This is a genomic window from Rothia sp. CCM 9417 (genome assembly GCF_048513575.1).
Lineage (GTDB): Bacteria > Actinomycetota > Actinomycetes > Actinomycetales > Micrococcaceae > Rothia.
Window position 1 is genome coordinate 173,015 of record NZ_JBLXXT010000003.1, and the last position, 44,006, is coordinate 217,020.

Below are 44,006 nucleotides of genomic sequence, written 5' to 3' on the forward strand. Positions count from 1 at the left end.
CTTTTATCTTTCTGATCTACCTGCTGGGTACAGTTTCGTCGGGGTTTGGCGGTAAGCTGGCCCAGCGCGGAGGGCTCAAACGGGTTTTCCTGGCGGCCTGTCTGCTCATGGCTGGAGGAATCCTACTCACCCTGGCCCGCCACCTGCCACTGGTCATAGCTGGCCTAGCGCTACTGACTGCGGCTTTCTTTGCCGCTCACGCGCTTGCCTCCGGCTGGGCAGGTGCGCTGGCTGGCCCTGCAAAATCGCAGGCGACTGCGCTCTATAACTCCTTCTACTACGGGGGTTCAGCTCTTATCGGTTGGGGGGCAGGGCTACTTCTGCCCCATGCAGGCTGGGAAGGGCTGGCGCTGAGCTGTACCGCCATGGTTTTCTTCTGCTGTCTGCTCTCTGCGCTCTATCTCCCCTCTCAAGGGGCAGACACTGCGGGATAAGAACTTGTATGCCATCAGCTAGGGCAAAGGCCCGCCACCGGGTGTACCGGTAGCGGGCCTCAGCAACTTACCCTCTAGGGCCTATTGAGCTGATGAGTCATGTTCCTGGTGCTCCAGCGCCTTCTGGCGGGCACGGGCTTTCAGAGTTGTTCCCTGGTTGTTACGGTGAATGAAGAACCAGCCAAGGGCAAGCAAGGCGTACCAGAAAGGCATAGCAATCAGGGCCTGGCGGGTGTCTTCATAGCTAAAGAGCAGGACAATAACACCCACGAAGAAAGCCAGAACAAGGTAGCAGGTGTAGATGCCGCCGGGGAGCTTATAGACAGATGACTCGTGCAGTTCGGGGCGGGTCTTACGGTACTTAATGTAGCTGACCATAATCAGAGACCAGGTTACTACGGTGAGTACCGAGGCCACGGTGGTCACCAGTGTAAAGGCCTCAATTAAGGAGTCTCCCGAGTAGAGCAGGATAATGCCTGAGAAGAGTAGCACCGTGGTGAGGAAAAGGCCATTGCGCGGTACACCGTTCTTGGAGAGGCGGCCAAAGATAGCCGGGGCGCTACCGGTCTGAGCCAGACCGAAAATCAGGCGGGAGGTAGAGAAAATACCTGAGTTGGCCGATGAGGTAGCGCTGGTCAGCACCACAAAATTAATCAGGTGTGCGGCAATAGCTAGCCCTGCCAGGGTGAACATTTCAACGAAGGGGCTCTGCTCAGGGTCAATAGTGCGCCAGGGTGTGACCATCAGAATAACTGCCAAGGTCAAAACGTAGAAGACGATAATACGAAGAGGCACCGCGTTGATAGCGCGGGGAAGGGTCACAGTGGGGTTCTTGGTTTCGGCAGCTGTAGTGCCTATGAGCTCGGCACCCAGGAAAGCGAAAATACCGATCTGGAAGGCCGCGAAGAAGCCGCTGGCGCCCATGGGGAAGAAACCGCCGTCATTCCAGAGGTTTTCCACCGATGCCCGCTGTCCGCTGGGTGAGGTAAAGCCGGCAATTACCATAATCGCTCCCACGATGATAAGAAGGACGATGGCAACAATTTTGATCAAAGCGAACCAGAACTCGATTTCGCCAAAGTTCTTGACGCTGGGCAGGTTCAAGGTAAGGAGCAAGCCAATCAAGCAGACAGCGGGAATCCAGGCGGGTAAATCAGGCCACCAAAAGTGGACATAGCCGGTAATGGCGATAATATCTGCAACGCCGATGACAACCCAGGTAAACCAGTAGGACCAGCCCATGAGAAAGCCAGCACTGGGCCCCAGGATATCGGTGATGAAATCGTTGAAGGTTTTATAGCTCAGGTTAGAGAGGAGTAGCTCTCCCATGGCCCGCAGAACCAAGAAAATGACGACCCCAATAATCGCGTAGACCAGAAGCAAGGATGGGCCAGCCAGTGAAATCGTTTTGCCGGAGCCCATGAAGAGGCCGGTACCAATCGCTCCACCGATAGCGATGAGCTGAATATGCCGGTTGGAAAGCCCGCGTTGCAGGCCTTCCTTTTCTTCTAGGCCCGGTGTGTTCTCGGTTGTTGCCATAAGCACCCCCTGATGTTGTTGTGTCCTGCCTGCTTTTGCCCTCTTCATCCGGGGCCAGTGGGTCCCTGGGAGGGATGATCAGGCTCATAAGACTAAGTGGTTATGGTCAAGTCTAAGCCCTCTTGCTCCTCATATCTTTCAGTACCGGGTAGTAGGCAGGATTCATGATAAATTGATGAAAGTTCGCTCACTCCAAAAAACATAATTTAGATGGGAAAAATCGCGTGGACGCTCTCCAGCAGGTACTCGATGAAACCAGCCGTATCATTTGGGGTCCCTGGCTTTTGCTACCGCTTCTCGTGGGCACCGGCATTTTTCTGACTGTCCGCCTGGGCCTAATTCAAATCAGACTTTTTACCAAGGCAATGAGCCTGCAGTTTGGTCGCCGAGCCAGGCAGGAGGGCGCAAAAGGTGACATTTCATCCTTCCAGGCTATGAGCACGGCCCTGGGGGCAACGGTGGGTACCGGCAACATTGTGGGTGTCGCTCTCTCCCTGAGTATCGGTGGCCCCGGGGCGCTCTTTTGGATGTGGGTTACCGCTATTATCGGCATGGCCTCTAAATACTCAGAATGTTTTTTGGGTGTCCGTTTCCGTCACCGTGACAAGATGGGGGAACTGACAGGAGGCCCCCAAGCCTACCTGCAACGAGGCATCCCTAACCGCTTTGGCAAGTTCCTGGCAACAATGTTTGCTATCTGCTGTGTTTTCGCCTGCTTTGGCATTGGTAACATGACCCAATCCAATGCTATCTCCGCTAACCTGGAGCACTCCTTAGGGGTACCATCCTGGGCTACCGCCCTTGTCCTTGCCCTCCTAACTGCCTTGGCTCTTTTGGGTGGCATTAAGACAGTCTCGAAGATTGCCGCTTTTTGTGTTCCCCTGATGATTCTGCTTTATCTAGGCTTCGGTGGCTACATTGTGGCACGTAATGCCGCTATGATCCCGGAGGCCTTTGCCATGATTCTGCGGGGAGCTTTCACCGGGCAAGGAGCCCTGGGCGGGGCGGTCGGTGCAGGAATGATTTTTGCCCTACAGGTCGGTGCCCAACGTTCCCTCTTCTCTAACGAGTCAGGGATGGGTACCGCCTCTATCCCCGCTTCAGTTGCCACGACGTCGCACCCTGTGCGCCAGGGCCTGGCCTCCATGACCCAGACTTTCGTGGATACCCTTGTGGTGATTTCCATGGCCGGTTTCATTCTGCTGACCACGGGCACCTGGACTAACTCCGAACCGGCTACTGCCACCGCCCAAGCATTTTCCTCCGGTATTCCTGGGCCCTGGGGCGGCTATGTGGTAACCCTCTGCCTGGTGCTTTTGGGGTATTCAACCGTGCTGGGCTGGTCCTACTACGGTGAGCGCGCCCTTGAGTCCCTGGGCGGCGGTAAACGAGCCATTACTGGCTACCGCATGGTCTTTGCCCTCATGTGCGGGCTGGGCGCAGTCGCTCCCCTGTCTGTAGTTTTTACTTTCTCCGATATCATGAACGGCCTGATGGCTATCCCCAACCTCATTGGCCTCATCCTGCTCTCAGGCCTGGTCGCCCGTGAAACCAAGAAGTACCTGACCCACGACCCCAACTTTGTTGCCACGGTCGATACTATTGACGGCTTCATGTACGGCCTACCCGGTGGCTTGGATGCCCAGATTGACCACGAGGTAGACCTCAGCCAAAGCGAACCCGCCCTAGAGCACCCCGACACCACCCGCCTCAAAGTAATCACTCAGAAGATGATTGAGGAAGACCTTATGACCAAGGAAGATTCCAAGGTCTACGATGTGTCCGTTGAGCAGGTGCATACCGGGAGCATCCCCCTGGTCACTGGTTCTCTGCCGATTATCCAGCAGGCCAAACCCACCTTTGGCTCCCCCACCGATCCCAGGGCAGCAGAGCCCCCTCAATCCTAATTAGGGGGGCGGGGTCTATAATGGGTGCCTTAGCTACCGGTGGCGCTTAGAGTTTCCGCGAGCACCGGCTACCCTTTCAACCTCGCAAGGAGAGTTATGGAAACCAATAAGCAGAAGCAAGACCTCGAGCAGAAGGCAGCACGCACCGCTGCCGGGGAAGATTTAAACGCTCCGGTGCCCGAGAAGTTCCACCGTCAGCCCTACTCTTTTGTTCGTCGCGGTGACCGCCTGACCGCCCGCCGCCAGAAAGCCTGGGATGCTTACGCCCCCACCCACCTGCTGGACCTCCCCCGCAATATTGGTGACACCTCAGTTGCCGAGGGTGCCGTCTTTAACCCGGAAGAGCTCTACGGCCGCGCCGGTGCGCCCCTGGTCCTTGAAATCGGCTCTGGCCTGGGTGAGGCCATTGTCCACCGGGCAAGTCAGGTCCCCGAAGCCAATTTCCTAGCTGTTGAGGTTTACACCCCCGGCATTGCCGACCTGCTGCTCAAGATGGGCCAGGCCGGGGTAGAGAATGTGCGTGTAGCGCAGGCTAACGCCCCAGAGCTACTCGATAACCTGCTTGAAGAGAACTCTGTCGATGAGCTGTGGGTTTTCTTCCCCGATCCCTGGCATAAGGCTCGCCACCACAAGCGTCGCCTGGTCTCCCCGGCTTTTGCCGATAAGGTAGCCCGCGTGCTCAAGCCCGGCGGTACCTGGCGACTGGCAACCGACTGGGAAGAATACGCCCTGGTTATGCGTGAAGTTCTCGATGCCCACCCCGACTTTGTGAACGCTCACGCCGGTGAGAACACCAGTGAGGATGACCCCGTTGGCGGTTGGGCTCCCCGCTGGGAGGGCCGTGTGGTGACTTCCTTTGAGCGTAAGGCCGGTGAGGCTGGCCGCCGCGCCCACGACCTGACCTATATCCGCCGCTAAAGCTCGGCATCCTCTACTTTTTGATACCCCCGTCCTTTCTCTCTTAGCCCCGGTGTTTAGAACCGGGCACAAGAGAGAAAGGACGGGGGGTTAGGCAAGAAGAGATTAACGGGGGCGGTAGAGCACCACGGCCTGGGACTTGGGGCGGGGCGCCGGACGCTGTCCGCGCGCCAGGTGCACCGCACCGCCAGACGTCCCGGCGGCAAACACACGAGCGCCCTCCTGTAGGCGGTGGCGTAGGACCTCATTTTCACGCAACAGCTCCGCGTTACGGGCCTTGAGGGCCTCTACCCGGTTCTCCAACTGCATGATACGTTTAATCCCCTCGAGGGAGACACCGGACTGGGAAAGCTCCTGAATCTCTTGGAGCTTGAGCACATCCCGCTCCGAGTAGCGGCGAGCCCGGCCCGGAGCTCGTGAGGGCTGAACCAGCCCCATGCGGTCATACTGGCGCAGAGTCTGGGGGTGCATACCCGCCAACTCTGCGGCCACAGAAATCACAAAGACCGGCCGGTCAGATTCAAGTTCCATGGTTACTCAGCCGCCTTCCGCAAAAGCTCAGCCCGTAGGTTAACCTGTGGTGCCAGCGCCAGGAAGTTATCCAAGGCATCAGAGGCCTCCTGGCTCAGGTCGGTAGGTACCTGAACCTCGGGAATGACCAGTAGGTCGCCGCTACCCTTCTTGGTGACGAAGCCCCGCCCCTTGGCCCGCAGTTTCCGGCCGGCTGGTGAGCCGGCAGCCAAGCGGAGTTTGACGGTAGAACCATCGAGGGTGGGCGCTTCAATAACACCACCGTGCAAGGCTTCTTGCAGGCTGACAGGAACCTTGACCAGCAGATGATCACCCTGGCGTTCAAAAACGGGGTGGGCATCGACTCTCACCGTAACGATGAGGTCGCCCGCTCCCCCGTGACCGGGGTGGCCTTTGCCGCGCAGGCGGACTTTCTGGCCGTCCTTAACTCCGCGGGGCAGACGGACCGTGGTTTGGGAGCCTCCGGGGCGGAAGACCGATACTTCACCGCCCTGGTAGGCCTGTTTCAGAGAAATGCGGACGCTAGTGGTGGCATCCTCGCCCTTGGGAGCCGGAGCGGAGAAGCCGCCGGGGAAGCCGCCCCCGCTGCTGGCACCGAAACCGCCGCCACCGAACATGCCCCCAAGTAGGTCCTCAATATTAATGTTGGCGCCGCCGGAGGAGGTATGAAAGCCACCTGCGCCTGCGGGAAAGCCACCGGCGCTTCCAGGAAAGCCACCTGCGCCTGCGGCGCCTGCGGGAAAACCCCCGGGGAAACCACCACCAGCCCCTGCGAAGCCTGCAGCTCCGTACTTGCGGATCTGGTCGTATTCTTCTTTTTGCTTGGCATCTGAGAGGACGTCGTAGGCTTCGGAGACCTCTTTGAACTTCTTTTCTGCGGCCGTGTCCCCTGGGTTCTGGTCGGGGTGGTACTTGCGGGCTAGCTTGCGGTAGGCCTTCTTGATGTCTGCCTCGGAGGCAGACTCAGCTACGCCCAGTACCTTATAAAAATCTTGATGGAGCCAGTTTTCGCTCGCCATTGCCTCTCCTTCCGAGGTAGATCTTAAGTCTTTTATGCTGTGCTTATTATCTTGGGGTCTTGCTCACGGCAAACCCCTCTTCATGTGTGCAGGTAGGGGCAACCCAGTATTCTGGTTCCCTGCCTGGTGTAAAAGGCGGGCACCCAACCTGATCTATCAGGCCGGGCGCCCGCCCCTTGTCTGTTTTATTCGGCCACTGCCACAGCTACCTGGGCGGTGCGGACCAGGCGGTCCTTGACCCGGTAGCCATTACGCAGGACCATGCAGACTGCATCCGGTTCAACCTCGCTGGTCGGTTGCTGCAAAACAGCCTCGTGGACCTGCGGATCGAAAGGCTCCCCTACCTCGCCAAAGCGCTCTAAACCTTGCTTAGTGAGGGTCTCTTCCAGCTTGGTTGCGATAGCGGCAAAGGGGCCATCTTCCAGGTCGCCGTGTTTGCGGGCGGCATCAATATCGTCAATCACCGGCAGCAGCGCAGAAACTAGGTCAGCAACCACGAAGTCGCGGAGCTGTTCCTTCTCCTTGGCCGTGCGGTTCTTGAAGTTGGTGAACTCAGCCTTGAGGCGAAGCAGGTCTTCCAAACGCTCAGCCGCTAGGGCCGCATCGGGGCTAACCTCAGCTTCTGATTCCGCTTCGGCGGCGGCAGACTCTTCGCCTGCCGCAGCCTGAGCGGAAACACCGTCGGGCTCAGGGTGGCCCTCAGCAGCAGGTGCCTGGAAGGCTTCTTCCAAGGGGTCACCGCCCTGGGGTTCTGTGGGCTCTTGGGTGTTCTCAGCCATGATTAGTTCTTCTTCTCGTCGTCTTCATCGATTACTTCGGCATCGACAACGTCATCGTCTTCAGCCTGTTCCCCCTCGCCGGCGGCGGCATCAGCCTGAGCCTGGGCGTAGAGAGCTTCACCCAGCTTGGTCTGTGAAGCCTGCAGCTTCTCGAAGGCGGTCTTGACGGCTTCGTCGTCTTCACCTTCAAGGGCGGCCTTCAGGGCGTCAACGTCAGCTTGAACCTCGGTCTTGACATCCTCGGGCAGCTTGTCGCCGTTTTCCTTGATGAGCTTCTCGATGGAGTAAGCGGAGTTCTCGGCGGCGTTGCGGGTCTCGGCGGCCTCGCGGCGTGCCTTGTCCTGCTCTGCGTGAGCCTCGGCGTCCTTGACCATGCGGTCGATGTCGTCCTTGGAGAGTGAGGTACCGCCGGTGATGGTCATGGACTGCTCCTTGCCGGTGCCCTTGTCCTTAGCGGAGACGTGAACGATGCCGTTAGCGTCGATGTCGAAGGTGACCTCGATCTGGGGTACGCCACGAGGAGCGGGGGCGATACCGGTCAGTTCGAAGGTGCCCAGGTTCTTGTTGTCGCGGGTGAACTCGCGCTCACCCTGGAAGACCTGAATCGATACGGAGGGCTGGTTGTCCTCAGCGGTGGTGAAGGTTTCAGAGCGCTTGGTGGGTATCGCGGTGTTGCGCTCAATCAGCTTGGTCATCACGCCGCCCTTGGTCTCGATACCCAGGGAGAGGGGGGTGACGTCAATCAGCAGAACGTCCTTGCGCTCACCCTTCAGCACACCGGCCTGCAGGGCTGCACCCATGGCGACAACCTCATCGGGGTTAACACCCTTGTTGGGTTCGCGGCCACCGGAGAGTTCCTTGACTACCTCGGTTACTGCGGGCATACGGGTTGAGCCACCGACCAGAACGATGTGAGCGATGTCCGAAACCTTGACGTCTGCCTCAGCGATAACGTCGTTGAAGGGCTTCTTGGTGCGCTCGATCAGGTCGCTGGTCATGTCCTGGAACTTGGCGCGGGTCAGCTTCTCGTCCAGGTGGATGGGGCCCTCGGGGGTAACGGAGAGGTACTGCAGGGAGATGTTGGTGGAGGTTGCAGAAGAGAGTTCCTTCTTGGCCTGCTCAGCGGCCTCGCGCAGACGCTGGAGAGCGATCTTGTCCTTGGACAGGTCGGCGCCGGTCTTGGACTTGACCTGTTCCAGGAGCCAGTCAACGATGCGCTGGTCCCAGTCGTCGCCACCCAGGCGGTTATCGCCCGAGGTTGCGCGAACCTGGATGGTGGAGAAGCCGTCTTCGTCCTTACCAACTTCGAGCAGAGAGACGTCGAAGGTACCGCCACCGAGGTCGAATACCAGGATCAGTTCGTCTTCGTTGCCCTTGTCCAGGCCGTAGGCGAGTGCTGCGGCAGTGGGTTCGTTGACGATACGCAGGACGTTGAGGCCTGCGATTTCACCGGCTTCCTTGGTGGCCTGACGCTCAGCGTCGTTGAAGTAGGCGGGAACGGTAATAACTGCGTCGGTGACCTTATCGTTCAGGTAGGCCTCCGCGTCACCCTTGAGCTTCATGAGGGTACGAGCTGAGATTTCCTGAGCGGTGTAGGGCTTGCCGTCGATCTCCTGGGTCCAGGTGGTGCCCATATGACGCTTGACGGATGCGATGGTGCGGTCAACGTTGGTAACTGCTTGACGCTTGGCGACGTCGCCTACCAGGACTTCGCCGTCCTTGCTGAAGGCAACGACGGAGGGGGTGGTGCGGGCGCCCTCGGCGTTTGCGATAACGACGGGCTCGCCGCCTTCGAGGACTGATACAACTGAGTTGGTGGTACCGAGGTCAATGCCTACTGCACGTGCCATGATGTGTTCTCCTATTGAGTTGGGTTACTTGAAAGTCTTGCAAACATCTTGAGTCAAATAGGCTCAATCCGTTTGGCTCACTCTCTAGTCTGACAGATTTGAAACAGAAGTCAAGAGAGTTGAGTGTAAAAGACTCAACTTTTTTGCAATAAATTTATTCATCTGCAGCGGACGGTCAGGCCACCCCAGGCAAAACACCCACTTCTCACCTCTACAGGCTTCACGACCCCAGCACCCCGTTACTTGATTCAATACCCCTGGGGGTATAATTATTTGTGAAAGATTCCTCGCTTTAGGAGAAAATAATGTGCCGTCCTGTTAACTGCAAGCTGTGTTCTAAGACCACTTGGGCTGGCTGTGGTCAGCATATAGATACCGTGAAGGCTTCAGTCCCTCCTGGACAATGGTGCAATGGCAAGCATACTGAAGCAGAGAAAGCGGTAGCTGTACCAAGCGGTGGCTTCTTCGCCAAGCTCTTTGGGCGCTAACCTGCTTGTCCGATTCTAAGTGTGTGTGAGTTACCTAGCATCTTTCTGGGCAACGCAAAAGCCCCGTAGGTGTGTGGCCTACGGGGCTTTCGTCATCTCGAAAGAACTCAAGAAACTGGCGTATGGATACTCAACAGCTCACTGCTGTATGAACCGGAAGCTAGACAACCTCTCAAGAGCACCCATCAAGTGTGTGTACCTGTGTATTATACACAAGCCATCGAAAACTCTCAGCGACAGGCGCCTACAACGCCGCCAAAAGGAGCTTTTTACTCTTTGCTCTCAACCAGGTTTCCACCCAGAGTTTTTTGAGCCAGCTCCTTAGCATCATCTACATTAGAGAACACACCCCAGTGATCATCGGCCAAAGACCATTGCCCATCTTCTAATTCCCCTAGGTCACCAAAATCTTCTCTGGTAAATTCACTCGCCGAGAAGAGCCCCACCATCATTTTAGGATTCTGAGACATATCAGCAGACATCAGGGTCTCCAAGCTAGTCATATCCACCGAGGAGCAGAAAAAGACCTGAGTGTCATCGGGAATATCTTCAACCTGATCCAGGGGCTTAGCGTCATTGAGCACAGTGTCCTGATAGTCAGCGCAGAACTCCATCCCTTTCTCTTTACCTATTTCTGTCATGCCCTGAGTAAGGTCCTCATAGGTCTTGGTTTTTGGGCCAGACAGCAGAAAGAAACTACTCGCAACAGCAATGACCACGCCCAGGACCAGCAGAAGACCAATCATCAAGCCTTTTTTACTCTTCGGGGCAGGCTCCCCCGCTCCAGGCTGAGCCGGCGCAGGAGGCAGATTACTCTCGTGCTGGGGCAAATCTGCCCGCCCATCAGCCAGGGGCTCCTGGCCAGGGGTAACTCCCTGCTCAGAATGAGGAGTATTAGTCTGCTCAAGCCCAGGAGTATTTTCAGGATGGTCGGGGTTCTGCGGGTTCTGCGGGTTCTGCGGAGACTGGGGATTATAGGGATTTTGAGACACAGCTTGCCTTCTCTCTTCTTATAACCAGGGCATCTGAGATGACCTAGAACGTCCCTGTAAAACTATCATCTTCTCTTCCGGCTGGAGAACAATATTACTTATCGCTCTGACTAGCCTGGTCATCAACAGGCACTTCCAGGGGCCGGTTATCCTCTCCTCCTAGGTCAGCTTGGGTTCTCGGATCATCTTGGGTTCCCTGGTCATCCTCCAGTGATCGGTTGGATTCCAAACCCAGGCGTGCACGCTCTTCGGCAATAATTTGCGAGGCCATCTTGGAGTCTGAAATATCCACGGACTCGGCGGCTGAGTCCTTGGCCGCCGAGATGCGGGCGTATTCGTCAAAGAGCTGGGATTTGATACCCAGCAAGTCAATCATGCGTTCGTCCACGGTATCTGCGCCGAGCAGGCGGAAGACATCCACGGTGTGGGTTTGGCCCATACGGTGAGCTCGGGCAATAGCCTGAGCTTCAATAGTGGGTTTGAACTGGGGTTCAGCCAGCACCACAATAGATGCGCTTTGAATGTTCAGTCCAGCACCGGCAGCGGTAATTTGGGCCAGTAGGACGGAGCCGGAGGGCGCGGTGGCTAGGCCGTCAACGGTATCTTGGCGGTCGGTGGGAGGCATAGCGCCGGTAATAAGGCCGACAACCTTGTCACCAAGGGCGGCTTCGAGACGGGAGAGCACGCTCAGGAAGAAGGAGAAGACCAGGACCTTGCGGTCGGCGGCGGTGGCTTCTTCTACGATTTCGAGCAGGCGCGTGAGTTTGGCGGATTCATCGGCGGACCAGGCGGCGCGGCGCATAAGGGAGAAGTTTCCATCGGCTACGGCCTGGCGGTAGGCATCGGTGTCACCGGGGGTGAGTTCGAGCCAGTCGCGGTGCTCGGTCATATCCGGTAGTTCGGAGAGCACGTCTTTTTGGTTGCGTCGTAGGTAGGCGGGGGCAATGCGGGCCCGGAATTCGCTGGCTAGGAGGCTGTCCATGCCGGCTTCGGCTACCAGCTGGGGTTGCAGGTAGTCCACCAGGGTGACGAACTCACTGACCTTGTTTTCCATGGGGGTACCGGAGAGGAGGACGGCGTATTCGGCACTGCGCACCAGGGCGGATACTGCCTGTGAGCGCTGGGCATCCTTGTTTTTGATGAGGTGGGCTTCGTCGGCTACCACGGCGTCGGCGCGCCAGGTGCCGTCGGAGTAGAGGCGGGCACCGTCGTAGGTGGTAATCAGCAGGCCGCCTTTAGCTTTCCAGTTGGAGAGGGCTTCTTCGCGGCTGTCGCCGTGGGCCAGGTAGGTACTAATGGCGGTGAATTTTTGGGTTTCGCGCTCCCAGTTGATGACGAGAGAGGCGGGGCAGACCACGATGAAGTGAGTTTTGCCCTTATTGGCCAGGTGGGTGAGGGCGGCAAGAGTTTGCATGGTTTTACCGAGGCCCATTTCGTCACCCAGGATAATTTTCTTTTGGGCCAGCATGAATTTAGTGCCGTAGTTTTGGTAGCCGCGGAGGGTGGCCTTAAGGCCGGTAAGGTCGAGGGGGAATTTGCGGATGCGTTCGAAGACTTCAGCGGGCAGATAGGCGTCGCCGATGGTTTCGTTACCCAGGTAGTGGGCAAGGAGGGCCTGGTGGGCGGCAGGATCAGCTAGGTAGCCTGCCCAGGCTTGGTCGGCGGTGAGCCAGGTGGCCGCAGGTACGTTCAGGGGCGCATGGGTGCGGCACCATTCTAGGTCGGTGAGGAGTTGCTGGTAGTCGGTGGGATCATCGCCCACAGCGATGAAGAGGGGGCCGGTGGTGGGCACGGGCTGAGTGAGGAGGGGCGCATAGCTGCTCAAGCGATCCAGCAGGTCGCTGTCGCCGATAGTGGAGTCAATGACGCGCAGACGGTCGAGGCCGATGAGGATGCGCTCGGCGGCCGGGGTGCGGGTTTGGCCCAGGTTTTCTTTTTCTTGGCCTGCGGCTTCGTCGAGCAGGCGGGTGGCGGCCGCGTAGATTTGGGCGGCGGTGGTTTCCCCTACCCCGGGGATTCGGGTGAGGGCGGCAGGTGAACCTTGGGAGAGAACCTGGGCGACGGTAGTGATGCCGGCTTGGGTGAGTGGCGCGGTGCGCACAGTTCCACTGGTAATATCCCGGAGCTTATCTACGGGCATATCGGCCAGAGTCAGCTGGGCACGTTCTGCTTTGAGGGCCTGCATATCCCTTCCCATGCCGGTCATCAGCTGAGCACGTTCGGGAGTGTTAATGGCCTGCCAGATGGCCAGGTAGGCGGCATGGGCCTCTACAGGTACTTCTTCAAAGACAGGGTTTTCCCACTGCTCACCCGCAAAACGGGCAACAGCACGGGCAGCTACGTCCCTGAGGCCCAGCTTGTTCTCGGCTAGGGCAACTTCGGGGCTGATGGTATCGAGCTGGGCTAGCTGCTCAAAGAGGGGCTGGAGCCTGCTCACAGCCGATGAGGTACTGACTACGCGTTCGGAGAGAGCGGCGGTAGCGGCCTCAGCGCGCCGTTTCTTCTCACCGCCACCGAAGAGCTTACTGACCAGACCGCCGGAAGCGGCCTGAATATCTGCGGTCATCTGGGCCAGCCCAGCATCGGCAGCGGCTAAAGCACGCAAATCATCCAGGGTCGCGGGGCTCTGCTGACGCCAAAACTGCTGGTGAAGCCAGGAACTCAACCCCACAATACTCTGGGGCGAGAGCGGCGCAAACCGGTAAAGGGACCCGCTATAGCCCTCGGGCAAGCTAAAACGCGGTGCGGTTGGCTGGCTCAGCTCGTCCAAGGCCTGGCGGCTACGCTGGGCATAGCCCTGAAGTATCTCTGCCTGGCGCAAAAGATCAGCTGTCATGGGGTCTCCTTAAAAGTTATGCCTTGCCCCAGAGCGTGAAGGGCCGGGGATAGGTGCTCTGAGTCCCATTATGGCCCAGCAGACCGGCACCGTGCGATAGCCTGGAGCAAAAGGAAAGGAAACCTTTGTGCCCACATTCACCAGCGCCAATGATTTAGGTAGCTTCATGCTGGAGGCCCACGCGCAGGCCACCCAGCTGGGCAAACTGGCTCAAGGCCCCTACCTGGTAGCTATCGACGGGCGGAGCGGCTCAGGCAAAACTACCCTGGCCCGCCAGATACAAGATATTCTGGCAACCGCCGGAACCACCGTTGAGCTCTTCCACCTCGAGGACCTCTACCAGGGGTGGGACGGCCTAGCTCAGGCTGTGCAGACCTGGCAGGAATTAGCGCTCAGCCTGACCGGGGACGGCACTGACCCAGGGCCCACTCCCCTCTGGTACGGCTGGGACTGGCAGAGCGGGCAAGCAACCGGCCCGCACATTTTTACCCCAGCCCAGGCACCGGCCGGCAGTATTGTCCTGGCCGAAGGGGTTGGCGCGCTCTGCGGTACCCACGACCTGGGAGTCCTCATAGAGCTAGATACCCTCACTCGCAAAGACCGCGCTCTGATCCGTGACGGTGACACCTACCGCCCCTACTGGGACAGGTGGGCCCTGCAGGAAGAAGCCCTCTATAGCCACTACCGCCACATCTACCATGCGGTACAGGTCACCTACCGCCCAACTGAGGGCCCCCACACCGTAGAATATGCTTGGCCCGAGACCACCCGATAAGCAAAGAGGAAGCATGACCCCCAAACAAGCCCACCTACAGGCAGATAGCCCCTCAGCAGGGCTCCCGCTGATCGCCATCTTCACTCTTGCTTCCCTAACCGCCGTAGGTCCTCTGGCTATCGACATGTACCTGGCAGCCCTACCGACCATTGCAGAAGAATTTTCTAGCAGTGCAGCGCTGACCCAGTTCACCTTAACTTCTTTCATGCTGGGCATGGGTAGTGGCCAGTTTTTGGTGGGCCCGCTCTCAGACAAAACAGGCAGATTACTGCCTCTGCGCATCGGTGTTTTCTGCTGTGCGCTAGCTACCCTTGCCTGCGCCTTCGCGCCCACTATTCAGGCCCTGATTTTAGCCAGGTTCTTCATGGGGTTCGCAGGTTCTATCGGCCTGGTACTTTCACGAGCTATCGTCACCGATAGCACCAGGGGCAAAGAAACAGCTCGCCTGATGAGCATTATGATGATGATTAACGGCCTAGCCCCGGTGCTAGCACCCATCCTCGGGGGAATAGTTCTTAGTTACGGTAGTTGGCAAGATATTTTTAAGCTCCTGGCTCTGATCATCACCCTGTCCATGATCCTGGTTCTTACCTTTATCAAGGAATCCCTGCCCCTAGAACGCCGACGTCGCGGCAGCCTAGCCTCCACCTACAGGGGCGTGATTGAAGTAGCCCAAAATCCCTCTTACCGGGGCTTTATGCTGACTATGGTCCTAGCCTTCGGCGCGCTCTTTGCCTATATTTCTGGCTCCTCCTACCTGCTACAAAAGGTGCTAGGGCTAGATGCGGTTCATTTCACCTACGTCTTTGGTTTTAACTCTCTGGGTATTGTTCTGGTCTCTAGCCTTAATGCCCGCCTGGTGAGCCATTTTGCCCCGGTTAGGTTGCTGACCTGGGGTGCCTGGTCTCTGCTTGCTTCCTCAGCCTTACTTACGGTGCACTTTTTAGCGGGAGCCTCACTGCTACCGACCCTGATTCTGCTCTTTACTTTTACCAGCTCCCTGGGCTTAGTCCTGGGTAACGCTTCGGCTCTAGCGCTCAGCCAAGTCCGGCAAGAAGCTGGTGCAGGGTCCGCTCTACTGGGAACAACTCAGGCCCTCATGGGTGCTTTAGCGTCTCCGCTCGTAGCCCTAGGCGGTAGCCAGGCTTACCTGCCCATGGCTGTGACCATGTTCGGCTTCGCGCTGTTGGCGGTTCTGGCTCTGATGAGAACACCCCGGGAAGCTAAGAACTAGGTTCTCCTTCCCCGGAGTGCCGCGCTCTCTAGTATTGGACGCTGTCGGTTAGCCTGCCAAGTAACCCATCAACTCATCAGTCAGGGCAGAATCCAGCGCTAAGGGCGTACCGTTCAGGTGGGTCACCGGCGCCAGCAGACGCACCGAGGAAGCCAGCCACACAGCATCCGCTTCGAGCAGGTCTTGGGGGTAAAGAGGGCCATAACCCAGCTCCCAGCCAGCTTGACGGGCCCCCTTAAAAATTGCCCCCTGGGTAGTACCGGGTAGGATGCCGTGGGCAGGCTCAGGGGTATAGAGCACCCGCTGGTCACCACTTCGCTTGGCAACAATGACAGAGGAGGTAGCGCCCTCCAAGATACGGCGGTCATCGGTCACCCAGATAGCATCATCTGCACCGTGCTTACCCACATAGCGCAAGACCGACATGTTCACAGCATAGGAGAGGGTCTTAGCCCCAGCTAGAAGCCAGGGGTAGGCAGAGTCCTCGGCGGGGTCGTGGCCGCGCGGTAGCAACATGGCCCGCACGCCCTCCTGGCGCTGGCGAACAATGGTAGGTGAGGAGGGGGCTACTGTCACCCAGGTATGAGCACCCTCTTCCGGGGTTCCCCGCGAAATAATGATTTTGACGGTGTGCTCTTCGCCCAGTACCGTCTGGGGGCCGGCAAGAGCAGAATCAACGGCCAGTTGCACCGCAGAGCGCAGTTTCTCTTCCTCCGGCAGAGGCAAATCAAGGATTCGGGCTGATCCGGTCAAACGGCTCAGATGGGCCTCGAACTTACGCACCTTGCGGTTGGCAGCCAGCATGGTTTCAAAGACACCGTCGCCGCGAGTGAGGCCCTGGTCTTCAATATTAATCAGCGGTGTGGAGGCATCAACCAGCTCCCCTGCGGGGTTCTGCTGGGTCAGCATTACTACGGTTGTATGAGTCATAGTCTTAAGCCTACTCCTGACCAGGCCCCCAGTAAGAGCGAGATAGCTGGCTTACTGCCAGACCCAGGTCAGGTTCCCGGTGTAAGCGGCCAAAAGATAGCCGCAGACCAATAGCCCAAGGGTACCCAGGGCGAACCAGAGGTCTGCCCACCGGTAGCTGGGCACGCGCGCCCAGGTGCGGGGTCCCGGGCCAAAGCCACGCGCCTCCATAGTGGTCGCTAACCGGCTCCCGCGCCGGATGGCCTGCACCAGCAGAGCGAAGGTCTGCCCGCCCAGGGTGCGAGCGCGAAGCCAGAGCGTATCTTGGGACCCCAAACCTCTAGCCCTTCTAGCCTGCCCCAGGGTATTCCATTCGGCCATCATCAACCCCACCAGCCGCAGGGCTGCCAGGGCACCGAGCACGAACCTGGCCGGTAGCTTGAGACTCTGGGCTAGGGAGTCTGCAATATCGGTCGGGTCGGTGGTTGCTATGAGGAAAATGCCGGGCAGTAGCATAGCTAGCCCGCGAAGCATCAGGGCTATGCCTACCGCCGCTGATCCGGTGCTCACCCAGAGAGGGCCAAAGTGCAGCAGGGTGCTGCCGGTTTTTTCTGCTAGCAGGGAGGTGGACCAGCCCGAGAGCAGGGCGCCAAAGAGCACGGGCCAAAAGCGACCCAAGAGTGCCAGGGGGCTAAGTCCCAGCAATCGCAGGGCCAGTAGCTCTAGACAGAGCACCGTCAAGGAGGTAACCCAGTCCTGAGTTAAAAGTAGCCCCAGGGTCAGGGCGAAGGTCGCCCCCAGTTTGACTCCGGCGTTGATTCTACCGAGGGCGCCTTGCCGCTCAGCGGTGGCGGCAAAGGGATCATAGGCCACGGTTTCCCCCTCCTTCTAGGCTGTAGGTATCCCCGCCCAGGGCGGCAACATAGTCGGCATCGTGAGTGATAGAGATGACTGCCGTACCTGCTTGGATCAGCTCTCGGATGAGGGTGACCAGTTCCTTCCAGGTTCGAGCGTCCTGGCCGAAAGTGGGCTCATCCAGTACCAGGATTTTAGGCTGGGTCGCTAGCGCGGTAGCCACCGAGAGCCTGCGCTTTTCACCACCGGAGAGCGTGAAGGGGTTGGCCTCTTGCAGGTGGGTAAGCCTCAAGCGTTCTAGGAGCTGGTCGGTAGCCTGGGCCAGGGAGGCTTCATCGAGGCTTTGCTTGCGGGCCCGTGCCAGGTGGCGGGGGCCAAACTCCAGTTCAGCTCTAACAGTGGGTGCGATGAACTGTTGCTCTGGGTCTTGGAAGACCAACCCAATTCGATCGGCCAGTTCAGCTGCTGGCCAGCTGGCTATGTCCGACCGATAGCGCTCAGCCAGATCACCGGTCAGGTGGGGGTGGGCAATGACCTGCCCGGCCACCGGGTAGAGCAGGCCGGTCAGGGTCAAAGCCAGGGTTGATTTGCCACAACCGTTGGGGCCTAGCAGGGCTAAGTGACTGCCAGCGTAGAGCTGAAGGTTGATACCCTCAGCAACTACAGGTAGGTCTAGGGTAGGTTTTTGACCCGATGCCAGGGCACGAGCGCGGTGCTTGAGCTGGCGACGGCTGGGGTAGGCGCGAGTAAGGGTCAAGTCACGGGCTTCTAGCACAAGTGGACCCAGCGCAGGGCTGTCCTTTGTGGGTGCCGGTGGGTGCGGCTGGTAGCCTGGCACCCAGACACCAGCATCAATGAGTTCCTGGCCTGCCTGGCTGAGCACGCGTTCAGGTGGACCATCGTGGCTGATACCGCCCTTGGCACCGAGCACTATGATCCGGTCCATGTGCCGAGCCCAGATATCCAGGCGGTGTTCGATAACAACAAGGGTTGAGCCTGTCTCTTGGCAGGCTGCCACCACAGCGTCTCGAACCTCTATGACGCCTGCGGGGTCCAGGTTGGCGGTTGGCTCATCGAGCAGCAGGGCGCCTGGGTTCATGGCTAGGATGCCGGCTAACCCCAGCCGTTGCTTCTGCCCGCCGGAAAGGGCCGATGTTGACCGGCTGTAGTCTAGGTGGCCTAAACCCACGGCCTTGAGGGCGCTTTTGACCCGCTCCCAGATCTGGGTGCGGGGGACGGACAGATTCTCGGGGCCAAAAGCGACGTCATCACCAACCCTGGCTAGGACCACGGAGCTTTCCGGGTCCTGTTGCATGAGCCCGCAGGTCCCGCGTGATTGGGCGGGAGTCAGGCCGTTAACGGACAGCTCCCCCAACTGGGATTGGCCGTCTTCGTCTTCTAGCAGGCCACCTAAGGCCTGGAGCAGGGTGGTTTTACCAGCACCGGAGGGGCCCACCAGGAGCACCTTCTGACCGGGTTCAATCTCGAAGGTCAAGTTAGAGAAAGTGGGCTTGGGCCGCCCCGGGTAGTGCCACCCGAACTCCCGGGCCCGGAAGTGGGCCCCCCGGCCTCTTGACTCTGGGCCGGGGGACGCAAGCTGATGATCTTCTGCGGTCAACGCCCTAGCCCTTTGAGCTGGCTGGTCCGCCCCGGCGGGAAGGCCTGCGAGCGGCCCGCCCTGCTGCCAGGGAATCTAGCGCGCCGGTTGAGACCAGACCGCGCACCAGCAACCAGGAGACCAGACCGGCCAGAACCAGGCCCGAGATCATAGAGCACAGAACATAGATGACTGCTTTTTGACCCACCATCTCACCGGCATAGTAGATGATGATTTCTGAGATCCCCATAGCGGCACCTGAGGCTAAACCGGCCAGCATGGCGGTGGCGAGGTTCCAGACCTTGTAGAAGAAGATCAGGAATATCAGCTCAGCACCCAGGCCCTGAACTAGGCCAGAGATTACTACAGTGAAGTTGTAGTGGGTGCCCAAGAGGGCCTCGATGACTGCCGCCAGAAGCTCAGTGTAAAGGGCTGCACCGGGTTTGCGGATGACCAGGGCACCCAGCAGACCCGCAAGTAGCCAGACACCCCCGGCTAAGGGGGAGTATTCAGGGGCCAGGGCTAGGGTGGTAGTGATGGCGGAGTAGCCAAAATTTGACCAGAGCCAGAAGATCAGGGCGCAAGCTACGGCCAGCACCGATGCTACGACGATATCGTTGACGCGCCAGGTGAGCGCGGATTTCTTGGACATAAAGCCTTCCTTTGGTGAGAACAGCAAAGGGGGCATGCACCGGCGCACCTGGGTACGCCTATTTACTTCGACTCCCTAGCGCCGGTACTAACCGGATCAGGTTGGAGGGTCTGCATGTGCACTCTCAGCGCCAGTCTGGCGCTCCCCTGTCGTTTATGGTTACCCGCCGGTCATAGAGCGGGGTCCCAAGCATGGAACCCTTCCAGTATAGAGCAAGCCGGGATACCCACGAAAAATGAACAGTTATCCAGGCTGCGGGACTTCCCTAGTGTCTTTGTGCATAAGCTACAGCAATCATGAGGTGGCTCATGATCCACCCATCGACGGTAAGGAAGGTGAACTGCCGCGCCCTCCACATTCCACTACAGCGGCTGAATAAAGGCCCCCAGCACAACACTGGTTACTATCCATTCATTCCAGGCATTGTGAAAAAATAAGACCGAAACTGGGAGTTTCTATTTTTATAATCAGACTCGTGTCTATAAAAACTACTCTTTAGATACTCTAGGGCTAGCAATTATTTTGCCTATCACACCAAGGGGTAGTTCCTGGAAGGTACCTCCTATTCTTAGCGACAAGTCTATAAACGGCCTCCATGCAGGAACCCAGCAAGGGAAAATTATAGATTCTTGAGAACAGCGACAGGCCGGTAATTCTATCTAAAAACTTCATAAACCCCCTTGCCCCAGTAAAATACTGATGGTTCTCTATGTAAACAATAGATTTACTAAAATCACATGCATATTCTTGCTCGCTAGATTTTTCAAACACCTGGTAAGGAATAAAATCCACCAGCTTATTTCTGTCTAGTTTAATAAGATAATCAACGGTTTTTGTACAAAAACCACAATTTCCATCAAAGATAAACAATTCTTTCATCCAAAAACCTCCATCTTGTTTATCAGCCTAGGCCATACATCCATAAAATACAGGGCATGGCCCCACCAGGAGCACCGTGAGGATTTCCCCCCCCCCCCCCTTACCCGAACACCTCTACCTAAGCCCCTGATAAGCTCTTCAGTCATCAGGAGCAGACCTCGCTCACTTTGCCCGCCCTATACCCCAACCCTAGCGGGCAACTCACACCCTAACAATAAGTACTGATAGTCTTAGGGCAAGGGGCCATCCGGCCCACCACACCAACAGAAGGGATCCCTCATGAACCCCCTCACAAAAATTGCAGGCTCGGCCGCCTCTCTAGGCGGTATCGCCCTGGCCAACAAGGTACTAGCCGCTAGCTGGGTTCGCATCACCGGCAACGAACCGCCAGAAAACAACCCCAATGAGGAAGAACGCTGGCGCGACATCATCCTCTGGTCACTGATCACCGGCCTGGTAGGCACCCTCATCAAGGTATCCATCACCCGTGCCCAGCACAAGATTGAGACCAAGTCAAAGCTCAAAAACGGCGGGCAGGCAGAAGTCTAAGGCTGACCAGCTCAACTTTTTATCCGCCTTCTTAAACCGGCTCTGCGCCCCGCAGGGCCGGCTTTTTTACGCCACCATCCACAGAAAACACTGTTGCACCTGGTGAGGCAAGTATCATAGACCCATGACTTCACCACACACCGGTAGCTTAGAAGCCAAGCCCCCAGCCCCCCGCTCCACCGTCTTCGCCTGGACCCTCTGGGACGTTGGGAACGCCAGTTTCAACGCGATTATGACCACCTTCGTCTTCGCGGTCTACCTCACCAGCAATACCGGCTTTGGCGATAAGGAACACAGCTCCGCTGTCCTCTCTTACGGCCTAACTATCGCTGGATTCTGTATTGCTCTTTTGGCACCGGTTTCGGGCCAGCGAGCCGACGCCAGTGGCCGACGAGCCCTGTGGCTAGGCGTCAACAGTATGCTCCTGGCGGCAATTATGGCCCTCTGCTTCTTCGTCGCACCCGCTCCCCAATATCTCTTACTGGGCGTTGCTTTACTTTCCTTAGGTAACCTGGTTAACGAGTTTGCGGTGGTCAACTACAACGCCATCCTGCCAGCAATTTCTACTAAAGCAACCATCGGCAAAATTAGTGGCTCAGGATGGGCCGCAGGCTATATCGGTGGCATTGTTGCCCTGGGCATCGTACTCCTAGGTTTCGTCACCCCCGGCCTGCTGGGCATCCCCACAGACCAGGCCTACAACATTCGTGCCGTAGCGCTCTTCTCAGCGGCCTGGGCACTTATCTTCTCCCTACCGCTCATGCTCAAAGCCCGTTCACTGCCCAAACCCGAACGCGCACCCCAGGAAAAGGCAAGTCTTCTCGACTCCTACAAGGAGCTCTTTGCCACGGTCAAGAAGCTCCGCAAGGAAGCACCCACCACCCTCTACTTCCTGGTCTCCTCAGCGGTCTTCCGTGACGGCCTCAACGGCATCTTTACCTTCGGTGGTGTCCTGGCAGCAGGCTCCTTCGGATTTAGCACTAACCAGGTCATTATCTTCGCGATTTTCGGCAACATTGTCGCCGGTGCTGGCGCTATGCTAGGGGGCTACCTCGATGACGCTCTCGGCCCCAAGCGGGTCATCATTTTCTCTCTGAGCGCTCTCATCGCTGTCTCCCTTCCCCTGCTCATCTGGCCCTCCACCACCATGTTCTGGGTCTGCGGGCTCACCCTCTGTGCCTTCGTAGGACCCGCCCAGTCAGCCGCCCGCTCCTACCTGGGCAGGCTCACCGAGGAAGGCAAAGAAGGCGAGATTTACGGCCTCTACTCCACCACCGGACGCGCCGCCAGCTTCCTGGCACCGGGTCTCTTCGGGCTCTGCGTGACCCTGACCGGCAACCAGCTCTGGGGCATTTTAGGTATCACCCTCGTCCTCTTTGTAGGCCTGCTTCTGATCATCCCCATCAAAGATCCCAAAGTCAGAAAATCAGCCAGCTCAGCTAACAGCTAGGACCAGGCAAGGTAAGCTCACAACAGCGCCGGAGCTAGCCCCCCAGAAGAACAAGCCCCGGCTACTTTAGGCCCTAGACAGCCTGAGATACCGGTCCCGGTATAGTGCCCAAAAAAATTCAACCGACCAGCTCAATAATTCCAGCACCCACCAGGTGCTCAAGAGCCCTATCAAACTCAGGGCGAGGCACCGGGCCATACAGAGTCACCATCACAGCGTGTAAATCATCGGCGCTCAAGGGGTGCGCCAAGGCCTCCCAGATATCCCACCCAATCAGAGATGTCCGGGTGAGCTTGCCCTGAGAAGCCACCAAGAAATCCTCCCCCGTTTCAAGCCCACTCGTGCCCGGTGCACGCCGGTAGCAGACCCCAGAAACCGAATTCACCTCAGCCTGCCCGGTTTCTACAAAGGTGTAGTCAGCCTGATGCGAAGCCAAATCCAGCTCACCGGCAAGCAGATCCTGAAAGAAAACCAGAGTATCAGTAATCTCACTGTAGGTTAGCCGAATAGCGCCACCCACCGAATTCACCAGATCCGCAAACTGCGCCAACCCCCGCGGCATTCTCTGAACACCAGACGACTGCTCCACCAGAGTAAACAGCGCCTCAGCCAGAGGCACCCGCTCCCAAGACAGGACCGCCTTACCCGCTTTATCCCGATCCAGAATCACCAAGTAACCAAGCCTAAAATCCTGGTCCGGCTCAGCCACCGTCAAACCGCGCTCAGCGGGGTCATACTGCTTCTTAGCCTGCCCCACCTCCTCAATAACCGACAGCGGCTTAGGGTAAGGGCTAACCCGCAAAGTACCGACATCAATAACCGCTGTCTCATCACTCAAATAGGTAAAATGGCGCCCCAAAAAGCGTGCGGCGGTCGTCTTACCTGTCCCTGATGCCGCCACCAGAGCCACCGTCTGCCCGGTCTTAGGGCTAGCCAAGGCAGCAGCATGAAGCAAATGCTTACGCCCCGCATAAGCTTTGAGCAGGTGCATCGTGACCTGCACAGTCAGCGTTTCAGCGGCCCAGGCAAGATTGCGCGAATTAATAACACTCACCTCTAGAGCCCTCGCATAATCCGCCTGAACCTCACTATCCGATCGAGGGCTCAAGACCACCAGACGGATACCATCAATGACCTGGGCGATACCGTCCTCAATCTGCTCAGGCTCCAGAGAAGCCCAGGCCTCACACGCACCGTCCCAGAGCTGAGGGTTAGGATCCTCAAAGCAAATCAAGACCGGAACACCGGCAGGACGAATCAGCAAACCGCGCATATAAAACCTCCGCTAGCTCTGGTCAGGGGCAAGAGGAATAGTAGTGCGGTGAAAGTTCATATAACTCCGTGAAGCAGTAGGCCCACGCTGCCCCTGATACCGGTTCCCATAAGCGCCCGAACCATAAGCATGCTCAGTGGGGCTAGTCAGCTTAAAGAAACACAGCTGGCCCACCTTAGAACCAGGCCAGAGCATAATCGGCAGGGTAGCCATATTTGACAGTTCAAGGGTCACATGCCCCGAAAAACCAGGGTCAATAAAACCCGCCGTAGAGTGAGTCAAAAGGCCCAGACGCCCCAGGGACGACTTACCCTCCAAACGGGCCGCCACGTCATCGGGCAGGGTAACCTTCTCGTAGGTTGCGCCCAGCACAAACTCGCCGGGGTGCAAAACGAAAGGTTCGTCGGGGGCAACCTCTACCAGTCGGGTCAAGTCTTCTTGAGGTTGGCTAGGGTCAATATAGGGGTACTTATGGTTATCAAAAAGCCTGAAAAAGCGGTCAATACGAACATCAACCGAGGCAGGTTGAATCATTGACTCATCGTAAGGTTCAAGGGCTATACGCCCCGCCTGAATTTCTTTGCGGATATCCTGATCAGAAAATAGCACACTTCCAAAATACCGCACACAGGTGCTCAATGAGCTCTCCAACAAGGTACAGGTATCGAAAGGTTGCGTGAGTCCACCGGGCCACCAGGCCGCCAGGCCACCAGGCCACCGGGTAGGCATGGTGCCTGCCAACCTCCCTTAACGCCAGCCCCGAGCCAGTTGGCAGACACCATACCCACCCTCCCTTCAAAGCTAACCCCGAGCCAATAGGCAGACACCATACCCACCCTCCCTTCAAAGCCAGCCCCGAGCCAATAGGCAGACACCATACCCACCCTCCCTTCAAAGCCAGCCCCGAGCCAATAGGCAGACACCATACCCACCCTCCCTTCAAAGCCAGCCCCGAGCCACTTGGTAAACATGATGCTCACTAAACTGCCCTCAGGTGGCGAGCCCCACCCTTTTACCGGGGCGCTCCTGCGCGTAGGCTAAAAGTAAACGATTTCCTCCCTTAAGGCAGGCTATGAACCCCCTTGTGCTCTGCACCCTCACCATCATTGTGACCCTGGCCGTCAGCGGCTACGCCAAGGTCAAAGAACCAACCAGCACAGTCACCGCGATCGTGAACCTCAAGCTGAACAGATTCCTCCCCGTCAAGCTTGTTGCCCGGGTACTTCCCTGGGCTGAGCTGGCCCTCGCGGTGGCCCTCCTGGTGCTCCCCGGCACCTTCCAAATCCTTGCCGCCCTAGCTTCCCTTGCACTCTTCGCAAGCTACTGGGCAGTTATCGCCCGTGCCCTGGTACAAGGCAACACCGCAAGCTGTAACTGCTTCGGTGGCGCCTCAACCGCCCCCACCTCAGTCTTTACTCTCATTCGGAACACCGCTCTCTTCTTGGCCTCAGCGGGTGCGCTCATCGGTGCCCTCAACACCGGTGGCTCTGCTATTACCCAGCTGCTCGCTCTAGATTCAGCTGGTTGGCTCTGGCTCATTGGTGCCTTTTTAGCTTCACTCACCCTATGGTCCATCAACCGGGCCGAAAGCCTGAAAACACCCCCTAGCCAGCAGCTCGAGCAAGCACCCCCGGCGGCTGCCGCTCAGGCAGAGGACGACTATATCCGCACTCCCATCCCCTACTCCGCTCTCTACTACCCCGCGGAGGATCCCACCTCTTCTAGAGACGGCACCGGCCAGCAAACCAGCCTCCGTGACCTGGCACTAGCCCAGGCCCGCATCATCATCTGGGTCTCCCCCGGCTGCGGACGCTGCCACAAGGTGGTGAACAAGCTCGCAGGTTGGCAGGAGCAAATCCCAATGATTGCTCTTCACCCGGTAGTTGCTAGCGGCAAGGACGTCAGCGCATTTGCCTTGGCGCCCCAGATCCAGGTCCTCATTGACCCCGGCTTTATGACCCGCAAACTGTTCGGTCAGGGAACCCCCGGCGCCCTAGCGCTGGGTATGGACGGTCTTCTAGCCGGCGGACCTGTCACCGGGGGTGACAATGTCATCACCTTTGTCGAAGACATCATTACGGAAGTCACCCAGGACTACCCCAACCATGTCCAAGACGGTTCCTCTACTCCTGACGGTACCCGCCAAGCTTAAGCGCGTCCCCTCCCCCCCCCTTCATGGGGTAGATCAGATTGAAAAGGCCGGTCTAGCTCATCAACCGAGCTAAACCGGCTTCTGCTCAAATAGCCTGTGACCCTTGCCCAATTTAGAGGATACTGAACTGCTGTAGAGTCTCCTCTGGGAGGAAAGCCGCCACCGCCAAGGCAATCAGGAAGGCTAAAGAGATAGCGCCGAGTACCGTGGACTTCCAGCCGGGGTGAAGCTCATTGAAGGTTACAAGCCCGGGGTGCTGGGTTTTCATCTGGGTTACGTTAATAACCTTGTATACAGTGGTTTGCGGTGAGATAGCTGTAGCAATGGCGCGCATAGTCTTGGCGTCCCAGATACGCCCATCAAGACGGAAAATCCGTTTCTGCTTCGAATTAAGAGCCCACAGGGCTGGGGCCCCTTTGAACCGTAAAGCAGCGATACCCTTTAGTTCTTTACCCGATGCTTGTTTGGGGGTAAGGCGCTCAGCCAGAACGGTATGTTCGATGTCGGCAAGGGGAACAGTTTCCCAGCCCACGAGTTTGCCCCGCAAAATATGGCTATTGGTTTTGACAATAATCTGGGGTCGTAAAACGGAATAGATAGCGCATATAGCTCCCAGGGCAATAAACACCAGTATGACCATCACGATAGGGGTGGGGCGTTTAGTCAGCATGAACCAGATGCAGGCTAAGGCAAGGACGGTGCTGGGGACACCGGCGATAAGCCTGCGATGGTAGGAGTGGATACGAGGGTGGTAGATAGCCCTTACTTGGCCGTATTTCTCGGGTACTTGGTGCACGTGTTCTGCCATGGCTCTACTCTATCGACATAGTCCTGCCTCTCCGGGCACAACCCGGCGTGAGCTACATTTAAAGGGTGCATTTTCGTTCTTCTGTTGATCGTGTCCTTGCCTACTGGGTGATGGGGGTTGCTCTTGCTATCCTCCTAGCGCTCGGCTCTCTCGCTCTCATTAACCGGCTGGTGTACGGCCCCGAGGGGCAGGTTCGTGCCTATTTTGCGGCTTTGCGGGAGGGGGACGGCGCCAAGGCACTCGGCATCTTGGGGGTTGAAGCACCCGATGCTGGAGCGGCTGTGCTCGACGGCAAGGGGCTTAAGGCGGCAGTTGATTCTCTGCACAATGTTGATTTGACCACCCTAGAAATTACCGATGGAGGGCAGAAGGCCACGGTTCGGGCCTCTTATACTCTGGACGGTCAGGAGGCCAGCACAGATTTTTCTCTGCACAAGGTGGGCTCCCACTGGGGTGTATTCGATAGCTGGAACATAGATCTGGAAGAGCTACCCACGGTTAAGGTGGAGTCTCCCATGGTGCAGGCGGCAACCCTCAATAATGTGAAAGTAGCTATTGCCGACGGCGATGAGGACTTTGGTGCTTTCTTTCCAGGGCTTTACACCGTGACCTATGAGTCAGCTCTGTTCTCTGCAAGTTCTGACCGGGTGGCACTCACCTCAGCCGAGGGTGAGCCGACACTGAAGGTGGCTTTGGAGCCCTCCGATGCGGCTAAAGCCTCAGTTCAGCAGCAGGTGCGGACCTACCTTGATAGCTGTGCCACCCAGAATTCGCTCTACCCTGCCGGGTGCCCTTTTGAGTATGACTTCACGGGCCGGGTCAGCGGGAACGTGACCTGGACGATTAAGGAGTACCCGGAGCCAGCAGTGAGCCTCGATGGCAATAGGTGGAAGCTCGGTCCGGGTAAGGGAATCGCTGAGATTTCGTTTACACAGCTTGATCTCTACACCGGTAAGACTAAGCAGGTCACGGATCAGGTTCCTTTCAAGCTTTCAGGAAGGCTAACTACTTCTGACCAGACCATTACCTTTACACCGGCTACGTAACTTATTGGCTTTTACGGAGCTCATCTCACTGTCTGCCCTCCTAGGAGGGCAGACAGTTTTCTATGGGTTTTAACTGTGGGATGTGTGCCTTGAGCATGCCGTGTTCGCCAACTGGTTCGGGGCTGGCGTTTAGGGGTGTTGGCGAACGAGTGACTGGCCTTGCTCATGCGGTGTTCGCCAACTGGCTCGGGGCTGGCGTTTAGGGGTGTTGACGAACACCGTATGAGCAGAGGCAATAAGCCCCCTAGTTAACCCCGCGCAGATCAAGCACCAGGTCTGATTCATCTCCCGGGTCGCCGGTCACAACTACAGGTAGCCCCCAGTCCTGCTGGTAGAGATGGCATGCCGCGTGATCCGGAATCTCACCCCCAGGTTCCCCATCACAGGCAGCCGCGCGGGCGGTAATGTGTAGGACCGCTTCGGTAATTTCTGGGTTGAGGCGCAGGGTGCGGGTGAGCCCCTGGGCGGTACCAGCTCCCTCCAGGATGAAATTTTCGGGGGTGGACGAAATCTTGAGCTGGGTGGGGTCGCCCCAGCGGGTGTCGAGTTTCTGCCCGGTGGGTGCGCTGAAGCGGGCGGTGAGGTTGAGGGTGCCTCCGGTGAGACGGGTAGATTTGCGGGTGATCTGAGCGGTGCCTTCGTCCACGTGTTGTATGGCTTCAGGGATGCTGATGCGCACGAGCTGGTGGGCGTTGGCTTCTACTGCGATGAGGCGGGAGCCGCCGTCATGGGTCTGTTCTACGATCAGGTCGGAGGGTTCTGCCAGGCCGCGTGCCAGGGTTCCTAGCTCCCCGCTGGCAGGGTCAAAGCGGCGGATTGCGCCATTGTAGGTGTCGGCAATGGCGATGGAGCCGTCGGCTAGTTCGGTCAGGCCCAGGCAGTGTTGCAAGCGGGCTTGGGGGTGGGGTCCATCGACGAAGCCGAAGTCGAAGAGGCCGATGCCGATTGCGGTGCTGACGGTGGCTTCTGCGCCATTGAAAGTGATGTGGCGTAGGGCGCTGGTTTCTGAGTCGGCAACCCAGATGGAGCCGTCAGCGCTTTCGATGATGCCGGAGGATTGGGCGAACCAGGAGTCTGCGGCGGCACCGTCTTTGAGGCCTTCGGCACCGGTTCCGGCGAAGACGTCGAGTTGGCCGGTTTCGGGGTTGTAGCTAAAGATTTGGTGGGTTCCGGCCATGGCGATGAGGAAGGCTCTGGCGGTGCGGGAATAGACCAGGTCCCAGGGGGATGAGAGGGCCACGGTGAGGGGGTCGGCGCCGGTGGCAATGTAGTTGGGGTCTTGGCGAGCGCTTTGGCCATCGATCAGGCGTTGGGTTCCGCTTCCGGCCAGGGTGGTGACTTCTCCGGTAGCTAGCTGGAGGCCGCGGATACGGTGATTGACGGAGTCTGCGATAAGTACGTCAGCGGCAAGTTCTTGGCGCAGGTGTTCGGGGACGAGGGCTAGACCTTGAGGCTCGTTGAAGCGGGCGGTGGCGGCGTTACCGTCTGCGTAGCCTTTTTCGGTGCCGCCGAAGGTGGCCAGGGGGGTTTCGAGGTCTGCTCCTAGGTGGACGAGCCGGTGGTGGGCGGTGTCGGTGACCAGGTAGGTGCCATCGACTCCTGCGAGGTCGGCGGGCAGGGCCAGGGCTTTGCCGGGGAAGGCGAAGGTGCCTTGGGCTTTGGGGCGGGGAACGTAGGGTCCGTCGCCGCGGTGGAGGGTGCCCTGCACTTCGTGGGTTTGGACGAGTTCTTCGACCAGGGAGGTGAGCCCTTGGACGTGGCCTTCGCCGGAGAGGTGGGCGATGATGTAGCCTTCGGGGTCGATGACGACCAGGGTGGGCCAGGCCCGGGCGGTGTAGGCGGCCCAGGTCTCGAGGTTGGGGTCATCGAGGACGGGGTGGGTGATGTCGTAGCGGTCTACGGCGGCGGCGAGCGCCTGAGGGTCTGCTTCGTGTTCGAATTTGGGCGAGTGGACGCCAATGGTGACGAGCACGTCGGAGTATTTTTCTTCGAGGGGGCGTAGTTCATCGAGTACGTGCAGGCAGTTCATGCAGCAGAAGGTCCAGAAGTCCAGGATGACGATTTTGCCCCGGAGTTTTTCGAGAGAGAGTTCTTGGTCACCGGTGTTGAGCCAGCCTCTACCGACAAGTTCTGAGGCACGGACTTTGCTCTGGCGTGCGGCTGCATGATCTGCCATGGGTGTACCTTTCGTGTGTGCCCTGTGGGCGTTCGGTTTGTTCTGTACCAGCCTATCCAAGGAGCTGGGTGGCGGTTATTTGTTGCGCTCTGTGTAGTGGGAGCCGGTTATAGAACTCAACTGTGCGTAATAGTTGTGTAACAGCTAGGATTGTCTGCGGTTGCTACCGTTGGTGGGGCCTGACCACGGGGGAAGTTTTTCCGTATGCCGATGGTTATGTTTGGGGTGCGTGCCGGTTGGTGCGCTTTTACGCTAAAGAAGGTTCATGTGAGCTCTCCGCATCAAGCTGGTTCTTTACCCCCGGCTTCTCAGAAGCTGGCGAGGTCCTTGCGGCCGCGTCACCTGTCGATGATTGCCCTGGGCGGGGCGATTGGGGCTGGTTTGTTGGTGGCTTCGAGTACGGCCATTGTGACTGCTGGTCCGGCGGTTATTTTGACCTATCTTTTGGCTGGTGGCGTGCTGGTTTTGGTCATGCGGATGCTGGGTGAGATGTCGGCCCGGACTCCTGAGACGGGGTCGTTTTCAGTGTATGCGCGACGTTTTATTGGCCCGTGGGCTGGTTTTTCTGTGGGTTGGCTGTACTGGTGGTTTTGGTCGGTGACGGTGGCGATTGAGGCTACGGCGGCGGCTCAGATTGTGACGGCGTGGCTGCCTGCTTTGCCCCAATGGTTGCTTGCGCTGGTGTTTGTGCTGGCTTTTATGGGGTTGAATCTGCTGTCGGTGCGTTCTTACGGTGAGGCTGAGTTCTGGTTTTCGTCCATTAAGGTGGGAGCTATCGCCGTCATTATTGTGGTGGGGGTTCTTGCCCTGCTGGGGATTATTCCCAGTTCCACAGCTTCTTGGGGTAATTACTCGGCTTCCGGTGGGTTCTTCCCTCACGGTGGGGGTGCCGTGTTTGCGGCCCTGCTGGCGGTTATTTTTTCGATGTTTGGGGCTGAGATTGCCACGGTGGCGGCTGGGGAGTCGAGTAACCCAGCGGTTGCGGTGACTAAGGCTGTGCGTTCGGTGATGTTCCGGGTCCTCTTCTTCTATGTGGGGTCTGTGGCGGTTACCCTGCTGGTGATTCCGTGGACGGCTGTGACAGGTGGTGTTTCGCCTTTCGTGACCATGTTTGAGGTGCTGGGTATTCCCTGGGCTGGTTTGGTCATGAATGTTGTGGTGTTGACTGCCTTGTTGTCTTGTTTGAACGCTAGCCTGTATGCGGCGTCCCGCATGGTCTTTGCTTTGGCGGAACAGGGCGATGCTCCGGCAACCTTCTCCCAGGTATCGAGCACCAGGGCCCCGCAGAACGCTATTGCGCTCTCTTCTCTCATTGGGTTGGCCTCGGTTCTGCTCAACTATTTCATGCCGGATCAGGTCTTTGCGCTGCTGGTGAATTCAACCGGTGGGGTAGGCATTTTTGTGTGGTTGATTGTGGCTGTCTCCCACCTGCGGAGCCGCCGTTTGCTCCCTGCCCGGAGTGAGCAAAGTGCTCTGTACTCCCCCGGCTGGCCCTGGGTCAACTACCTGCTGATTTCGGCCCTGGTGGCCCTGCTAATTTATATGGGGGTTACGGAGGCGCACAGGCTAGAGGTGCTTATTTCGCTGGCTGTGGCGCTGACTCTGTCGCTGATTGGTTTTCGGGTGCATACGGGTGGCCCAGAGAACGGTATAAAATAGCCAGATTTTTTGGGGACAAATAGTGGGGACAAAACCCAGGCGTACGGAGGATACTGGGGAGTAACCCCTGGTCGGTAGAAGCACCTTGTCCCCATATATGGTGGGACGTCCAGGCTTTTGACAGAGAACCCCCATGTCACCTGCATACCTACTGGCTATAGTGATGGTAAAGCAGACCTGCGGTTGGTCTTCCCACTCTCTACCGCCGGTAGCTCTTCCCACCTGTCCCTGCTGTTTGGAGGCTCCCCATGACTCAACAGACCGACTCTTGCCCCTCATCTGCCCTATACCAAAAAATTGCCAGAATTTCTGCCCGCTTGGAGCAGGTCACCCCGCAGTTCGATGGGGCTGTTTCTGTTATTTCTCCTGCTCACCGCGCTGAAAGTGATGAGCAGAGCGCCAAGCCCTGGGGCAAGGCATCCTAGGTTTGATGAGCTATCACCAGCTCATATTGGCGTGGGGCAGGTCTTGTTGAAGACCTGCCCCACTTTTTTTGCCTAATGCTGGCGGGAGTCCTCATCAGCGAGCTTGGCTAGCATGTCGTTGTAGGCATTGAGCTCCGCGTTGCCGTCGCGGTCGGCTTGACGATCCACACGGCGCTGGACTTTCTTGTCGTTCATTGACCATTGGACAGCCACCGATACGGCAATCACCATGGTTGGTATTTCGCCAATTGCCCACATGAGTGAGCCACCTAGCTGTTGGTCCTCGATAGCCGATAGACCCCAGGGCCGCCCTAGGTTCCCGAACCAGGAGGCTTGAAGGAGGGTATCCATCTGCATGATGGCGATCCCTACAAAGGCGTGGTAACCCAGGGTCGCGATGATCAGCAGAAGTCGCATGAGGTGGGCTGGGCGGTAGGGGATGGGGTCGATCCCGATGAGCACCAGGCTAAAGATGTAGCCGGTAATCAGGAAGTGAATCAGCATAAATTCGTGGCCTACATGGTAGCGGAGCATGACCCCGAAGAGCGGGGTAAAGTAGACAACCACAATGGAGCCAGCAAAATTCACCGCCGCGAAGATGGGGTGGGTGATGACCTTTGACCAGCCGGAGTGAACCAGTCGCAGGATCCATTCGCGGGGGCCGCGGGTGCCGTCCTGCCGTGGCTCTAGAGCGCGCAGGAGCAGGGTAACGGGGGCTCCGAGCACCAGGAAGATAGGGCAGACCATGGTCAGGAACATGTGCTCAACCATGTGTGCTGAGAAAAGTACACGGGCGTAGACCGTCAGGGCACCAGAGGTGATGTAGAGCAGGATAAAAAGCCCGAAGAACCAGGATAGGGTACGCCCGATGGGCCATTTACCGCCCACACGGCGAACTTTGAGCAGTGCCCATAGGTAGGAAAAACCTGCGCAAGAGATGAAAGCGACCCAGAACCAGTCAAAGCGCCACTGGGTGAACCACTCGGCTACATGGGGTTCGGGGGGCATGTCGTAGAGGGTGATGATGCGGACCGGTTCCGCACCGGTGGGCAGGGTTTCTGGGGCAGGTGGCGGGGTACGTGAGAGGGAAACGGCTAGACCGCTGGTGATGCCCATGAGTACCAGCTCGCACAGGATGGCTGACCAGATGCCGCGTGCCGCCCCCAGGTTTCCTGCCTGCATCTGGGGTATCAGGCGCAGGCGGTGCATAGCGCCCAAGGCACCCAATGCCAGGGTCAGGGTGAGCTTGGCCAGTACCAAGGCACCGTAGGTGGTAGTGAAAAGTTCACCTAGGTGGTTGAGCCGTACCAGGGCGTTCACCATACCGGAGAGTAAAACCAAAATAAAGCCAAAGAGCGCAAGAGTTGAATAACGGCGTAGAACAGCAAGGGCCAGTGGTGCCCTGCGTGAGGTGGCGGTTTCTTGCCCGCGTTTGGTTTCTACCAGGGTGCCGCTACCGGCGTCCTTTGCTGAAATTGTGCGGCAGATGTAGGCCAGGGTGATGAGCCCGCCGCACCAGAGCACCACGCCGAGTAGGTGCAGTCCCAGAGAGTTCACAGCTCCCATGTGGTCATCACCGCCAGAAGAGTGACCGCCCAGGGCCATGGTGACAATTCCTATCAGGGAAAGGCCAAAGGTTAGGAGTAGGCCGGTCAGGGACCGCACAGCAAAAACCAGGGTAGCGACGACTGCCGCAACCACAATCATGGTGGCCTTTTCTTTACCCGAGTCGATGGTGGTCATGAAGCTGATCAGCTCGGAGGTGTAGTCTGCACTCCCTGAGGGGGCACGGCCCGAGATATCTGCATAGCTAAAAATCAGAACCGCGATAGCGGTCAGGGTCCAGGTAACCGAGGCCGCTGAGGCCAGGTTCATGATCGCGATGAAGGCCGGGTGCTCTGGACGGTGCAGGTTCTTTTCACGCTGGCGGGCAGTAGATGCATGGGCCATGTTGACATTGACCCGCCCCCGCGCAGAGTCGAGGAACCGAGGAACCAGCCCCAGAGCAAACAGCAGGGCGCCCATGGTCGTGGCCATAGCAAAGTTTTGAACTGTCTCAGCTACGGGTAGGCCCCAGCGCACTACCGGGCCAGCATCGGCCAGGTCGGTGCCGGTGTTAATACCGGTCACCCCCATGCTAATCACCAGGGCCACGAGGGCTACAACGGGGAAAGCCCAAATCAAGTTTCCAGCAAGCCCCTCCCCTGTGCCTGCCGGTCGAATCCGGCCTGCGGTAGGTGAGCTGTCGGATCCCCGCGATTCCTTGCCTGTCTTCTGCGCTGTCATGGTGTGTGTCCTGCCTTCTCTCTCAAGCTAAGTCTGCCTGGGGGGTGGTTTAGCGGAAAAGGCTCTCGCCGATAAACCCGCCTTCGGAGCACCCGGCGGGCAGGGCAAAGACCGCAGACCCGATCGGAACGGTCCAGGTGTTGAGCATATCCAGTTCAGCCAGCCGTTGCTGAATGGGAAGGAACTGGGTCAGGGGGTTAGCCTGGTAAGAGCAGAAGATGAGGCCCGATGAGCTGACCCCGCCCTCTGCCTGGTGGTGCTCAGAGAAGCCTGAGGCGTTCTGGACTGGCTCGTCGTAGTTGTAGCCCCGGCGGAGTATCTGTTCCACCCGTTTTTGGGGCGCAGCCCTGCGAATATGGGCGTAGGGCGCAATGACGGTGAAGCCCATGTCGTTAGTTGCCGACAGGTCAGCGGGGTCACGTTCCTGGGTGCCGGTTAGGGGTGCGCCGTTGGTGAGGTTGCGCCCGATAGCGTCCTCGCGGGCAGGACGATCCGCCTGGTCCCAGGTATCCAGGTTCATGTGAATACGTCGAATCACCAGGGAGGCCCCGCCCTCTTCCCAGGGGCTCAGTTCCTCGTGCTTACCCCAGACAAAGGAGTCCATAGAGCCGTCCTGGGCGGATGGATTGATGGTGCCGTCCACCTGCCCAAAGAGGTTGCGCATGGTCTGGCCTTGGTTTTGGCTGCCGTAGGCGCGGCGGAAGCCCTCCTGAACCCAGCGTACCGACCCGAAAGTACGAATGTTCTTGAGCAGGACGCGCTGGGCATGGGCTAGGGTAAAACGGTCGTCACTGCACAGTTGGAGCAGTAAATCACCGTCCTTCCAGCGGTCTTGGAGCTGATCAATCTGCTCAAAAACGGGCAGGGGTTTGAGCCAGTCCGGTTTCTTTTCTGGGGCAACGATGTCAAAGATGCGTTCGCCAAAGCCGAAAGTGACCGTCAGGTTGGCAGGAACCAGAGCTAGCTCTGGTTCCTGATCGGTCAGGGGTGCGGTCCCCCCGGCCAGGCGGGCCGCATCAGCGGTAAGAATCCGCAGTAAACGGCGCACACCCTCGCGGTCTAGTCCGCTGTTGAGGTCAATAGCGATAAAAGAGGCGTAGCTGGGGGCTGGCGTGTCGATGCCAGCCTGTCGGGGTCCATAAAAGGGAACCTGTGCGCTCTGAAGCGGCGCTGTAGTTTCGGCCTGGTTCTCAGTCTGCTGGGCACCGGCGTACTGGCTGGCAAGGGTAGCGGCAACACCCGTTCCCGCGCCCAGGGCCCCGGTTAGAGCTAGTCGACGGTCGATGCCCCGGGGTTCTGGTGAGTCTTGGCTTGTCTTGTAGCTGGCGTCGTCCTGTGCCTTATCTGCGCCGCCCAGGGCCCGTTCTAAGTCCTCATTAAATGAGCTACTCATGGTGTTTTCCTTTGGTGGTACCTGCCCCGGTAACGCGGTGCGGAACCGGGGCAGGTCAGTAGCTAGCGTGAGCTAGCTAGGGTTGGGTTAGGCGCACTGTGGCAGGGTTGCTTCTGCGCTAGCGGTGCCGGAGGTGTCCATGGAGTGCATGGAGTGGTCGGTGGAGTCGCCCATGGTTTCAGCAGCAGGGCTTGTTGCCTGACCGGGAGCGTATTCTTCCTTAGCTCCACTGTAGTCACGGACCTCGGCGTCAAAGCTGTATTCACCAGCTGAGGTTTCCAGAGTGATGGTGTCACTTGCACCGGCAACCAGTGAGCACTTCATGCCCATGAGCATGATGTGGTCGCTACCGGGTGCCAGTTCCAGGGTTGCACCGGGTTCAATGGTGAAGCCACCCTCTACTTTTTTCATGGTGCTGGTTCCGGTAGCAGAGTCGATGACGGTGGTGTGAAGCTCCACCATACCCGCAGCGCTGCTCCGGGCACCGGTGATAGTGATGGGCTGGTCGCCGGTATTGGTGATGCGGGCAAAGGCACCGGTCATATCGCTGGTATTGGCTTTGATCCAGCTTTCTTCTGCGACCAGGCCGGTTTGGCTGGTGGCGCTGGGAGCGGCACTGGCGGCAGATGAGCTTGCAGTAGCGGTGGCGCTACCGGTGGCAGCGGTCTGGTCTGATGAGCCGCAGGCGGTCAGAGCGAGCAGGGCGACAGCTGCCAGGGCAGCAGGGCGGTAAATCTTATGTGATGACATAGTGAAATCTTCTTTGTTTAAAAGTTGGTGGGTTTACTTGCGCTTAGTTTTAGCGAGTACGACGGTCAGGGCAGTACCAAGTGCGGCTGCCGCAACCACAGCAAGAACAATTTTCATGGGGGTCGAGAGCCCCTCTGTTGCTGAGGCTACAGGGTCAGATGCAGCGGCGTTCGATGCCGCTGAGCTACTGGGATTGGTAGCAGTGACGGTTGACCCAGCATCTGTGCTTGCGCCCTGACCCACATCGTAGGTGAGGGTTCCCTGGATCGGGTGACCGTCGGATGAGACCACACGCCAGGCAACGGTGTAGGTCTCGTCCTCATCACCTGCTGTCAGGCCCTGGGTTACGCTTGTTCCCTTAACCTGAGGGTCACCCTGGGTAACGTCTTCCCCGGCTGCGTTGGTCACACGTACCTGGTTGGCACCGTCCATCTGCATGATGTTGCCGCTAAAGGTGAGTTCTAGCTGGCGGGGAGCTTGGGACAGGCTAGAGCCGTCCGCAGGGTTCGTGGAGATAAGCTCGTCATGGGCCGTCGCGGCGCTTATTCCCAGCAGGCTGGTGCCTGCCAAAGTGGCTACCGCTAAGAAAGCACGAGCTGTTGTTGAGGCTGTATGAGCCTTGGTCATTATTGTTCCTTGCTATCGCATCGATACATAAGTTGTTAGGGGTGCATAGCAAGGGCGGGCGGGCCGCGCGTCAGCCGGCAGGTGCCCAGGGTAGCGCCCCTTATTGAGCCTGGGCGCTGAAAACCGGGGATGTGGTGTTTGGCGGGCAAGAAGCCGCGCAGATGGAAAGGGGTGAAAAATCTCTGTGCCGCTTTGAGCAGAGCCCTGAGCAGGGAGTACATCTGCTCACCATAGGCCAGCACAGCGTAGGTGGCTAGAGCAGCACAGAGGTGCCCAAGCCACATGGCTAGGCTCTGAGGCTCGGCATGAAGGGCGCTGACCTGCAGTTGCGCGCCGTGGGTGTGGCTCGTATGTACTTGACTGCCGGCCGTCAGGGTAGCCGACTGGCTGTGGCTGTATAGCCCGTGAAGTAGGCCCTGTCCGGCTAGTACACCAGTAGCCAAACTGAACTGACTGAGTTTGACCCGTGTAGCCCCTAGCGTCAGGAGAGCAGCCAGGGAGGTAGCCAGAGCAAGAATCAGGGGGTTGGGCAGGTGCCCGCCGGCAAGCAGGTGAGAGCTTGCGCCGAAGCCAGTGGCTGCGCAGGCAACGAACCAGGCGCGTATGAGCTGACGCTGGCGCATAGTTTCTCCCCTCCCTTATGCTGTACGTTAGAAGATTAAAGCTTTGGTCCCAATCTTCTGCGGTGGCCTACCCCGGAGAAAAATTTATCTGCGATCCTAGGAACGCCCGGGGTTACAGGCTTATTATCTCACAGGCTAGTGGTCTCAGGCCCCTCGGCTTGGTCCTGATTATAGTTTGAGAAAGCAAAAGGGCCACCCCGTACTCGGGGTGGCCCTTTTCAAAGTCTGCTCAAGAATTTACTTCTTGGAGGAGACTGCTGCCTTCAACTTTGAACCAGCGGTCAGCTTGACGCCGTGACCAGCAGGAATCTGAATGGTTTCGCCGGTCTGGGGGTTGCGACCGGTACGAGCTGCACGGTCAGTGCGCTCAATGGCCATCCAGCCGGGGATGGTGATTTTCTCGCCCTTAGCAACAGATGCTTCAAAGACCTGGAACAGTGCGTCAAGGACGCCGTTCACTGCAGCCTGGCTGGTGCCGGCCTTCTCTGCTACCTCTGCTACGAGTTCGCTACGGTTCTTAGCCATGGAATGCTCCTCCTGAGACTTTACAAAAAGTGAGTGGCTTGGGTTAGCCCTTTCACAAGGCTAACCGTATCAGCTACAGATTACCAGCTTGACTTGGTAACACCGGGTAGCTCGCCACGGTGTGCCATCTCGCGGAAGCGGACACGCGAAATGCCGAACTTCTGGAAGGTGCCACGGGGGCGGCCATCGATCTGGTCGCGGTTACGAAGACGAACGGGTGAAGCGTTGCGGGGTAGCTTCTGGAGACCCAGGCGGGCTGCTTCGCGCTCTTCGGGGGTTGCGTTTTCGTCAACCAGGGTCTTCTTCAGTTCCAGACGCTTTTCAGCGTAGCGTGCAACGATGACCTTGCGCTGCTCGTTGCGAGCAATCTTGGACTTCTTAGCCATTGTTTAGCGCTCCTCTCGGAAGTCAACGTGCTTACGGACAACGGGATCGTACTTCTTGAGAACCATACGATCGGGGTTGTTACGGCGGTTCTTACGGGTAACGTAAGTAAAGCCGGTGCCCGCAGTGGACTTAAGTTTGATGATAGGACGAACGTCCTTAGCCTTTGATGCCATGTTTAGATCTTCTCTCCGCGTGCAAGAATGTCAGCAACTACTGCGTCGATACCACGTGCGTCGATCACCTTGATGCCCTTTGCAGAGACGTTCAGGGTTACGTTGCGACGAAGTGAGGGTACGTAGTACTTCTTCTTCTGCACGTTCGGATCGAAACGACGCTTGTTGCGGCGATGCGAGTGCGAAATGCTGTGTCCAAAGCCGGGAACAGCTCCGGTCACCTGGCAGACAGCTGCCATAGTTTTCTCCTCCAAATGTTGACGAAATGACGGTACGCAGTTGGCGCTTACCAGCCGAAGCCGATAATCAGCAATGGGCGTCCCGTCACCTAATAGGTAGAGCACCGGGTTATTCTCCAAGGCTAGAGTGTTTGAGACTCATCTTCGGGTGAGAGGCCGAAGTGAATCCCCGCCGCGGGAAAAACGGTGAAGCTTAGGCGAACGAGAGGTGTTGCCACCACTACGAACAGCCTTAAAGTCTAGGTAATTACGGGAAACCACGCAAGCTCAGACCCCAATAAAAAGCTTGCGACAGCCGGTGCTGGGCTACCTGCTCCGGTCTTCGCAAGCTTAATCCTCGGGCCCAAATTTGCGCTTGAACCTTCCGTCAATTCTACCGTTTATTTAACTTTTCGCAAGTCATTTCAGGCTTTAATCGGCACTCTCAGGTTCTTTATGCGCGTTTTAAAACTCGCGCTCTCACAAGGGCAGGGAGCTAAATTACACGTGTGTAATCTTGAGTGTGACGTTAACTTCTTAACTCTTTTAATCCTTTAAAGGAGCTGTTAATCTACCTTCTACCCCTCTTCGGGGAGCGCATCAAAGCGGGTCCATTCGGGGTATTTGGGTGCGATGTTGTCGCCGGAACTTGTTCCGCGCAGACGGCGGCCGATCCAGGGCACCACAAATTCACGGGCCCACTTTGCATTCGCCAGCGCCTCCTGGGCGCGGGTCTGAGGCATTGATTCGGGTACGACGGGGTCACCAATACGGATATTCTCAGCGCTCAGGGTTTCCAGTGCCCGGCGGGCAACCAGAGTATGGCCAGCAGGGTTCATATGGAGGCGGTCCGGTGCCCAGTACCTCAGATCTCTCAGCTCGCGCATACGCCAGTAATCGACGATAGCCACGCCCCGGTCCTCTGCGACTTCACGCAAGAGCTCGTTGAAGAGCGCCACACGGGCCCGGTTGCCGCTAAAGAAGCCCTTGGGTCCGGGGTCAAAACCGGTCATGGTAAAGACCTCAATATTTTCGTCGCGCAGGGTTTTGAAGGCCGCATCATAATGTTGGATGAGGGCGTCAACATCGAAGCCTGGGCGGAGTGAATCGTTGCCGCCCCCAATCAGGCTGACCAGGTTAGGTTTAAGCTCAAGGGCGGGTTCTAGCTGCTCTTCAATGATGGGCACGAGCAGGCGGCCCCTGATTGCCAGGTTAGCGTAGAGAGCCTGGGGGTCAGCCAGCATAAACTGTTCAGCCACCCGGTCGGTCCAGCCGCGTACACCGTTGGGGCGGTCGGGGGCATCGTCGCCTACGCCTTCGCTCAGAGAGTCGCCCAGTGCTACATAGCGGATACTTTCGTCGCGGCCAAGAACGGACATCATGGGTGTGCCTCTCAGGTGTAAATGCTCAGTACACCCGCCACTTTACTCCTTTTTGCAGAGATGCAAAGAACTCTTGCCCGTGATATCAGTCCCCTGGCTTTCTGCTATCCCCTGCCTCCATTGGCGCTCCAAGGATTTTACGAGTCTGAGAGCTCTCTGCTCTTGCCCATTTCCTTACCCTGTACCCAGTAGGCGTGCACGTACATAAAGTCTTTGGGTATTTTAGCTTCTTTGAGTAGGTAGCGACGGGTGGGTAACAAGACTTTTGCTTCGCAGACTAGGTGGGGGTACCAGCCCTTCCAGTCTGTGCTTTGAGCTTTCTCTAGCAAGGTTTCAGCGCTGGGTTGGATCCACTCAATCGTGATGTTCTGATGGTGGCGTAGCGGGATTTGGTGGTGGCTGGGTTGCCAGTCTAGCAACCAGACTTTGAGTGGGAAGCTGTCTGCCAGCTGGTCTGCCAGAGCATTGACGTAGGGTATGCCTGCTGCGTCTGCTACAAAGATGAAGCCTTCAGGCTTGTTTGGGGGGAGGGAGAAGGGGCTTGAGCCGTAGTAGGAGGCTTCAAAACGGTCACCGGCAACGGCAGTTTCTGCCCACCGGCTGGCTGGGCCGGCGGGTTGGTGTAGAAGAAAGAGGAGGGTGAATTCGCCGGCTTTGGGGTCGATGTCGATCATGGTGTAGCCACGCATGACTTCTTTGGCGGGGTGGTCTGGGTCTGGGAACCAGCAGCGCAGGTATTCCCCTTCAGCCGGGGTGTAGGTTCTGAGGAACTCTGGGGAGGATATTCGTAAGGCTTTCATGGTAGGGCTGTGCATCCAGGTTTTAGTGACGGTGCAGGGGAAGTCTTCTGCCCGTAGAAGTTTCAAAATTGCCCCGTTAATGCCCCTGCCCATTGCGGCGCCCCTTCCTTAGCCTGTCTTTAGATTGAGCTGGTTACAAGTCCAGCCTGTTCTCATTCTGTATTTCTTAGGCTACCCTAACTTAGCCGAGGAGTTTAGTAGATCAGGGCGCAGTTTCCGAGCGCGCGAGGAAAGAAAACTGCGACCGAATGGTCACCGGTTGATGGTTCTTGCGCCGGCCAGGACCACCAGGGTACCTACCACCAGGAGCGATTCAACTGGTTAGAGGGAGACGATATTTGCTCCCGCTACGCTTCGGATTTTGCCAGCGGCGCAGAGGTTACCGCTCTAAAGCCGGCTACTCGAGCTCCCCCCCCCCCCCATCAGAGCAAGTTTGAGGAGCGTCGCCCCCCATCCAGGGAGAGGCTAACACGTTGACGGCTACCGATGAGATAGTTTCCCGGCGAAAGTCAACAGGGCATAGGGTCCGGTGAGCAGAGGGATAAAAGTAATCCCGGTTACCACCGCTGGGGAAGCACACATTTTACTCCCAAGGATTTCAGGGTCGCCTAGTGCTTTTTCCCATCCTCCTATAACGTCTGCTCAATCTAGCTCTGTACAAGGGAGCTAAGTGAAAGAGCGGGCTGGGGGCTATCTAGGAGGGTAGGGTTTCCTAGGCTAAGCTGAATCTATTAGACTACCTCCTCTACTCGAGAGATAAAGGCATGATTAGCAAAGATACCGGTACTGGCACCCCGATTATTTTCATCCATGGTTTTGGTGTTAATAGCCTTATCCTGCAAAGCCTTGAAGAAACAATTGATTTTTCAGGCTGGCGAAGAATATACATAGATTTACCATGGACCAGGCAGGGGCTAGACCCTTCTGTTAAGAGTTCTAATGAAATCCTGCATACCGTTGAACAAGAGGTTTTAGACTATTTGGACCAGGAGCCGTTTGCGCTTGTGGGCAATTCGTTTGGAGCAATGATTGCTAGAAGCATGGCTCACAGGCAGCGTGGCAGGGTCTTAGGGTTGGCGACGCTTGCCGGTGTATTTGAGCCCCAGGCGCAACGTAGGACAGTCCCCCAAAAATCAGTTGTATTTGAGGATGCGGAGTTTATATCTGCGTTAGGTGAGCATAAGGGTGAGTTTACGGATATTTCAGTTATCCAGGACAAGCCAAACTATCAGCGGTTTTTAGAGTATGTGATACCAGGTCTTCTTGAAGCTGACGCAGGTATCATGGAACAGATTTCTGCTCAGTATGCGGTAACACCTGTGCCTGAAGAAGTTGCTTCTGAACCTTTTGGTGCTCCGGCTTTGCACTTGTTTGGTAGGCAGGATCATATTGTGGGGTACAGGGATGGCCTCACCTGGTTGGACCACTACTCACGAGGAACCTACCTTGTGCTTGATATGGCTGGCCATAATCTCCATTTGGAACAGCCACACCTGGTGAAAGCGGTCTTTGAGGACTGGCTACTACGTATGAAGCTGGAGAATCCAACAGCCAAGAACTTCTCTCAGTAATTATGAGGAAAGAAAACTGCGACCGAATGGTCACCGGTTGATGGTGCACTCTTCGGTCGCAGTCTTAATCTCTATTTCAGAGCCCCCTACCGGATTCGAACCGGTGACCCCCTGTTTACAAGACAGGTGCTCTGGCCAGCTGAGCTAAGGAGGCAACGACATCCTAGTATACCGGATATTACTCTTATACGCATATCCGGTAGGAGCTTGGGGTCTTGCTTCTAGCCTTCTAAGCCTCAGCGAGTAACTTGGGTTGAGGATGCCGTCAGGATGGGGCTAAGTTTGCCAGCTATTCGCTGATCTTCTTATCGGTGATTTTCTGGTTGATCCACTGGGAGAAGTCAGCGCTGGTAGCGTTGTAGAGGTCTCCATCTGCGAAGATCGTGGGGGTTCCGCTAATACCGTTGCTTGCAGATTCTAGGGTGACAGTGTTGATGAAAGGGCGCCAGGTATTGTTGGCGACATCGTCCTTAACATCTGCCCCGTACTTGGAGGCAATATCAACCAGTTCTTCGTTGGAGAGGCCACCTGTGCCCTGGTGGGAGAAGATTTCGCGTTGGAAGTCTAGGTACTTGTCGGCCGAAACCTGGTTAGCTACCGAGTAGGCTGCGTTGTTGGCTCGTGAGGAGTAGTAGGTGGGGCTGTGGGCGTCCAAGAAGGTCAGGTTACGGATTTCTAGGGTAATCTTGCCGCTATCTACTAGCTGCTGAATTTCGTCACCGTAGGTGCTCTCAAAGTCTGCACAGTGGACGCAGTCAAAGTCCTGGAAAATGGTTAGTCGGACGGGTTGCCCATTGTCTTTTGCTTGATCTGGCAGGGCCACACCCAGGGGCATAGCTGTCTCTTTACCATCAATACTGGTGTAGGTCGCCTCCGACTTGCCGAGGTCCTGGCTGTCCCGACTTTCCTCAGCGCTTGCACCTTGGACGATTCCGTCTTTGGTAAGCACAATGCCACCGTACTGGTTTGCAGAGGTGGGGACAGGCCCTGCTTCAGGAATTTTGTTACGGTTGCCGTTGATTACAACAACTGCAACGATAGCGATGATAAGGGCAATAACACCGAGTACGGTGAACTGGATCCAGCGAGTGGATGACTTAGCAGATTTCTTAGCCTGTTGGGCTGCCAGCTGGCGGGCCTTCTCACGGGCATCTGCTGCAGAGCTTGTCTTGGACACAGCTATGCTCGCTTTCTGTATAGGTTTCTGATGTTTTAAGCCTACCTTGCTTTGGAGCCGATAGTCCCCTAACTTCCGCCCTAGGCTACTTTCCTATGAAAATATTGGGTTAGTATCAGCCGGTTGTGAGCTGGAAGGTTTAGCTAGCTGTTCGGACAGCTGAGAACAGCCGTCCTTCTTAGAGCCAGGTCTACCAAGGTCAGGGCGGTGACAGCCTGTGGAAGGCCATTGCGTGTGGTTCTTGCCAGCCTGAGCTTCTGAGTGGCACTCGGCATGGTAGGGCAAGCCTTCAATAAGCTCGCAGCATGTAACTCTTTAAAGCAAAAAAAGGGGGGGTCAGGTCACCAAACCCCACCCCCCCA

At 57.5% G+C, this 44,006-nt stretch carries 40 protein-coding genes, 1 tRNA gene and 1 riboswitch (1 of these 42 cut by a window edge); of the genes, 12 read left to right on the top strand and 29 right to left on the bottom strand.

Annotated elements, in window-relative coordinates:
- A protein-coding gene (locus tag ACN082_RS06060; RefSeq protein ID WP_419099957.1) for an MFS transporter crosses the window boundary here: on the top strand, nucleotides 1-434 show its end. The gene continues 790 nt to the left of window position 1, outside the view; the window shows 434 of its 1,224 coding nt (coding positions 791-1,224); the start codon falls outside the window, past its left edge; the stop codon is at nucleotides 432-434.
- 81 nt (nucleotides 435-515) lie between these two features.
- Here ACN082_RS06060 and ACN082_RS06065 read toward each other — a convergent pair whose 3' ends face one another.
- A complete protein-coding gene (locus tag ACN082_RS06065) occupies nucleotides 516-1,973 on the bottom strand; it encodes an amino acid permease (RefSeq protein WP_419099958.1) in 1,458 nt (485 codons plus the stop codon).
- Between the two features lie 224 nt (nucleotides 1,974-2,197).
- On the opposite strand from ACN082_RS06065, the gene ACN082_RS06070 reads away from it, so the two are divergent.
- Both ACN082_RS06070 and trmB read left to right on the top strand, forming a co-directional pair.
- On the top strand, nucleotides 2,198-3,880 hold the full coding sequence (locus ACN082_RS06070) for an alanine/glycine:cation symporter family protein (RefSeq protein WP_419099959.1): 1,683 nt from the start codon (nucleotides 2,198-2,200) through the stop codon (nucleotides 3,878-3,880).
- A gap of 96 nt (nucleotides 3,881-3,976) precedes the next feature.
- On the top strand, nucleotides 3,977-4,798 hold the full coding sequence (gene trmB / locus ACN082_RS06075) for a tRNA (guanosine(46)-N7)-methyltransferase TrmB (RefSeq protein ID WP_419099960.1): 822 nt from the start codon (nucleotides 3,977-3,979) through the stop codon (nucleotides 4,796-4,798).
- A gap of 105 nt (nucleotides 4,799-4,903) precedes the next feature.
- On the opposite strand, the gene ACN082_RS06080 is transcribed toward trmB, so the two are convergent.
- The 6 genes from ACN082_RS06080 to ACN082_RS06105 form a co-directional block, all read right to left on the bottom strand.
- Nucleotides 4,904-5,329 (bottom strand): heat shock protein transcriptional repressor HspR, encoded by a 426-nt coding sequence (locus ACN082_RS06080; RefSeq protein ID WP_419099961.1) that lies wholly within the window; start codon nucleotides 5,327-5,329, stop codon nucleotides 4,904-4,906.
- 2 nt (nucleotides 5,330-5,331) lie between these two features.
- Entirely contained in the window at nucleotides 5,332-6,348 is a 1,017-nt protein-coding gene (locus ACN082_RS06085; protein WP_419099962.1) for a DnaJ C-terminal domain-containing protein, read from the bottom strand.
- A gap of 185 nt (nucleotides 6,349-6,533) precedes the next feature.
- Nucleotides 6,534-7,127, bottom strand: a complete 594-nt coding sequence (locus ACN082_RS06090; protein WP_419099963.1) for a nucleotide exchange factor GrpE — start codon at nucleotides 7,125-7,127, stop codon at nucleotides 6,534-6,536.
- A 2-nt stretch (nucleotides 7,128-7,129) separates the two neighbouring features.
- The gene (dnaK, locus tag ACN082_RS06095) at nucleotides 7,130-8,977 is read right to left on the bottom strand and encodes a molecular chaperone DnaK (RefSeq protein ID WP_419099964.1); all 1,848 of its coding nucleotides are present in this window, start codon (nucleotides 8,975-8,977) and stop codon (nucleotides 7,130-7,132) included.
- A gap of 757 nt (nucleotides 8,978-9,734) precedes the next feature.
- Nucleotides 9,735-10,457 carry a hypothetical protein gene (locus ACN082_RS06100; protein WP_419099965.1) on the bottom strand — a complete coding sequence of 241 codons (723 nt, stop codon included), beginning with the start codon at nucleotides 10,455-10,457 and terminating at the stop codon, nucleotides 9,735-9,737.
- Between the two features lie 94 nt (nucleotides 10,458-10,551).
- On the bottom strand, nucleotides 10,552-13,293 hold the full coding sequence (locus ACN082_RS06105; RefSeq protein ID WP_419099966.1) for a DEAD/DEAH box helicase: 2,742 nt from the start codon (nucleotides 13,291-13,293) through the stop codon (nucleotides 10,552-10,554).
- A 127-nt stretch (nucleotides 13,294-13,420) separates the two neighbouring features.
- Here ACN082_RS06105 and ACN082_RS06110 point away from each other — a divergent pair, with 127 nt between their 5' ends.
- Both ACN082_RS06110 and ACN082_RS06115 read left to right on the top strand, forming a co-directional pair.
- On the top strand, nucleotides 13,421-14,068 hold the full coding sequence (locus ACN082_RS06110) for a hypothetical protein (RefSeq protein WP_419099967.1): 648 nt from the start codon (nucleotides 13,421-13,423) through the stop codon (nucleotides 14,066-14,068).
- A gap of 13 nt (nucleotides 14,069-14,081) precedes the next feature.
- Nucleotides 14,082-15,302 carry a multidrug effflux MFS transporter gene (locus ACN082_RS06115; RefSeq protein WP_419099968.1) on the top strand — a complete coding sequence of 407 codons (1,221 nt, stop codon included), beginning with the start codon at nucleotides 14,082-14,084 and terminating at the stop codon, nucleotides 15,300-15,302.
- 48 nt (nucleotides 15,303-15,350) lie between these two features.
- On the opposite strand, the gene ACN082_RS06120 is transcribed toward ACN082_RS06115, so the two are convergent.
- The 5 genes from ACN082_RS06120 to ACN082_RS06140 all read right to left on the bottom strand — a co-directional run bounded on the left by ACN082_RS06120 (nucleotide 15,351) and on the right by ACN082_RS06140 (nucleotide 20,194).
- Nucleotides 15,351-16,232 carry an aminotransferase class IV gene (locus ACN082_RS06120; RefSeq protein WP_419099969.1) on the bottom strand — a complete coding sequence of 294 codons (882 nt, stop codon included), beginning with the start codon at nucleotides 16,230-16,232 and terminating at the stop codon, nucleotides 15,351-15,353.
- Between the two features lie 51 nt (nucleotides 16,233-16,283).
- Nucleotides 16,284-17,084 carry an energy-coupling factor transporter transmembrane component T family protein gene (locus ACN082_RS06125; RefSeq protein WP_419099970.1) on the bottom strand — a complete coding sequence of 267 codons (801 nt, stop codon included), beginning with the start codon at nucleotides 17,082-17,084 and terminating at the stop codon, nucleotides 16,284-16,286.
- Nucleotides 17,074-18,684, bottom strand: coding sequence for an ABC transporter ATP-binding protein (locus tag ACN082_RS06130; RefSeq protein WP_419099971.1), 1,611 nt, complete (start codon nucleotides 18,682-18,684; stop codon nucleotides 17,074-17,076). The genes ACN082_RS06125 and ACN082_RS06130 overlap by 11 nt, the downstream gene beginning before the upstream one ends.
- A gap of 4 nt (nucleotides 18,685-18,688) precedes the next feature.
- Nucleotides 18,689-19,315 carry an ECF transporter S component gene (locus ACN082_RS06135; RefSeq protein WP_419099972.1) on the bottom strand — a complete coding sequence of 209 codons (627 nt, stop codon included), beginning with the start codon at nucleotides 19,313-19,315 and terminating at the stop codon, nucleotides 18,689-18,691.
- Nucleotides 19,316-19,370: 55 nt separating this feature from the next.
- Nucleotides 19,371-19,473, bottom strand: a riboswitch (TPP riboswitch).
- A 352-nt stretch (nucleotides 19,474-19,825) separates the two neighbouring features.
- On the bottom strand, nucleotides 19,826-20,194 hold the full coding sequence (locus ACN082_RS06140; RefSeq protein WP_419099973.1) for a thiol-disulfide oxidoreductase DCC family protein: 369 nt from the start codon (nucleotides 20,192-20,194) through the stop codon (nucleotides 19,826-19,828).
- A 279-nt stretch (nucleotides 20,195-20,473) separates the two neighbouring features.
- Between ACN082_RS06140 and ACN082_RS06145 the strand changes: the two genes are divergently transcribed.
- Both ACN082_RS06145 and ACN082_RS06150 read left to right on the top strand, forming a co-directional pair.
- The gene (locus ACN082_RS06145; RefSeq protein WP_419099974.1) at nucleotides 20,474-20,743 is read left to right on the top strand and encodes a DUF4235 domain-containing protein; all 270 of its coding nucleotides are present in this window, start codon (nucleotides 20,474-20,476) and stop codon (nucleotides 20,741-20,743) included.
- Nucleotides 20,744-20,867: 124 nt separating this feature from the next.
- Nucleotides 20,868-22,193, top strand: coding sequence for an MFS transporter (locus ACN082_RS06150; protein WP_419099975.1), 1,326 nt, complete (start codon nucleotides 20,868-20,870; stop codon nucleotides 22,191-22,193).
- Nucleotides 22,194-22,311: 118 nt separating this feature from the next.
- Here the strand turns inward: ACN082_RS06150 and ACN082_RS06155 are convergent, their stop codons facing one another.
- Both ACN082_RS06155 and dcd read right to left on the bottom strand, forming a co-directional pair.
- Nucleotides 22,312-23,466, bottom strand: a complete 1,155-nt coding sequence (locus tag ACN082_RS06155) for a hypothetical protein (RefSeq protein ID WP_419099976.1) — start codon at nucleotides 23,464-23,466, stop codon at nucleotides 22,312-22,314.
- 12 nt (nucleotides 23,467-23,478) lie between these two features.
- The gene (dcd, locus tag ACN082_RS06160) at nucleotides 23,479-24,075 is read right to left on the bottom strand and encodes a dCTP deaminase (protein WP_419099977.1); all 597 of its coding nucleotides are present in this window, start codon (nucleotides 24,073-24,075) and stop codon (nucleotides 23,479-23,481) included.
- A gap of 463 nt (nucleotides 24,076-24,538) precedes the next feature.
- On the opposite strand from dcd, the gene ACN082_RS06165 reads away from it, so the two are divergent.
- Nucleotides 24,539-25,618: a MauE/DoxX family redox-associated membrane protein gene (locus ACN082_RS06165; protein WP_419099978.1), complete on the top strand. Its 1,080-nt coding sequence runs from the start codon at nucleotides 24,539-24,541 to the stop codon at nucleotides 25,616-25,618.
- A 112-nt stretch (nucleotides 25,619-25,730) separates the two neighbouring features.
- Here the strand turns inward: ACN082_RS06165 and ACN082_RS06170 are convergent, their stop codons facing one another.
- On the bottom strand, nucleotides 25,731-26,426 hold the full coding sequence (locus ACN082_RS06170; protein WP_419099979.1) for a hypothetical protein: 696 nt from the start codon (nucleotides 26,424-26,426) through the stop codon (nucleotides 25,731-25,733).
- Between the two features lie 65 nt (nucleotides 26,427-26,491).
- Here ACN082_RS06170 and ACN082_RS06175 point away from each other — a divergent pair, with 65 nt between their 5' ends.
- Complete coding sequence (locus tag ACN082_RS06175) at nucleotides 26,492-27,472, top strand: hypothetical protein (RefSeq protein WP_419099980.1); 981 nt, start codon at nucleotides 26,492-26,494, stop codon at nucleotides 27,470-27,472.
- 244 nt (nucleotides 27,473-27,716) lie between these two features.
- Here the strand turns inward: ACN082_RS06175 and ACN082_RS06180 are convergent, their stop codons facing one another.
- Complete coding sequence (locus ACN082_RS06180; RefSeq protein ID WP_419099981.1) at nucleotides 27,717-29,648, bottom strand: NHL domain-containing thioredoxin family protein; 1,932 nt, start codon at nucleotides 29,646-29,648, stop codon at nucleotides 27,717-27,719.
- A 267-nt stretch (nucleotides 29,649-29,915) separates the two neighbouring features.
- Here ACN082_RS06180 and ACN082_RS06185 point away from each other — a divergent pair, with 267 nt between their 5' ends.
- Both ACN082_RS06185 and ACN082_RS06190 read left to right on the top strand, forming a co-directional pair.
- The gene (locus ACN082_RS06185; protein ID WP_419099982.1) at nucleotides 29,916-31,307 is read left to right on the top strand and encodes an amino acid permease; all 1,392 of its coding nucleotides are present in this window, start codon (nucleotides 29,916-29,918) and stop codon (nucleotides 31,305-31,307) included.
- A gap of 248 nt (nucleotides 31,308-31,555) precedes the next feature.
- Nucleotides 31,556-31,732 (top strand): hypothetical protein, encoded by a 177-nt coding sequence (locus tag ACN082_RS06190; RefSeq protein ID WP_419099983.1) that lies wholly within the window; start codon nucleotides 31,556-31,558, stop codon nucleotides 31,730-31,732.
- A gap of 72 nt (nucleotides 31,733-31,804) precedes the next feature.
- Here the strand turns inward: ACN082_RS06190 and ACN082_RS06195 are convergent, their stop codons facing one another.
- From ACN082_RS06195 to ACN082_RS06245, 11 genes are all read right to left on the bottom strand, one after another.
- On the bottom strand, nucleotides 31,805-34,018 hold the full coding sequence (locus ACN082_RS06195) for a cytochrome c oxidase assembly protein (protein WP_419099984.1): 2,214 nt from the start codon (nucleotides 34,016-34,018) through the stop codon (nucleotides 31,805-31,807).
- A gap of 49 nt (nucleotides 34,019-34,067) precedes the next feature.
- Entirely contained in the window at nucleotides 34,068-35,411 is a 1,344-nt protein-coding gene (locus tag ACN082_RS06200) for a Dyp-type peroxidase (RefSeq protein ID WP_419099985.1), read from the bottom strand.
- An 87-nt stretch (nucleotides 35,412-35,498) separates the two neighbouring features.
- Entirely contained in the window at nucleotides 35,499-36,161 is a 663-nt protein-coding gene (locus ACN082_RS06205) for a copper chaperone PCu(A)C (RefSeq protein ID WP_419099986.1), read from the bottom strand.
- A 33-nt stretch (nucleotides 36,162-36,194) separates the two neighbouring features.
- Nucleotides 36,195-36,788, bottom strand: a complete 594-nt coding sequence (locus ACN082_RS06210) for a copper resistance CopC family protein (protein ID WP_419099987.1) — start codon at nucleotides 36,786-36,788, stop codon at nucleotides 36,195-36,197.
- Nucleotides 36,789-36,823: 35 nt separating this feature from the next.
- On the bottom strand, nucleotides 36,824-37,411 hold the full coding sequence (locus ACN082_RS06215; protein ID WP_419099988.1) for a hypothetical protein: 588 nt from the start codon (nucleotides 37,409-37,411) through the stop codon (nucleotides 36,824-36,826).
- Between the two features lie 237 nt (nucleotides 37,412-37,648).
- Complete coding sequence (locus ACN082_RS06220) at nucleotides 37,649-37,936, bottom strand: HU family DNA-binding protein (RefSeq protein WP_419099989.1); 288 nt, start codon at nucleotides 37,934-37,936, stop codon at nucleotides 37,649-37,651.
- 80 nt (nucleotides 37,937-38,016) lie between these two features.
- Complete coding sequence (rpsN, locus tag ACN082_RS06225; RefSeq protein ID WP_419099990.1) at nucleotides 38,017-38,322, bottom strand: 30S ribosomal protein S14; 306 nt, start codon at nucleotides 38,320-38,322, stop codon at nucleotides 38,017-38,019.
- A gap of 3 nt (nucleotides 38,323-38,325) precedes the next feature.
- On the bottom strand, nucleotides 38,326-38,496 hold the full coding sequence (gene rpmG / locus ACN082_RS06230) for a 50S ribosomal protein L33 (RefSeq protein ID WP_185173514.1): 171 nt from the start codon (nucleotides 38,494-38,496) through the stop codon (nucleotides 38,326-38,328).
- Between the two features lie 2 nt (nucleotides 38,497-38,498).
- The gene (rpmB, locus tag ACN082_RS06235; RefSeq protein ID WP_083090534.1) at nucleotides 38,499-38,735 is read right to left on the bottom strand and encodes a 50S ribosomal protein L28; all 237 of its coding nucleotides are present in this window, start codon (nucleotides 38,733-38,735) and stop codon (nucleotides 38,499-38,501) included.
- Between the two features lie 557 nt (nucleotides 38,736-39,292).
- Nucleotides 39,293-40,096 (bottom strand): SGNH/GDSL hydrolase family protein, encoded by an 804-nt coding sequence (locus ACN082_RS06240; protein WP_419099991.1) that lies wholly within the window; start codon nucleotides 40,094-40,096, stop codon nucleotides 39,293-39,295.
- A gap of 137 nt (nucleotides 40,097-40,233) precedes the next feature.
- Complete coding sequence (locus ACN082_RS06245) at nucleotides 40,234-40,989, bottom strand: siderophore-interacting protein (RefSeq protein ID WP_419099992.1); 756 nt, start codon at nucleotides 40,987-40,989, stop codon at nucleotides 40,234-40,236.
- 671 nt (nucleotides 40,990-41,660) lie between these two features.
- Between ACN082_RS06245 and ACN082_RS06250 the strand changes: the two genes are divergently transcribed.
- Nucleotides 41,661-42,467, top strand: coding sequence for an alpha/beta fold hydrolase (locus ACN082_RS06250; RefSeq protein WP_419099993.1), 807 nt, complete (start codon nucleotides 41,661-41,663; stop codon nucleotides 42,465-42,467).
- 80 nt (nucleotides 42,468-42,547) lie between these two features.
- On the opposite strand, the gene ACN082_RS06255 is transcribed toward ACN082_RS06250, so the two are convergent.
- Together ACN082_RS06255 and ACN082_RS06260 are read right to left on the bottom strand one after the other, a co-directional pair.
- Nucleotides 42,548-42,621 (bottom strand) — tRNA-Thr (locus tag ACN082_RS06255).
- Nucleotides 42,622-42,756: 135 nt separating this feature from the next.
- Complete coding sequence (locus ACN082_RS06260) at nucleotides 42,757-43,644, bottom strand: DsbA family protein (RefSeq protein ID WP_419099994.1); 888 nt, start codon at nucleotides 43,642-43,644, stop codon at nucleotides 42,757-42,759.
- Nucleotides 43,645-44,006 lie beyond the last annotated feature (362 nt).

Excerpts from the sequence above, each read along its gene's own strand:
- ACN082_RS06065 (WP_419099958.1), bottom strand. The coding sequence starts at position 1,973 with ATGGCAACAACCGAGAACACACCGGGCCTAGAAGAAAAGGAAGGCCTG.
- trmB (WP_419099960.1), top strand. The coding sequence starts at position 3,977 with ATGGAAACCAATAAGCAGAAGCAAGACCTCGAGCAGAAGGCAGCACGC.
- ACN082_RS06080 (WP_419099961.1), bottom strand. The coding sequence starts at position 5,329 with ATGGAACTTGAATCTGACCGGCCGGTCTTTGTGATTTCTGTGGCCGCA.
- ACN082_RS06085 (WP_419099962.1), bottom strand. The coding sequence starts at position 6,348 with ATGGCGAGCGAAAACTGGCTCCATCAAGATTTTTATAAGGTACTGGGC.
- ACN082_RS06090 (WP_419099963.1), bottom strand. The coding sequence starts at position 7,127 with ATGGCTGAGAACACCCAAGAGCCCACAGAACCCCAGGGCGGTGACCCC.
- dnaK (WP_419099964.1), bottom strand. The coding sequence starts at position 8,977 with ATGGCACGTGCAGTAGGCATTGACCTCGGTACCACCAACTCAGTTGTA.
- ACN082_RS06105 (WP_419099966.1), bottom strand. The coding sequence starts at position 13,293 with ATGACAGCTGATCTTTTGCGCCAGGCAGAGATACTTCAGGGCTATGCC.
- ACN082_RS06115 (WP_419099968.1), top strand. The coding sequence starts at position 14,082 with ATGACCCCCAAACAAGCCCACCTACAGGCAGATAGCCCCTCAGCAGGG.
- ACN082_RS06120 (WP_419099969.1), bottom strand. The coding sequence starts at position 16,232 with ATGACTCATACAACCGTAGTAATGCTGACCCAGCAGAACCCCGCAGGG.
- ACN082_RS06135 (WP_419099972.1), bottom strand. The coding sequence starts at position 19,315 with ATGTCCAAGAAATCCGCGCTCACCTGGCGCGTCAACGATATCGTCGTA.
- ACN082_RS06140 (WP_419099973.1), bottom strand. The coding sequence starts at position 20,194 with ATGAAAGAATTGTTTATCTTTGATGGAAATTGTGGTTTTTGTACAAAA.
- ACN082_RS06145 (WP_419099974.1), top strand. The coding sequence starts at position 20,474 with ATGAACCCCCTCACAAAAATTGCAGGCTCGGCCGCCTCTCTAGGCGGT.
- ACN082_RS06150 (WP_419099975.1), top strand. The coding sequence starts at position 20,868 with ATGACTTCACCACACACCGGTAGCTTAGAAGCCAAGCCCCCAGCCCCC.
- ACN082_RS06155 (WP_419099976.1), bottom strand. The coding sequence starts at position 23,466 with ATGCGCGGTTTGCTGATTCGTCCTGCCGGTGTTCCGGTCTTGATTTGC.
- ACN082_RS06165 (WP_419099978.1), top strand. The coding sequence starts at position 24,539 with ATGAACCCCCTTGTGCTCTGCACCCTCACCATCATTGTGACCCTGGCC.
- ACN082_RS06170 (WP_419099979.1), bottom strand. The coding sequence starts at position 26,426 with ATGGCAGAACACGTGCACCAAGTACCCGAGAAATACGGCCAAGTAAGG.
- ACN082_RS06180 (WP_419099981.1), bottom strand. The coding sequence starts at position 29,648 with ATGGCAGATCATGCAGCCGCACGCCAGAGCAAAGTCCGTGCCTCAGAA.
- ACN082_RS06190 (WP_419099983.1), top strand. The coding sequence starts at position 31,556 with ATGACTCAACAGACCGACTCTTGCCCCTCATCTGCCCTATACCAAAAA.
- ACN082_RS06195 (WP_419099984.1), bottom strand. The coding sequence starts at position 34,018 with ATGACAGCGCAGAAGACAGGCAAGGAATCGCGGGGATCCGACAGCTCA.
- ACN082_RS06200 (WP_419099985.1), bottom strand. The coding sequence starts at position 35,411 with ATGAGTAGCTCATTTAATGAGGACTTAGAACGGGCCCTGGGCGGCGCA.
- ACN082_RS06205 (WP_419099986.1), bottom strand. The coding sequence starts at position 36,161 with ATGTCATCACATAAGATTTACCGCCCTGCTGCCCTGGCAGCTGTCGCC.
- ACN082_RS06210 (WP_419099987.1), bottom strand. The coding sequence starts at position 36,788 with ATGACCAAGGCTCATACAGCCTCAACAACAGCTCGTGCTTTCTTAGCG.
- ACN082_RS06215 (WP_419099988.1), bottom strand. The coding sequence starts at position 37,411 with ATGCGCCAGCGTCAGCTCATACGCGCCTGGTTCGTTGCCTGCGCAGCC.
- ACN082_RS06220 (WP_419099989.1), bottom strand. The coding sequence starts at position 37,936 with ATGGCTAAGAACCGTAGCGAACTCGTAGCAGAGGTAGCAGAGAAGGCC.
- rpsN (WP_419099990.1), bottom strand. The coding sequence starts at position 38,322 with ATGGCTAAGAAGTCCAAGATTGCTCGCAACGAGCAGCGCAAGGTCATC.
- rpmG (WP_185173514.1), bottom strand. The coding sequence starts at position 38,496 with ATGGCATCAAAGGCTAAGGACGTTCGTCCTATCATCAAACTTAAGTCC.
- rpmB (WP_083090534.1), bottom strand. The coding sequence starts at position 38,735 with ATGGCAGCTGTCTGCCAGGTGACCGGAGCTGTTCCCGGCTTTGGACAC.
- ACN082_RS06240 (WP_419099991.1), bottom strand. The coding sequence starts at position 40,096 with ATGATGTCCGTTCTTGGCCGCGACGAAAGTATCCGCTATGTAGCACTG.
- ACN082_RS06245 (WP_419099992.1), bottom strand. The coding sequence starts at position 40,989 with ATGGGCAGGGGCATTAACGGGGCAATTTTGAAACTTCTACGGGCAGAA.
- ACN082_RS06250 (WP_419099993.1), top strand. The coding sequence starts at position 41,661 with ATGATTAGCAAAGATACCGGTACTGGCACCCCGATTATTTTCATCCAT.